Genomic DNA, 56,939 nt, shown 5'->3' with positions numbered 1-56,939 from the left:
CTTCTGGTCGGAAGGATCCTTGCCCAGCAGCAGGTCACGGATCGGGCCGTTGATGTTGGCGACGGCCTTCAGCACGCCCTTGCCCAGGTAACGGCTCTTGTCGCCATCACGCAGCTCCAGCGCTTCGCGCGAGCCGGTGGAAGCACCGGACGGCGCGCAAGCGCTGCCGATGATGCCGTTGTCGAGCAGTACATCGGCTTCCACGGTGGGGTTGCCACGCGAATCGAGAACTTCACGACCTTTGATGTCGACGATTTTTGCCATTGTTGTAAGCACTCCAGAATTGACGAAAACAACGCAACTTTAGGGAATTCTTGCCTTGCACCAGGCGGGGACGCAGCAGGCAGGCCTGGCAGAAGCAACCCCTGACCGAACGGTCAGGGGTAGATCGGGGCGTACTTTACCCGAGAAATGAGCCTTGCGCGGCTTTAACCGTCGGAAAACTCATCAAACACCTGAAAAAATCAGGCCTTGTTCTTCTGCGCCAGGGCCGCCTTGACGAAGCCGCTGAACAGCGGGTGACCGTCACGCGGGGTGGAGGTGAACTCCGGGTGGAACTGGCAGGCAACGAACCATGGGTGGTCCTTGGACTCGACCACTTCAACCAGCGCGCCGTCTTCGGAACGACCGGAAACCACCAGGCCAGCGTCCACCAGCTGTGGCAACAGGTTGTTGTTGACCTCGTAACGGTGACGGTGACGCTCGGTGATCACATCCTTGCCGTAGCAATCGTGCACTTTGGAACCGGCAGCCAGCTGGCAGTCCTGGGCGCCCAGGCGCATGGTGCCGCCCAGGTCGGAGGCTTCGTTACGGGTCTCGACGGCACCGGTGGCATCAGCCCACTCGGTGATCAGGCCGACCACGGGGTGGCCGCTGTTGCGGTCGAATTCGGTGGAGTTGGCGTCCTTCCAGCCCATCACGTTACGGGCGAATTCGATCACGGCCACCTGCATGCCCAGGCAGATGCCCAGGTACGGTACCTTGTTCTCACGGGCGTATTGCACCGCGGTGATCTTGCCTTCCACGCCGCGCAGGCCGAAACCGCCCGGTACCAGGATGGCGTCGGCGCCTTCGAGCAGGCCGGTGCCCTGGTTCTCGATGTCTTCGGAATCGATGTAGCGCAGGTTGACCTTGGTCCGGTTGGTGATGCCGGCGTGGCTCATCGCTTCGATCAGCGACTTGTACGCATCCAGCAGCTCCATGTACTTGCCGACCATGGCGATGGTGACTTCCTGCTCAGGGTTGAGCTTGGCATCGACCACCTTGTCCCACTCGGACAGGTCGGCGCTGTTGCACTGCAGGCCGAAGCGCTCGACGACGAAGTCGTCCAGGCCCTGGGCGTGCAGCACGCCTGGGATCTTGTAGATGGTGTCGACGTCTTCCAGCGAAATCACCGCACGTTCTTCGACGTTGGTGAACAGCGCGATCTTGCGACGCGACGAGGCATCGACCGGGTGGTCGGAACGGCAGATCAGCACGTCAGGCTGCAGGCCGATGGAGCGCAGCTCCTTGACCGAGTGCTGGGTCGGCTTGGTCTTGGTCTCGCCAGCCGTGGCGATGTACGGGACCAGGGTCAGGTGCATCAGCATGGCGCGCTTGGAACCCACTTCGACACGCAGCTGGCGGATCGCCTCGAGGAACGGTTGCGACTCGATGTCACCCACGGTACCGCCGATTTCCACCAGGGCCACGTCGGCATCGCCGGCACCCTTGATGATGCGACGCTTGATTTCGTCGGTGATGTGCGGGATGACCTGGATGGTTGCGCCCAGGTAGTCACCACGGCGTTCTTTACGCAGCACGTGCTCGTAGATACGGCCGGTGGTGAAGTTGTTGTTCTGGGTCATGGTCGTGCGGATGAACCGCTCGTAGTGGCCCAGGTCAAGGTCGGTCTCGGCGCCATCGTGGGTGACGAACACCTCACCATGCTGGAACGGGCTCATGGTGCCCGGGTCGACGTTGATGTACGGATCCAGCTTGAGCATGGTGACCTTCAGGCCCCGCGCTTCCAGGATGGCCGCCAGGGATGCCGAGGCAATGCCTTTCCCCAATGAAGAAACAACACCGCCCGTGACGAATATGTAGCGCGTCATGAAAAACCCTAGAAGTCTGCGTTAAGGCGGCCAGCGCCGCCGGAGAAAGCGAAGGAAGGCCGAAGCCCCCGATCACCTGCGTCAATCACAGTGCATCTCGAAAAACTGCCGCGTCTGTACAGACCAGGGGGATCCCCGGCATGGAGCTCGCTCGTCATTTTCAGGATCAGCCCAGCAAAAAACTGCTTGGTAATCGGCAACTGCTGTGTTTCCGGGGAAGCCACAGAAGTTGTATCAAGAAGGGAGGGTAGTCTACCGGAATGTACCCTTCAGCTCAAACCTTGCGCGTTCGTCGGCGGCTGCCAGTGAAGCTGGCAATCGGCCTGCGCCAGCGAAGGCAGATTGGCCACCGCCAGCAGGCGCTCGCCACAATATAGCAACGGCAGTCGCGGGCGCACGAAGTGCGGGACCTGCAGCTCGTTGAGCAGGCGCTTGAGGTCGCGCCGGCCGCGGCCGGGGATGTCCAGCACCTCGCCGCCCTGGCGGTAGGCGACATGCAGGCCGCTCATCGGCCGAGTGCAGACCAGCCGCACGCTGCCGTTATCCGGCAATTCCAGGGCTGCCCCGGGCTCACGCCAGGCCACCTCCCCGGCAGGTTGTTTCAGCCAGTCGCCACTCAACCACCAGATACGCCCATGGCTACGTACCACCTGACCATCGGCAAGGCGCCAGATGGGTTGCGCATCCCCTGCCGCATCGCGCAGGTCTGCCCAGCCGGCCCAATGGCGGGTATCGGGCAAGCGGGTGCGGCGGCTTAGCCAGTATTGCAGGGCATTGCGCTGACGCGCGGGCGACAATGTGCCGAGCATGGCCAGATCGAGCGAGTCCAGCTGCGGCCAGGCAAGGGAAGCGCCCTCCCCGGCCTGAGCCAGATCAGTGCGTGCCAACTCATCGAGCAGGCCAAGCGCTTCGCCCAGGTGCTCCGCAGCGCGGGCAAAGTTCTGGCTGGCCTGCGGCCAACGCTGCTGCAGCAGCGGGAACACTTCGCCACGCAGGTAATTGCGGGCAAAGGCCGTGTCGTCGTTGGAAGGGTCTTCTATCCAGTTCAGGCCGTGGGCCTGGGCGTAGTCATACAGTTGCTTTCGGGAAACATCCAGCAATGGCCTGACCAGGCTACCCTGGCCCAGCGGCCGTTGCGTGGGCATCGCCGTCAGGCCGCGCAAGCCGGCACCGCGCAGCAGGCGCAAGAGCAATGTTTCGGCTTGGTCGTCGCGGTGCTGGGCAGCGAACAAGATGTCACCGGGGCCGAGGACACGCCTGAAGGCGGCATAACGGGCGTCGCGGGCGGCCTGTTCGAGGCTGGCGCCTGGGCTGACCTCAACGGGAATGACCCGGAGCTCGATGCCGAGCTGGTCACAGATCGACTGGCAGTGGGCTGGCCACGCGTTCGCAGCGGATTGCAGGCCATGGTGGACATGCAGGGCACGCAGCGGGGGTGCCGGGTGGTTGCGGGCGTGCCTGGCCAGCATATGCAAGAGGACGGTGGAGTCGAGGCCACCGGAGTAGCCGACGTACCAGGCGGGGGCTTGCAGCCAGGGGGTGAGGTTGATCATGAGGGCCTCACTTGGCTTGAGAAAACCGAGAACCCGCACCCACGAGGGCCGCGGAGCGGCCCCGGGATCTACTTAGAGGCCGTAGCTCATCAGGCGCTCATAACGACGGGCCAGCAGCGCATCGTTATCGAGCTTGCCGAGCATGTCCAGCTGCTGCACCAGGTCGGCGCGGATGCTTTCGGACATCTTGACCGGGTCGCGGTGGGCGCCGCCCAGCGGCTCCTGGATGACCTTGTCGACGATGTTCAGGCTCTTCAGACGCTCAGCGGTGATGCCCATGGCTTCAGCAGCGTCGGCGGCCTTGTCGGCAGTCTTCCACAGGATCGAGGCGCAGCCTTCCGGCGAGATGACCGAGTAGGTGGAGTACTGCAGCATGTTCAGCTGGTCGCACACGCCGATGGCCAGTGCACCGCCGGAACCACCCTCGCCGATCACCGTGGCGATGATCGGGGTCTTCAGGCGTGCCATGACGCGCAGGTTCCAGGCAATGGCCTCGCTCTGGTTGCGCTCTTCGGCGTCGATGCCCGGGTAGGCGCCCGGGGTGTCGATGAAGGTCAGGATCGGCATCTTGAAGCGCTCGGCCATTTCCATCAGGCGGCAGGCCTTGCGGTAGCCCTCTGGGCGCGGCATGCCGAAGTTGCGGCGTACCTTCTCGCGCACTTCGCGACCTTTCTGGTGGCCGATGACCATGACTGGCTTGCCGTCCAGACGCGCCGTACCACCGACGATCGCGGCGTCGTCGGAGAAGTGGCGGTCACCGTGCAGTTCTTCGAACTCGGTGAAGATGTGATCCAGGTAGTCCAGGGTGTATGGACGACGTGGGTGACGGGCCAGGCGGGCGATCTGCCAGCTGGTCAGGTTGCCGAAGATGCTTTCGGTCAGGGTGTTGCTCTTGTCTTGCAGACGGGCAATTTCATCGCTGATGTTCAGCGAGTTGTCGTTGCCTACCAGGCGCAGGCCTTCGATCTTGGCTTGCAGGTCGGCAATCGGCTGTTCGAAATCGAGAAAATTCGGGTTCATAGTCATCCGTCTTGGGTCTACGGCCAGGCGGCCGGCCGGTTGATCCGTTTGGCGCCCTACCTTAAGGGATCAGGCGCATATAGGTCGAGATTAAATTTCGTCGATTCAACGATATTGCAGGAAGACGTTCTCACGCCCGAACTGGTCACGCAGCGCCTGAATCAGGCCATCAGCCGGGTCGATCTTCCACTGCTCGCCGAACTGCAACATGGCCTTGGCATCGCTGCCGGTGTACTCCAGCGTGATCGGGCAAGCCCCACGATGGCGGGTGATCAGTTCGCCCAGCCACTTGAGGCGGTCGCCCTTGAGCGCTTCGTGTGCCACTTTCAGGCGCAGGCTTTCGGCCAGCTTGGTGCGTGCGTCCTCCATGGTCATCACCTGCTTCACCCGCAGGCGCAGGCCGCCAGAGAAGTCATCGTTGCTGACCTCGCCCTCGACCACCACCATGGCATCAGTCTGGAGCAAGGACTGTGCCGCCATGTAGGCGTCGGCAAACAGCGAGGCCTCGATGCGCCCGGAACGGTCATCGAGGGTGACGAAGCCCATCTTGTCGCCCTTCTTGTTCTTCATCACCCGCAACGCAATGATCATCCCGGCGATGGTCTGGGTCTCGCGCGACGGCTTGAGGTCGATGATGCGCTGGCGAGCGAAACGGCGAATCTCGGTCTCGTATTCGTCAATCGGGTGGCCGGTGAGGTACAGGCCCAGCGTGTCCTTCTCGCCCTTCAGGCGTTCCTTGAGGGTCAGTTCGCGCACCTTGCGGTGGTTGGCGTAGACATCGACATCCGCCGCGTCGAACATGCCGCCGAACAGGTCGACGTGGCCGCTGTCAGCGGTATGCGCCGCCTGCTCGGCGGCCTTGATGGCTTCGCCCAGGGCCGACAGCAGGGTCGCGCGATTGCGGTCGATATTGGCCTGATAGGCCTTGATCTCGTCATGGAAATACGGGCCCAGACGGTCCAGCGCACCACTGCGGATCAACGCATCGAGGGTGCGCTTGTTGACCCGCTTGAGGTCGATACGCTCGCAGAAGTCGAACAGGTCCTTGAACGGGCCGCCCTGGGCACGCGCCTCGACAATGGCCTCCACCGGGCCTTCGCCGACGCCCTTGATGGCGCCCAGGCCGTAGACGATGCGCCCGTCGTCGTTGACGGTGAACTTGAAGTCGGAGAAGTTCACGTCCGGCGCGTCGAGGCGCAGTTTCATGCTGCGCACTTCCTCGACCAGCACCACCACCTTGTCGGTGTTGTGCATATCCGCCGACAGTACCGCAGCCATGAACGGCGCCGGGTGGTGGGTTTTCAGCCAGGCAGTCTGGTACGACACCAGGCCATAGGCGGCGGAGTGGGATTTGTTGAAGCCGTAGCCGGCGAACTTTTCCACCAGGTCGAAGATGTTACCGGCCAGGTCCGCATCGATATTGTTGTTGGCACAACCTTCGATGAAACCACCGCGCTGCTTGGCCATCTCCTCGGGCTTCTTCTTACCCATCGCACGGCGCAGCATGTCGGCGCCGCCGAGGGTATAGCCTGCCATCACCTGGGCGATCTGCATCACCTGTTCCTGGTACAGGATGATGCCGTAGGTGGGCGCCAGTACCGGCTTCAGGCCTTCGTACTGGTAGTCCGGGTGCGGGTACGCCAACTCGGCGCGGCCATGCTTGCGGTTGATGAAGTCGTCCACCATGCCCGACTGCAGCGGGCCTGGGCGGAACAGCGCCACCAGTGCGATAAGGTCTTCCAGGCAGTCGGGCTTGAGCTTCTTGATCAGCTCTTTCATGCCCCGCGATTCAAGCTGGAACACCGCCGTGGTTTCGGCCTTCTGCAACAGCTCGTAGGTCTTGCGGTCGTCCAGCGGGATGAAGTCGATGTTGAGGTCTGGCAGGTTCTTCTTGGCCTGCTCGCGGTTGATGATCTCCATGGCCCACTTGATGATGGTCAGGGTCCGCAGGCCGAGGAAGTCGAACTTCACCAGGCCGGCGGCCTCGACGTCATCCTTGTCGAACTGGGTAACCAGGCCGCCGCCCTCTTCGTCACAGGCGATCGGCGAGAAGTCGGTGAGCTTGGTCGGGGCAATGACCACGCCACCGGCATGCTTGCCGGTACCGCGCGTCACGCCCTCGAGCTTCAGGGCCATGTCCCAGATTTCACGGGCGTCTTCGTCACCCTTGAGGAAGTCGCGCAGGATTTCTTCCTGCTCGTAGGCCTTCTCCAGGGTCATGCCGACTTCGAACGGGATCATCTTCGACAGGCGGTCAGCCAGGCCATAGGACTTGCCCTGTACCCGCGCCACGTCTCGCACCACCGCCTTCGCCGCCATGGTACCGAAGGTGATGATCTGGCTGACCGCGTTACGGCCATAGGCTTCGGCCACGTAGTCGATCACCCGGTCACGGCCGTCCATGCAGAAGTCGACGTCGAAGTCGGGCATGGAAATACGTTCAGGGTTGAGGAAGCGCTCAAACAGCAGGTCGTAGGCCAGCGGGTCGAGGTCGGTGATCTTCAGCACGTAGGCCACCAGCGAGCCGGCACCCGACCCCCGGCCCGGGCCCACCGGCACACCGTTGTTCTTGGCCCACTTGATGAAGTCCATCACGATCAGGAAGTAACCGGGGAAGCCCATCTGGATGATGATGTCCAGTTCGAACTTCAGGCGGTCCAGGTAGACCTGGCGCTTCTCTTCGTAATTCGGTGTGGTCTCTTTCGGCCACAGCACCGCCAGGCGCTCTTCCAGACCTTCGTAGGAGACGTGCCGCAGGTAATCGTCGATACCCATGCCATTCGGCGTCGGGAAATCGGGCAGGAAGTATTTGCCCAGCTGCACCTGGATGTTGCAGCGTTTGGCGATTTCGACGGTGTTGGCAAGGGCGTCGGGCAAGTCGCTGAACAGCTCGGCCATTTCCTCGGCCGATTTCAGGTACTGCTGGTCGCTGTAGATACGCGGCCGGCGCGGATCGTCGAGGGTCCAGCCTTCGCCGATGCAGACGCGGGTTTCGTGGGCGTCGAAGTCGGACTGCTTGATGAAGCGTACGTCGTTGGTGGCGACCAGTGGAGCGCCGAGTTGATCGGCCAGGGCCACGGCAGCGTGCACGTACTCTTCGTCGCCGGCACGATTGGTGCGCTGCACTTCGACATAGAAGCGCTCCGGGAACATGCCCATCCAGTCACGCAGCAGGGCTTCGGCTTCATCCTGGCGACCACTCATCAGGGCCATGCCGATATCGCCTTCCTTGCCGGCTGACAGGGCAATCAGCCCCTCGCTCGCGGGCGCGATCCATTCACGCTGGAGGATCACCAGGCCGTTGCGCTGGCCCTCGGTCCAGCCACGGGAGATCAATTCGGTGAGGTTGCGATAGCCCTTGGGGTCCATGGCCAGGAAGCAGATACGCGACAGCGGTGCTTCCGGGTCGTTGCCGGCCAGCCACAGGTCGGCACCGCAAATCGGCTTGATCCCGGCGCCCATGGCGGTCTTGTAGAACTTGACCAGCGAGCACATGTTGCTCTGGTCGGTGATCGCCACCGCGGGCATGTTCATCCCCGCCAGCGCCTTGGCCAGCGGCTTGATCCGCACCAGGCCGTCGACCAGCGAGAATTCGGAGTGGACGCGCAGGTGAACGAAGGGAACCGACATGGATAGTCCTGTAGCAGTGCTGAACGACAAGGGCGGGATTGTAGCGCAATTGCGAGGGGATTTTGGGGCCGCCGCGCGGCCCCGGATCGTCAGATCAACGAGTCGATGAGGCCTTCGCGGGCTTCCCAGGCGGCCCGCACCGGGCCGAACGAGCGCCGATGAATGGGCGTCGGGCCCAGGCGCTCGAGGGCTTCGAGGTGCACAGGCGTTGGGTAGCCTTTATGCCCGCCAATGCCGTAACCCGGGTAGATCAGCTCGAATGCGCTCATCTCCCGGTCCCGGGTCACCTTGGCCAGGATCGATGCGGCAGCGATTGCCGGCACCTGGCTATCGCCTTTGACCACTGGCGACGCCGGTACCGCCAGCTTCGGGCAACGGTTACCGTCGATCAGTGCCAGCTTCGGCGTCACATGCAACCCTTCCACCGCTCGCTGCATGGCCAGCATGGTGGCATGGAGGATGTTCAAGCGGTCGATTTCCTCGACTTCGGCGCGGGCGATGCAGAAGCTCAAGGCTTTTTCGCAGATCTCGTCGAACAGCGCCTCGCGCTTGGCTTCGGTGAGTTTCTTCGAATCGTTCAGGCCAAGAATCGGCCGCGCCGGGTCGAGGATCACCGCCGCCGTGACCACCGCACCGCACAGCGGGCCGCGGCCAACCTCGTCGACGCCGGCGACCAGGTCTTCGACCAGGTTGAAATCCAGTCCAATCTGCATGTCAGCGGTCCTTGAGCAGGGCCAGCACCGCGTCGGCAGCCTGGTTGGAGGCGTCGCGGCGAAGGGTGCGGTGAATCTCGTCGAAGCGTTCGGTCTGCCGGGCACCGTCGGTGACCAGCGGCGCCAGGGCCTGGGCAAGGGCTTCGCTGGTCGCGGCATCCTGCAGCAGCTCAGGCACCAGTTCACGCTGGGCCAGCAGGTTGGGCAACGACACGTAGGGACTTTTCACCAGACGCTTGAGAATCCAGTAGGTCAACGGTGCCAGGCGGTAGGCTACAACCATCGGCCGCTTGTACAACAGCGCCTCCAGCGTGGCGGTACCCGAAGCGATCAACACCGCGTCGCAGGCAGCCAGGGCCCGGTGCGACTGGCCATCGAGCAAGGTCAACGGCAAGTCGCGCCCTTCGAGCATCTGCTCGATCTGAGCACGACGCGCTGCGTTGGCGCAAGGCAGCACGAAGCGCACGCCAGGCACCCGTTCGCGCAGGCGCTGAGCGGCGTCGAGGAACAGCGCGCCCAGGCGCCCGACCTCTCCACCGCGGCTGCCCGGCATCAACGCCACCACCGGCCCATCAGCCAGGCCCAGTTCGTTACGCGCAGCCTGACGGTCTGCCGTCAACGGAATGGTGTCGGCCAACGGATGGCCGACAAACCGCACCGGCACGCCCTGCTCTTCATAGAAGCGGGCTTCGAAGGGCAACAGCGTCAGCATCAGGTCGCAACCTTCGCGAATCTTCAGCACGCGCTTCTGCCGCCACGCCCAGACCGACGGGCTGACGTAATGTACGGTCTTGATCCCGGCCTGACGCAGTTTCAGTTCGATATTGAGGGTGAAATCGGGGGCATCGATGCCGATGAACACATCGGGCTTCTCGTCGATCAAGGTCTGGATCAGCACCTTGCGCCGCTTGAGCAACTCACGCAGGCGCCCCAGCACTTCGACCAGGCCCATGACCGCCAGGCGTTCCATGGGGAAGTAAGACTGAAGGCCTTCGGCCTCCATCAACGGGCCGCCCACACCGATGAAACGCACATCGGGATGGCGCGCCTTGAGGGCGCGCATCAGACCAGAACCGAGGATATCGCCGCTGGCCTCACCTGCGACCAGAGCTACGCAAAGCTGCGCCATGTCAGCGGGTGATGCCGCGGGCAGAGTTCACGATCGACTGGCGGAACAGCTCGACCTGTTCGTGCTTGGCGGCCAGTTCGTCCAGCTCTTTGATCGCCTCTTCCACGGTCAGACCCTGGCGGTAGACGATCTTGTATGAACGGCGCAGGGCATGGATGACCTCGTCGCTGAAACCACGGCGGCGCATGCCTTCGAAGTTCATGCTACGGGCTTCGGCAGGGCTGCCGAACACCGTGACGAAGGCCGGCACATCCTTGCCGATCGCCGTGCCCATGCCAGAGAACGCATGGGCGCCGATGTGGCAGTATTGATGCACCAGGGTGAATCCGGACAAGATCGCCCAATCGCCCACGTGCACATGCCCGGCCAGCGCGGTATTGTTGACCAGGATGCAGTGATTGCCGATGACGCTGTCATGGCCGATATGGGCATAGGCCATGATCAGGTTGTGATCGCCCAGGGTGGTTTCCGAACGGTCCTGGACCGTACCACGATGAATGGTCACCCCCTCGCGGATCACGTTGTGATCACCGATCACCAAGCGTGTCGGCTCACCCTTGTACTTGAGGTCAGGGGTGTCTTCACCAATCGAGGAAAACTGGTAGATACGGTTGTGCTTGCCAATCCGGGTCGGCCCTTTAAGCACGACATGGGGGCCAATGACGGTGCCCTCGCCGATTTCGACGTCGGGGCCGACGATCGACCACGGGCCAACCTCGACGCCCTCGGCCAGCTTGGCCGAGGGATCGATGATCGCCCGCGGATCAATCGAACTCATAGGGAGCGTTCCGCACAGGTGATCTCAGCCGAGCACACCGGCTTGCCGTCGACCAGGGCGCGGCATTCGAACTTCCAGATCATGCTTTTGCGGCTGAGGAACTTGGCTTCCAGTACCAGCTGGTCGCCCGGCAGCACCGGCTGACGGAAACGCAGCTTGTCGGAACCGACGAAGTAGTACAGGGTGCCATCGGCCGGCTTGGCATCGAGCATCTTGAAACCAAGGATGCCGGCCGCCTGGGCCATGGCTTCGATGATCAGGACGCCCGGCATGATCGGGTGAGCCGGGAAATGGCCATTGAAGAACGGCTCGTTGATGCTGACATTCTTGTAGGCACGAATGCTCTGGGCCTCGAAGTCCAGATCCGTCACGCGATCTACCAGCAGGAACGGGTAGCGGTGAGGCAGGTATTCGCGAATCTCGTTGATGTCCATCATTTCGGGGGGAAGCCTGTAATAAGAATAGGGAGCGCAGGTGCTGACCACACGCTCCTTTTGCAGTCCAAAGAGGAGCCAGCTAGCGACTGTTCACTCTTGCTCAGGAAATGGTATCAGCCTTCTGATGTCGGCTGGCCACCTGAGGTCACGGTATCGACACGTTTTTCCAGCTGCTGGAGCCGTTTGGCCATGTCATCGAGCTGGCGAATGCGCGCCGCGCTCTTGCGCCAGTCAGCCAGGGGCTGCATGGCCGTGCCGGATGAATAGGAACCAGGTTCGGTGATCGAGCGGGTCACCATGGTCATTCCGGAAACAAATACGTTATCGCAGATATCGATATGCCCCACCAGGCCCACGCCCCCCGCCAGCATGCAATGCTTGCCGATGCGCGCACTGCCGGAGATGCCGACACAGGCAGCCATGGCCGTGTGATCACCGATCTGCACGTTATGGGCGATCTGGATCTGGTTGTCGAGTTTGACCCCATCACCGATCCGGGTGTCGGACAACGCGCCTCGGTCTACGGCGGTGTTGACGCCGATCTCGACGTCATCGCCGATGGTGACCCCGCCAATCTGGGCGATCTTGCGCCAGATGCCCTTCTCGTTGGCGAAGCCGAAGCCCTCACCGCCGATCACTGCACCCGACTGGATGACCACACGCTTGCCAATGGTCACGTCGTGGTAGAGCGTGACGCGCGGTGCCAGCCAGCCACCTTCGCCGACCACGCAACGCGCACCGATGAAGCAATGCGCCCCGATGCTGACGTTGGCGCCGATGCGCGCACCGCTTTCGATGACCGCGAACGGCCCGATACTGGCACTCGCATCCACCTGGGCATCCTCCGCCACCACGGCGCTGGGATGAATACCCGCCACAGCCTTGGGTTTGGGGTCGAACAGGTGGGAGATACGCGCATAAGCCAGGTACGGGTCAGCCACGACCAGGGCATTGCCGGCAAAGCCTTCGGCGTCCGCAGCCTTGAGCAGCACCGCGGCGGCCTGGCAGTTGTCCAGGTATTTGCGGTATTGCGGGTTGGCGAGGAAGCTCAATTGACCGGGGCCAGCCTCCTGCAAGGTAGCCAGCCCGGTAATCTGCAGCGCTTCAGGGCCTTTCAGTGTGGCCCCGAGGGCCTCGGCCAGCTGGCCGAGCGTCATGGTCACGGTCATATCAACGCGCTTGGTTCATACGCTCGATGACTTGGCGGGTGATGTCGTACTGAGGTTTGACATCGATGACCGCGCCGCGCTCGAGAACCAGGTCGTAGCCGCCTTTCTTGATCACTTCCTCGACAGCGCCGTCCAGCTTCGGCTTGAGCTGCTTGAGCATATCGCGGTCAGCAACGGCCTTGGCCTCGTTCAGTTCCTTGGACTGGAACTGGAAGTCACGGGCTTTCTGCTTGAATTCAAGCTCCAGACGCTCACGCTCCTGCTGCTGCATCTTGTCGCCACCCTTGATCAGGCGGTCCTGGATGCCCTTGGCGCTGCTTTCCAGGCTCTTCAGCTTGGTCAGTTGCGGGCCGAACTTCTTCTCGGCGTCGACCGCGTACTTCTTGGCGGCATCGGATTCGAGCAGGGCCATCTGATAGTTCAGCACGGCGACCTTCATTTCGGCGAAAGCCGGGGTGGCGACCAGCGCCGCGGCCACTACGGCCAGTTGAGCCAATTTACGCACGATGCACTCCTGGAAAAACCGTTGTCGTTAAGCAAGGGCCGACCTTAGAAGGTCTGGCCCAGAGAGAATTGGAACACCTGGGTATCGGCATCGGTCGGCTTCTTCACCGGCATCGCCAGGCTGAAGCTCAACGGGCCCAGGGCCGTGATCCAGGTGACGCCCAGGCCGACCGAACTGGCCATGCCCGAGAAGCCGACCTTCTCGCAATCCGGCTTGCTGCCGCAGTTGGTGTCGAACACGTTACCCACGTCCCAGAATACCGAGGTACGCAGGGAACGCTGGTCCTTGACGAACGGCAGCGGGAACAGCAACTCGACACCACCTTGCACCAGCACGTTGCCACCGAATGGCAGCGGATCCTGGTCCGGGTCGGCGATGGTGCCCGGGTTCTTGCCGGTACTAGGCGTACTGCGCGGGCCCAGCGTACTGTCTTTGAAACCACGCACGGAGTTGAAGCCACCCGCGTAGTAGTTCTCATAGAACGGCAGGCCCGAGGTGCTACCGTAGCCATCACCATAGCCCAGTTCGGTATGCAGGCGCAGGGTGTAATCGTTGGTAATCGGCTTGAACAGCTGGCCGCGGTAGTCGAGCTTGTAGAACGACAGGTCGCTGCCTGGAATGGTGCTCTCGAGCGTCAGGCTCTGGGAGTGACCACGGGTCGCCAGCACACCTTTGTTCAGGGTCGACTCGGACCAGCCGATCGAGGCCTTGAAGTTGGTGAAGTTGTCACCTTCCTGCTTGAGGAAGTCGAAGATCTCGTCAACGGTGTACTTACCGGTCTTGATCTTGTCCTGCTGAACGGTCAGGCCGTAGGTCAGGCGCGAGGTTTCGCTGATCGGGTAACCGAGGCTGACACCGGCACCCAGGCTGTCCACCGCATAGCTGGCCACGTCGACGTCGAGGTCGCTGTAGTCGGTGCTGCGGTAGAAAGCGTTGTAGCCCAGGCTCACGCCGTCGGCAGTGAAGTAGGGATCAACGAAGCCGAAGTTGTAGCGGGTCTGGTACTCCGAACGGGTCAGGCCGATGGACACCTTGTTACCGGTACCGAGGAAGTTGCTCTGGCTGATCGAACCACCGAGGATCAGGCCGGCGCTCTGGGCGAAACCGACGCTGGCGGTGATCGAACCGGAGGCTTGCTCTTCGACGCTGTAGTTGACGTCGACCTGGTCGTCGGTGCCTGGCACGGCCGGGGTCTCGACGTTGACTTCCTTGAAGAAGCCCAGGCGCTCGAGACGGGTCTTGGACTGGTCGATCAGGTAGGTCGACGCCCAGCCGCCTTCCATCTGGCGCATTTCACGGCGCAGCACTTCGTCTTCGGTCTTGGTGTTGCCGCGGTAGTTGATGCGGTTGACGTAGGCACGCTTGCCCGGGTCGACCACGAACATGATGTCGACAGTGTGGTCCTGGTCGTTCGGCTGCGGCACGCCGTTGACGTTGGCGAAGGTGTAGCCTTCGTTGCCCAGGCGGCGGGTGATCAGCTCGGAAGTGGTGGTCATGACCTTGCGCGAGAACACCTGGCCCGGCTGCACCAGCAGCAGCGACTTGACCTGGTCTTCCGGCACCTTCAGGTCACCCGACAGCTTCACGTCGCGAACGGTGTACTTCTCGCCTTCGTTGACGTTGACGGTGATGTAGACGTGCTTCTTGTCCGGGGTGATCGACACCTGGGTGGAGGCGATGTCCATGTTGATGTAGCCGCGGTCCAGGTAGTAGGAACGCAGGCGCTCCAGGTCACCGGAGAGCTTTTCGCGGGCGTACTTGTCGTCGTTCTTGAAGAACGACAGCCAGTTGGTGGTCTTCAGCTCGAACAGCTGCTGCAGCTCTTCATCGCTGAACACGGTGTTGCCAACGATGTTGATGTGCTGGATGGCGGCAACGGTGCCTTCGTTGATCTTGATCTTCAGCGCCACACGGTTGCGCGGCTGCGGCACGACTTCGGCGTCGACCTCGGCCGAGTAGCGGCCCTGGGCCACGTACTGGCGCTGCAGCTCGTTGCGCACGCCTTCGAGGGTGGCACGCTGGAAGATCTCGCCTTCGGCCAGGCCCGACTGCTTCAGGCCCTTCATCAGGTCTTCGGTGCTGATCGCCTTGTTGCCTTCGATCTCGATGCTCGACACCGACGGACGCTCGACCACGTTGATGATCAGGACGTTGCCATCGCGGTTCAGCTGGATGTCCTGGAAGAAGCCGGTCTTGAACAGCGAACGGGTGGAATCCACCAGGCGGCGGTCGTCAGCCTGGTCGCCAACGTTGAGTGGCAAGGCGCCGAACACGCTGCCGGCGGACACCCGCTGCAGGCCGTTGACACGAATATCGGAGATAGTGAAGGACTCGGCGTGAACTTCAGCGATCATCAGTGCGGACATGACCGCAGTTAGCAGCAGACGTTTCATGAAGTCCTTTTATTCCAACTGGCAATAAACAACCCGCCGCATGGTGACGGCAGGTTCGCAATTGAGCGAAGCTTTTAAAGTCGACCCAGATCGTTGATCAGGGCGAGCAACATCACCCCTACGACCAAACTGATACCGATCTGGACCCCCCAACCTTGCACCCGTTCTGACAATGGACGACCGCGCGCCCACTCGACCAGGTAAAACAGCAAATGCCCCCCATCCAGTACTGGAATGGGCAGCAGGTTAAGAACCCCCAGGCTTATGCTCAGGTAGGCCAGGAAATTCAGGAAATCCCCCACGCCGGACTGGGCTGAAGCGCCCGCCACTTTAGCAATGGTTATCGGTCCGCTCAAGTTTTTTACCGAGAGCTCACCGAACAGCATTTTCTTCAGCGACTCAAGGGTCAGGACGCTCATGTTCCAGGTCCGCGAGAGCCCCTCGCCCACGGCATCCAGCGGGCCATAGCTGACTTCGCGAAGCATGCTGGCAGGCCATTCGGCGCCCTTCACACCCGCGCCGAGGTAGCCCCCGGCCGCCTTGCCTTCGCCTTTGTGAGCCAGCGTGACCGGCACATCGAGGGCCGCGCCGTCGCGCTCGACTCGCAGCACCACCTGGGAATCAGGGCGGGCACGAACACTGTCTACCACCTGCTGCCAATCACTGAGCGCCGCGCCGTCGAGGGCGAGCAATTTATCCCCGGCCTTCAGGCCAGCGGCGGCAGCGGGGCCTTTCGGATCGATCTCGGCCAGTACGGGCGACACCGCCGGCCGCCATGGGCGCAGGCCCAGGGACTGAATAGGGTCCGGCTCGTCGGCCCCCTTGAGCCAATGATCCAGCTTCACCTGCAACTGGCGCTCGGCGGTGGAGCCATCGTCGCGCACCCCAACCTGCAGGGTGCCACTTTCACCCAGGCGGCGAACCAGCTGCAAATTGACTGCCGACCAACCGCTGGTCGCCTTGCCATCGATAGATACAATTTCCTGACCAGCGGCCAGGCCTGCCGATGCTGCCAGGCTCCCCGGCTCGACCGCACCGATTACCGGGCGGACCTGCTGGGTACCGAGCATGGCCAGCAGCCAGAAGAAGACGATGGCCAGGAGGAAATTGGCGATCGGGCCTGCGGCCACGATGGCGATGCGCTGACGCACCGACTTGCGATTGAACGCTTGATCGGCAAGCGCCGGAGGCACTTCGCCCTCACGCTCGTCGAGCATCTTGACGTAGCCACCCAGCGGAATCGCCGCCACCACGAACTCGGTGCCCTGGCGGTCATGCCAGCGCAGCAACGGCATACCGAAGCCGACGGAGAAGCGCAGCACCTTGACCCCGCAACGCCGTGCGACCCAGAAGTGGCCAAACTCGTGGAATGTGACCAGTACACCCAGGGCCACCAGGGTGCCGACAATCATGTAGAGCGCAGTCATATCTATCTCCGAATGACGTTCAGCAGAACCCTGGTAGCGCGCCAGGCCTCAACGACCGTGACGCCTCAGCCACTCACGGGCCAGCTCTCGGGCACGCTGGTCGGCAGCGAACACGGCCTCCAGCGATGGCAGCGGCACCACGGGTTCCTGATCAAGCACCTGCTCGATCATACCCGCGATCTCAGGGAACCGGATACGCCGCTGGAGAAATGCCTCGACCGCGACCTCGTTGGCCGCATTGAGCACCGCAGGCGCGCTGTTACCGGCTTCGGCCGCCTCGCGCGCCAGGCGCAGGCAAGGGAAGCGCTGTTCGTCCGGCGCCTGGAAGTCCAGACGGGCAATGGCGAACAGGTCCAGCGGGGCAACCCCGGAATCGATACGCTCCGGCCAGGCCAAGGCATTCGCGATGGGGGTGCGCATGTCCGGATTGCCCAACTGGGCCAGCACCGAACCGTCGATGTAGTCGACCAGCGAATGGATCACGCTTTGCGGATGCACGACCACCTCGACCTTGGCCGGCGCCGCATCGAACAACCAGCAGGCTTCGATCAGCTCCAGGCCCTTGTTCATCATGCTGGCCGAGTCCACGGAAATCTTCCGGCCCATCGACCAGTTGGGGTGAGCACAAGCCTGTTCCGGCGTGACGTCGGCCAAGGCCGCCTGCGGCGTCTCGCGGAACGGCCCACCCGAGGCGGTCAGCAGGATACGGCGCACGCCGACCTGGCTGAGGCCGCGAGCATAATCTCCCGGCAGGCACTGGAAGATCGCATTGTGCTCGCTGTCGATCGGCAGCAGCACGGCGCCACTGCGCCGCACCGCGTCCATGAACAGCGCGCCGGACATCACCAGCGCCTCCTTGTTGGCCAGCAACACCTTCTTGCCCGCCTCCACGGCGGCCAGGGTCGGACGCAGGCCAGCGGCGCCCACGATGGCAGCCATCACCGCATCCACGTCAGGGGCTGCCGCGACCTCGCAGAGGCCCGCCTCCCCTACCAGCACCTGGGTAGCGCAGCCGGCACCCACCAGACCATCACGCAGGCGCGCAGCGGCTTCGTCATCGGGCACCACGGCATAGACCGGGTGGTGCCGAACGCACAGGGCCAGCAGCTCGTCGATGCGCGAATAGCCGCTGAGCGCGAACACCTGGTAGCGTTCGGGGTGCCGCGCGATCACATCGAGGGTATTGAGACCGATCGAGCCGGTCGCACCCAGGACAGTAATACGCTGCGTGCGACTCACATCACACCCCATTCGGCAGCCCACAGCAGCACGGCGAAGATCGGGATCGCTGCGGTCAGGCTGTCGATGCGATCCAGCACCCCACCATGGCCAGGCAGCAGGTTACTGCTGTCCTTGATGCCGGCCCGACGCTTGAACATGCTCTCGGTCAGGTCACCGATCACCGACGACATGACCACCAGCGCAGCACCCAGCAGGCCCAGCAGAAGCTGGCCGAAGCTCCAGTCACGGCTGACGCCCACCACCAGGGTGATCACCAGGCTGACCGCTAGGCCACCATAGACGCCTTCCCAGCTCTTGCCCGGGCTCACTTGCGGCGCCAGCTTGCGCTTGCCAAATGCACGACCGGAGAAATAGGCACCGATATCAGCTGCCCAGACCAGCACCATGACCGACAGGATCAGCCAGTTGCCGAGCTGCCAATGCTTGAGCAGGATCAGCCCTTGCCATGCCGGCAACAAGATCAGCAAGCCGATCAGCAGCTTGCAGGCCGCACTGGCCCACAGCTCGCTGCTGCGTGGATAGGTCAGCACCAACCAGGTGGCCAGCGCCCACCAGATGACCGAAGCGCCAAGCACCCACGGTGCCAGGTCCGGCATGAGATGGAGCAGCATCAGCGCTCCGGCGACCACAGCGGCGTAGGCGATGCGCAATGGCTGGGCCACCAGCCCGGCCAGGCGCGCCCACTCCCAGGCACCGAGGGTCACCACGAAGCCGATGAACAGGGCGAAGTCCCCGCCGTCGAGCAGGAAGAAACCACCCAGCGCGACCGGCAACAGGATCAGCGCGGTAATGATGCGTTGTTTAAGCATTAAGCACGAGCTCCAGCCTCGACCTGCTCGCTGGTCTTACCGAAGCGGCGCTGGCGCGAAGCGAAATCGGCCAGGGCTTTGCGCATGGCCTCGTGTTTGAAATCCGGCCAGTAGAGGTCGGAGAAGTACAATTCGGCATAGGCCAGTTGCCACAGCAGGAAGTTGCTGATGCGATGCTCGCCACCGGTACGGATGCACAGGTCGGGCAATGGCAGCTCGCCTGTGGCCAGGCAGGTCTGCAACAGGCCAGGGGTGATGTCGTCCGGGCGCAGATGGCCGGCCTGAACCTCACGCGCCAGGCGTTGGGCGGCCTGAGCGATATCCCACTGGCCGCCGTAGTTGGCGGCGATCTGCAGAATGAAGCGGTTACTGCCCGCTGTCAGCGCCTCGGCTTCGCGCATGGCGGCCTGCAGCTCGGGGTGGAATCGCGAACGGTCACCGATGATGCGCAGGCTGATGTTGTTCTCGTTGAGGCGCCGGGCTTCACGGCGCAAGGCCGAGAAGAACAGCTCCATCAACGCACCGACCTCTTCGGCCGGGCGCTGCCAGTTTTCACTGGAGAAGGCGAACAGGGTCAGCACTTCGACCCCGGATTCGGCGCACACCTCGATGACTGCGCGCACCGCGTCGACGCCAGCCTTGTGCCCGGCGACGCCGGGCAGCAGGCGCTTCTTCGCCCAGCGGTTGTTGCCATCCATGATGATCGCGACGTGACGCGGCACCGATGACGGTGCCGCCAACTTGGACTTTTCCATTAAAAAACCTCGGCCTTAAACGGCCATCAGGTCCTTTTCCTTGGCTTTGTAAGCGGCATCGACTTCAGCAATGAACTTGTCGGTCAGCTTCTGGATCTCGTCAGCGGCGCGACGCTCTTCGTCTTCGCTGATTTCCTTGTCCTTGGTCAGCTTCTTCAGATCACCCAGGGCATCGCGGCGCACGTTACGCACAGCCACCTTGGCGTCTTCGGCAACGCTGCTGGCCTGCTTGGTGTAGCCCTTGCGGGTTTCTTCGGTCAGGGCCGGCATCGGTACACGGATGGTGGTACCGGCGCTGGAGGGGTTCAGGCCCAGGTCGGAGGTCAGGATGGCCTTCTCGATGGCAGCGCTGAGGTTCTTGTCGTGAGCGACGATCTTCAGGGTGCGGGCATCTTCGACGGTGATCGCAGCTACCTGGTTCAGCGGCATCTCGCTACCCCAGGCCGTGACCTTGACGCTGTCCAGGATGCTTGGGTGGGCGCGACCGGTACGGATCGCCGCCAGGTTGCGAGCCAGGGCTTCGATGGATTTGCCCATGCGCTCCTGCGCGTCTTTCTTGATGTCGTTGATCATGCTTGGCCTTCCTCGATCAGAGTACCTTCAGCGCCACCCACCACGATGTTCAGCAGGGCGCCAGGCTTGTTCATGTTGAATACCCGCAATGGCATCTTGTGGTCACGGCACAGGCAGATTGCGGTCAGGTCCATCACACCCAGCTTGCGATCCAGGACCTCGTCATAGGTCAGGTGATCGAACTTCTCGGCATGCGGATCCTTGAATGGGTCGGCAGTGTACACGCCATCGACCTTGGTCGCCTTCAGCACCACGTCGGCATCGATTTCGATGGCGCGCAGGCAGGCTGCAGAGTCGGTGGTGAAGAACGGGTTGCCGGTACCGGCAGAGAAAATTACCACATCCCCGGAGTTGAGGTGGCGAATAGCTTTGCGACGATCGTAATGATCGGTGACGCCAACCATGGAAATGGCCGACATGACCAGGGCCGGGATGTTCGAACGCTCCAGCGCATCGCGCATGGCCAGGCCGTTCATGACAGTGGCCAGCATCCCCATGTGGTCGCCGGTGACACGGTCCATGCCGGCTGCACTGAGCGCTGCGCCGCGGAACAGGTTGCCACCACCGATCACCAGGCCGACCTGGACACCGATCCCCACCAGCTGGCCGACTTCAAGGGCCATGCGATCCAGCACCTTCGGATCGATGCCGAAGTCTTCCGAGCCCATCAGGGCCTCGCCGCTAAGTTTGAGCAAAATGCGTTTATAGCGAGGTTGGCGACCACTCACCTGCTGAGCCATTGCGAGTCTCTCCTGCGGCGTACTTTTAGAAAATTCGTGCGAGCCGTTTTCGGCTTGCTAACTGTAGCGTGGCACCGTTTTGGTGCCAGCGGCGTCGGGCCCTGTAAACCCTTCGCCGTTTTGACAAAGAGGCTGCGCGCGTGAGCGGGCAGCCTCTTTGGGGCGACAGACGGGGCTGTCTTACTGCTTGGCAGCAGCTACCTGGGCAGCAACTTCAGCAGCGAAATCGTCAACTGGCTTCTCGATGCCTTCGCCAACCTTGAAGTAGGTGAAGGAAACGATTTCAGCACCGGCTTTCTTGGCCAGCTCGCCAACTTTGACTTCTGGGTTCATGACGAAAGCCTGCTCTTTCAGCGAGGCTTCGGCCTTGAACTTGGTGATACGACCGTTGATCATGTTTTCAACGATGTTTTCCGGCTTGCCAGCGATCTTGTCGGCGTTCAGCTGCAGGAAGACGTTCTTCTCGCGCTCGATGGCTTCAGCGGAGATTTCCGACGAATCCAGGAACTCCGGGTTCGAAGCTGCAACGTGCATGGCGATGTTCTTGGCCAGCTCGACGTCGCCGCCTTTCAGAACAACGGCAGCGCCGATCTTGTTGCCGTGCAGGTAGGCACCGACAACGTCACCCTCAACACGCACCAGGCGACGGATGTTGACGTTCTCGCCGCACTTGGCGACCAGGGCTTCACGAGCTGCTTCACGCGAGGCAACCAGGGGAGCGGCGTCGGTCAGCTTCTGAGCGAAAGCTTCTTCCAGGCTTTCGGCCACGAAGTTCTTGAAGTCGTCTTGCAGGGCCAGGAAGTCGGTCTGCGAGTTCACTTCCAGCAGGACGGCGGCTTTGCCGTCGGCCTTGACGGCGATAGCGCCTTCAGCAGCGACGTTGCCAGCCTTCTTGGCGGCCTTGATGGCGCCCGAGGCACGCATGTCGTCAATGGCTTTTTCGATGTCGCCGCCGGCCTTTTCCAGGGCCTTTTTGCAATCCATCATGCCTTCGCCGGTACGCTCGCGCAGTTCTTTGACCAGCGCTGCAGTAATTGCTGCCATTTCAAAATCCTCTTGGAAAGTTTTTCAACCATTCCACCCGCTCGTCACGGGCGTTAAATTCTGCAAATCGCTGCCTTTATATCAGCTCGCCCATCATGCGGGGCCGTTGCTGACAGCAGGATTTCAAGGTGGCAAAAAGGGGGCAGAGCCCCCTTTTCGCGTGCCAAGTAGACGCTAGCGCCTATTACTCAGCAGCAGGTGCAGCCGCTTCTTCAGCGTAGACTTCAGTACCGCCGGCAACGTTGTTGCGGCCGCGGATGACGGCGTCAGCCATCGAAGTCATGTACAGCTCGATAGCGCGGATGGCGTCATCGTTACCTGGGATAACGAAGTCAACGCCTTCTGGGCTGCTGTTGGTATCGACAACGCCGATAACCGGGATGCCCAGCTTGTTGGCTTCGGTGATAGCAATGCGCTCGTGGTCAACGTCGATCACGAACAGGGCATCAGGCAGACCGCCCATGTCCTTGATACCACCCAGGCTGCGGTCCAGCTTTTCCAGATCGCGCGAACGCATCAGGGCTTCTTTCTTGGTCAGCTTGGCGAAGGTGCCATCTTCGGCCTGGGTTTCCAGGTCGCGCAGACGCTTGATCGAAGCACGGATGGTCTTGTAGTTGGTCAGCATGCCGCCCAACCAACGGTGATCAACGTATGGCGAACCTGCGCGAGCAGCTTGCTCGGCAACGATCTTGCCGGCGGAACGCTTGGTGCCGACGAACAGGATCTTGTTCTTGCCCTGGGCCAGGCGCTCTACGAACGACAGAGCGTCGTTGAACATCGGCAGGGTTTTTTCCAGGTTGATGATGTGAATCTTGTTACGCGCGCCGAAAATGTACTTGCCCATTTTCGGGTTCCAGTAACGGGTCTGGTGGCCGAAGTGCACACCGGCCTTCAGCATATCGCGCATGTTGACTTGGGACATGATAGTTCCTTGATAAGTCGGGTTGGGCCTCCACGTATCCCAATGACCAACCCACGTTTCCGGAGAATCGGGGCACCCAGGCCATCGTGTCGACACGTGTGTGGGTTTGGAGCTGACGGGGTCGTCCCCGAAAGCGGCGCATTTTATACCACAGACCGCGAGCGAACGGAACCCGGATCAGGTTGCGTCCGTCAGCAGTTTTTGCAGCCCCCTGCCAAACAGGCCAGAATGCCTCCTTATAGACAGCAGCATGACCGCCTTTATCCCGACAGAATGCCGCCCTGCTCTGCTAGAATCCGGCCTTTCCCGTTTGTTCGCGCCGTCTGCGGCGCCGTAGAGAGCCTGTAATGACCGTCACCATCAAGACTGCAGAAGACATCGAGAAGATGCGCATCGCCGGCCGCCTGGCCGCCGAAGTGCTGGAAATGATCGAAGAACACGTCAAGCCCGGTGTCACCACCGAAGCGCTCGACCGCCTGTGCCACGACTACATCGTCAACGTCCAGCAGGCCATCCCGGCGCCCCTCAACTACAAGGGCTACCCGAAGTCGATCTGCACCTCGATCAACCATGTGGTCTGCCACGGCATCCCCAACGACAAGCCGCTCAAGGACGGGGACACGCTCAACATCGACGTCACCGTGATCAAGGACGGCTACCACGGCGACACCAGCCGCATGTTCCACGTCGGCACCGTGCCAGTCTGGGCCGAGCGCCTGTCCAAGGTCACCCAGGAATGCATGTACAAGGCCATCGAACTGGTCAAGCCGGGCTGCCGCCTGGGCGATATCGGTGAGGTGATCCAGAAGCACGCCGAGAAGAATGGTTTCTCGGTGGTGCGCGAGTTCTGCGGCCACGGCATCGGCAAGGTGTTCCATGAAGAGCCGCAGATCCTCCACTACGGCCGCGCTGGCACCGGCATGGAGCTCAAGGAAGGCATGACCTTCACCATCGAGCCGATGATCAACCAGGGCAAGGCCGACACCAAGGTGCTGGGCGACGGCTGGACCGCCATCACCAAGGACCGCAAGCTCTCGGCCCAGTGGGAACATACCCTGGTGGTGACGGCTACCGGTTACGAGATCTTCACCCTGCGCAAGGACGACACCATCCCGCGCACCTCGGCCTGATACCCAAGGCAACCTAAAGACAGGAACGCGACGCGATGCCCCAGGTGGATCCCGAGCTGTTCGACCGTGGCCAGTTCCAGGCGGAACTGGCCCTCAAGGCGAGCCCCATCGCCGCCTTCAAGAAAGCCATCCGCCAGGCCGGCGAGGTGCTCGACAAGCGCTTTCGTGCGGGCTGCGAAATCCGCCCGCTGATCGAAGCCCGCGCCTGGCTCGTGGACAACATCCTGCAACAGGCCTGGAACCAGTTCGACTGGGGCGACCCGAGCGGTATCGCGCTGGTGGCGGTCGGCGGCTATGGCCGCGGCGAGCTGCACCCGCACTCGGACATCGACCTGCTGATTCTGCTCGGCGCCGCCGAGCATGAGCAGTACCGCGAGGCTATCGAGCGCTTCCTCACCCTGCTCTGGGACATCGGCCTGGAAGTCGGCCAGAGCGTGCGCACCGTCGACGAATGCGCCGAACAGGCCCGCGCCGACCTGACGGTCATCACCAACCTGATGGAAAGCCGGACCATCGCCGGCCCCGAAGCGCTGCGCCAGCGCATGCTCGAGGTGACCAGCACCGGCTACATGTGGCCGAGCAAGGATTTCTTCCTGGCCAAGCGTGCCGAACTCAAGGCCCGCCACCACAAGTACAACGACACCGAGTACAACCTCGAACCCAACGTCAAGGGCTCGCCCGGTGGCTTGCGCGACATCCAGACGGTGCTCTGGGTCGCCCGCCGCCAGTACGGCACGCTGAACCTGCATGCCCTGGCCGGCGAAGGCTTCCTGCTGGAAAGCGAGAACGAACTGCTGGCCTCGTCCCAGGACTTCCTGTGGAAAGTGCGCTATGCCCTGCACATGCTCGCCGGCCGCGCCGAGGACCGCCTGCTGTTCGATCACCAGCGCAGCATTGCTGCACTGCTCGGCTACAGCGACGACAACCCCAAGCGCGCCATCGAACAGTTCATGCAGCAGTACTACCGGGTGGTGATGAGCATCAGCCAGCTGTGCGACCTGATCATCCAGCACTTCGAGGAAGTCATCCTCGCCGATGATGGCAGCGGCACCACCCAGCCGCTGAATGCGCGCTTCCGCCTGCATGACGGTTACATCGAAGCGGTCAGGCCGAACGTGTTCAGGCGCACCCCGTTCGCCATGATGGAGATCTTCGTGCTGATGGCCCAGCATCCGGAGATCAAGGGCGTGCGTGCCGATACCGTGCGCCTGCTGCGCGAACACCGGCACCTGATCGACGACACCTTCCGCAACGATATCCGCAATACCAGCCTGTTCATCGAGCTGTTCAAGTGCGAAATCGGCATCCACCGCAACCTGCGGCGGATGAACCGCTACGGCATCCTTGGCCGCTACCTGCCGGAATTCGGCCTGATCGTCGGGCAAATGCAGCACGACCTGTTCCACATCTACACGGTCGATGCGCACACCCTCAACCTCATCAAGCACCTGCGCAAGCTGCAGTACACGCCGGTATCCGAGAAATTCCCGCTGGCCAGCAAGCTCATGGGCCGCCTGCCCAAGCCCGAGCTGATCTACCTGGCGGGCCTGTACCACGACATCGGCAAGGGTCGCCAGGGCGATCACTCCGAGATCGGTGCGGTGGATGCGCAGAAGTTCTGCGAACGGCACCAGTTGCCGGCCTGGGACAGCCGGCTGATCGTCTGGCTGGTGCAGAACCACCTGGTGATGTCGACCACCGCCCAGCGCAAGGACCTGTCCGATCCGCAGGTGATCAACGATTTCGCCTTGCATGTGGGCGACGAGACGCGCCTGGACTACCTGTACGTACTGACCGTGGCCGACATCAACGCCACCAACCCCAGCCTGTGGAACTCCTGGCGCGCCAGCCTGCTGCGCCAGCTCTACACCGAGACCAAGCGCGCCCTGCGCCGTGGCCTGGAAAACCCGCTGGACCGCGAGGAACAGATCCGCCAGACCCAGTCGGCGGCGCTGGACATCCTGGTGCGCGAGGGTACCGACCCGGACGATGTCGAGCAGTTATGGTCGCAGCTGGGCGATGACTACTTCCTCAAGCACAACGCCGCCGATGTGGCCTGGCACAGCGACGCCATCCTGCAGCAACCGGCCGATGGCGGGCCGCTGGTGCTGATCAAGGAAACCACCCAGCGCGAGTTCGAAGGCGGTACGCAGATCTTCATCTACGCCCCCGACCAGCACGACTTCTTTGCCGTGACCGTGGCCGCCATGTCGCAGCTGAACCTGAACATCCATGATGCGCGGATCATCACTTCGAGCAGCCAGTTCACCCTCGACACCTACATCGTGCTCGACAACGACGGCGGCTCGATCGGCGACAACCCGCAGCGGGTCAAGCAGATCCGCGACGGCCTGACCGAAGCACTGCGCAACCCCGAGGACTACCCGACCATCATCCAGCGCCGGGTGCCGCGTCAGCTCAAGCACTTCAACTTCCCGCCGCAGGTGACCATCCTCAACGATGCGCAGCGCCCGGTGACCATCCTCGAGATCACTGCGCCAGACCGCCCCGGCCTGCTGGCACGGCTCGGGCGGATCTTCCTGGAGTTCGACCTGTCGCTGCAGAACGCCAAGATCGCCACCCTCGGCGAGCGGGTGGAGGACGTATTCTTCATCACCGATGCCGACAACCAGCCGCTGTCCGACCCGCAGCTGTGCAGCCGCCTGCAGGAAGCCATCGTGCAGCAGCTGCAGGCCGGCCAGGCCAGCGATGCCAACCCGACCCGCGTGACTTTTTAACGATTAGACGATTGACGAGATCTCCTGCCGATGAACCATGCCTTGACCCAGCTTCAGCCCTACCCGTTCGAGAAACTGCGCGCCCTGCTGGGCACTGTGAAGCCGGCGGCGGACAAACGCGCCATTGCCCTGTCGATCGGTGAACCGAAGCATGAATCGCCGGCGTTCGTCGCCCAGGCCATGGCCGACAACCTCGACAAGCTGGCGGTATACCCGAGCACTCTCGGCCTGCCGGCGTTGCGCCAGGCCATCGGCCACTGGTGCGAACGCCGCTTCGGCGTGCCGGCCGGCTGGCTCGACGCCGACCGCCACATCCTGCCGGTCAACGGCACCCGTGAGGCGCTGTTCGCTTTCACCCAGGCCGTGGTCAACCGTGCCGATGACGGCCTGGTGGTCAGCCCCAACCCGTTCTACCAGATCTACGAAGGCGCCGCCCTGCTGGCCGGCGCCACCCCGCATTACCTGCCCTGCCTGGAAGACAACGGCTTCAACCCGGACTTCGACGCCGTGCCGGCCGAAGTGTGGAAGCGCTGCCAGATCCTGTTCCTGTGCTCGCCGGGCAACCCGACCGGTGCGCTGGTGCCGATGGCGACCCTGAAGAAGCTGATCGCCCTGGCTGACGAGCACGACTTCGTGATTGCCGCCGACGAGTGCTACAGCGAGCTGTACTTCGACGAAGACGCGCCGCCGCCAGGCCTGCTGAGCGCGTGTGCCGAACTCGGCCGCAGCGACTTCAAGCGCTGCGTGGTGTTCCACAGCCTGTCCAAGCGCTCCAACCTGCCGGGCCTGCGCTCGGGCTTCGTCGCCGGTGATGCATCGATCATCAAGCCGTTCCTGCTGTACCGCACCTACCACGGTTGCGCCATGCCGGTGCAGACCCAGCTGGCCAGCATCGCCGCCTGGCAGGACGAGGCGCATGTCCGCGAGAACCGTGACCAGTACCGCGCCAAGTACGATGCCGTGCTCGATATCCTGCAGCCGGTGATGGACGTGCAGCGCCCGGACGGCAGCTTCTACCTGTGGGCCAAAGTGCCGGGCGGTGATGCCGAGTTCACCCGCGACCTGTTCGAGGCCCAGCACGTGACCGTGGTGCCGGGGTCGTACCTGTCGCGTGAAGTCGACGGTGTCAATCCGGGCGCTGGCCGGGTGCGCATGGCGCTGGTTGCGCCGCTGGCCGAGTGTATCGAGGCAGCGGAACGGATTCGCAATTTCCTGCAAAACCGCTGATTTGGCAGGGACCTGTGGGAGCGGGTTCACCCGCGAATCAGGCGACACGGTGCATGGCACCGGCTACGCCAGTATTCGCGGGTAACCCGCTCCCGCACAGAGCGCACGGGTAGCCCCGACTTATTTCACCTGCCCCAGGTTGGCCTCACTCAAATCCAGCTCGCCGAGCACCTGCCGCACTACCTCATCGCCCACCAGATGCTGGCGATGCAGGTTGTACAGCTCCAGCCGCTGCGCCCGCAGCGCGCGCAAACGCAAACGTCGCTCCAGCAAGTCCATCTGTTCGGCCAGCGCCCGTGCTTCGGCCGTGTCGTTGTAGCTGTCCAGCTCATCCCGGTACTCGGCCATCAATCGCGCCTTGAGCTCCGTGCCCAGGGTTGCCTGTGCCGCATCCTGTGGCGCGCTGGCATCGATCACCTCTTCCGCCTCCAGCGCATGGATCGCCGCCTCGGCCGTACGCCGCCAGGCTTCCTGCACTTCCTGATGCAGCCGTTCGTCCGGGCTCTTGGTGACGCCGCGTAGCAGCAGCGGCAGGGCAACACAGGCACTGATCAACGACAGCAGGATCACCCCGGCGGCGATGAAGATCAGCAGGTCACGCTCAGGGAAGGCCTGGCCCGCGCCCATCAACAGCGGCACCGACATGACACCGGCCAGGGTCACCGCCCCGCGCACACCGCCCAAGGTCAGCAACCAGCAGGAGCGCATGGTTGGCATCAGTACCAGCGCCGGCCTGCCGCGCCAGCGACGAACCACACCGATCGCCCGCCAGATGCTCTGCACCCAGACAAAACGCAGCACGATCAATGCGGCGAAGATCGCCAGCACGTCCAGGCAACGCCAGGCCAGGGTCGGCCAGACAGTGGCCTCGTGGCTGACCACGGCCTTGATGATGTCCGGCAGCTGCAGGCCCAACAGCAGGAAGATCAGGCCGTTGAAGGCGAACTCCAGCAGCGACCAGACGCTGCGGTTGAGCAGGCGCGTGCTGGTCTGGCGCGGCAACAGGTCGAGCCAGCTCTGCATCATGCCGGCGGCCACCGCCGAGAGGATGCCCGACACGCCGAGGCGCTCGGCCAGTACATAGGCGGCAAACGGCAGCAGCAGCATGAATACCACGTGGGTGGCCGGGTCATCCCAGCCGCGAGCGATCATCCAGGCGCGCAGGCGCCCGATCAGCCAGCTCAGGGCAACCCCCACCGCCAGGCCGCCGAGGGCCACCAGAACGAAGCTGAAGCTGGCATCGGCCAGCGAGAACGCCCCGGTAATCGCCGCGGCCAGGGCGAACTTGAAGGTCACCAGGCCCGAGGCATCGTTCATCAATGCCTCGCCCTGCAGCATGTGCATCAGCGGAGTCGGCAGGCGATCCTGGGTGATGGCCGAAACGGCCACGGCGTCGGTGGGCGACAGCACGGCGGCCAGGGCGAAGGCCACCGGCAGTGGAATGCTCGGCAGCAACACGTGGATGAAGTAGCCGGCGCCGACCACGGTGAACAGCACCAGCCCCACGGCCAGCGCCACCACCGGGCCGCGGATGCGCCACAGCTCACGCTTGGGGATACGCCAGCCGTCGGCGAACAGCAACGGTGGCAGGAACAGGAACAGGAACAATTCAGGGTCCAGGGCCACGTGCAGGCCCAGGGTCGGCCAGGCCAGCAATGCGCCTGCGGCGATCTGCACCAATGGCAGCGGCAGCGGGATCATGCGCCCGACCAGTTTCGACACGCTTACCAGCGTCAGCAGGATGAGGACGGTGTAGGCGGACTGCATCCGTGAAGGCTTCCTTTGTGAACCAAAAACGACAGCGGGGGCGAGAGATCGCCGTTGAAACAATATGTTAGCGAGGTATGGCGAAACGAGGCCGCTGCACGATAGTCGCAGGTGATGGATGAATATGTAACATGATGATACCCAGCTATCGTTACCGGTGCTCACCCGCCACCTGCGGGCTTGTAATACTGCTGACTGATCGTATAATCACCCTTAACGAATAACGTTAAGCATTCAGGCTCATGATTCGAAGCTTCAACTGTGCTGACACAGAAGCACTCTTCAGCACTGGAAAGGCACGGCGATGGTCGGGTATCAAGTCCGTCGTGGAGCGTAAGCTGGCCATGCTCGACGCCGCAACAGAGCTTCGAGACCTGCGCTCGCCACCTGGCAATCGCCTCGAGGCATTGAGCGGAAACCGCGCAGGCCAGCACAGCATTCGTATCAACGATCAATGGCGCCTGTGCTTCATCTGGACCGAAAACGGCCCGGCCAACGTTGAAATTGTCGATTACCATTGAGGTGCATCATGCTCAAGAACGGCATGCGTCCAGTACATCCCGGTGAAGTCCTGCGCGAGGACTTCCAGAAAGAAATGGGCTTCAGTGCCGCTGCACTGGCCAGGGCGCTCGGCGTCGCCACGCCAACCGTCAACAACATCCTGCGCGAACGGGGCGGTGTGTCCGCCGACATGGCACTGCGCCTGTCCATCTGCCTGGACACCACCCCCGAGTTCTGGCTCAACCTGCAGAGCGCCTTCGACCTGCGCACGGCCGAACAGCAACATGGCGATGAGATCATCGGATCAGTACAACGGCTGGTCGCCGCCTGATCATCAATCAGGGGCGCCACGGGCGTGGCGCCGCAAGGATCGTTCCCGCATAATCCCGCGACTGACATTCGGAAAGGGAGAGATTGAGGCAGCCTGTGGCCTCAATGTACACAATGACCTACACGCTCTACGGCATCAAAGCCTGTGACACCATGAAAAAGGCGCGCACCTGGCTGGAAGACAAAGCCATCGCCTACGAATTCCACGACTACAAGACTCAAGGCATCGACCGCGACAGCCTCAACCGCTGGTGTGACGAACACGGCTGGGAAGTCATCCTCAACCGTGCCGGCACCACCTTCCGCAAGCTCGACGACGCCAGCAAGGCCGACCTCGACCAGGCCAGGGCCGTCGAACTGATGCACGCCCAGCCGTCGATGATCAAGCGCCCGGTACTCGACCTTGGCGGGCGCACCCTGGTCGGCTTCAAGCCCGACCTGTACGCCGCTGCACTGGCCTGAGCCTTTACCCTATTTCGCACGAGGTAATCATATGTCCAATACCCTGTTCAGCCTGGCCTTCGGTGTCGGCTCCCAGAACCGCCAGGGCACCTGGCTGGAAGTGTTCTACGCACAACCCCTGCTCAACCCGAGCGCCGAACTGGTTGCCGCAGTAGCGCCAATCCTCGGCTATGAAGGCGGCAACCAGGCCATCACCTTCAGCAACGCCCAGGCCGCCCAGCTGGCCGAAGCCGTCAAAGGCGTGGACGCCGCCCAAGCCGCCCTGCTGACCCGCCTGGCCGAAAGCCACAAGCCGCTGGTCGCCACCCTGCTGGCCGAAGATGCCGCACTGGCGTCGACCCCAGAGGCCTACCTCAAGCTGCACCTGCTGTCGCATCGCCTGGTCAAGCCGCACGGCCTGAGCCTGGCCGGCATTTTCCCGCTGCTGCCGAACGTGGCCTGGACCAACCAGGGCGCGGTCGACCTGAGCGAGCTGGCCGAACTGCAACTGGAAGCGCGCCTGAAGGGCGAGCTGCTGGAAGTGTTCTCGGTGGACAAGTTCCCGAAAATGACCGACTACGTGGTCCCGGCCGGCGTGCGCATCGCCGACACCGCCCGCGTGCGCCTGGGCGCCTACATCGGCGAAGGCACCACCATCATGCACGAAGGCTTCGTCAACTTTAACGCGGGCACCGAAGGCCCGGGCATGATCGAAGGCCGCGTTTCCGCTGGCGTATTCGTCGGCAAGGGTTCGGACCTGGGCGGCGGCTGCTCGACCATGGGCACCCTGTCCGGTGGCGGCAACATAGTCATCAAGGTCGGCGAAGGCTGCCTGATCGGCGCCAACGCCGGTATCGGCATTCCGCTGGGCGACCGCAACACCGTCGAAGCCGGCCTGTACATCACCGCTGGCACCAAGGTGAACCTGCTGGATGAGAACAACGAGCTGGTGAAAGTGGTCAAGGCCCGCGACCTGGCCGGCCAGACCGACCTGCTGTTCCGCCGCAACTCGCTGAACGGCGCAGTGGAGTGCAAGACCCACAAGTCGGCCATCGAGCTGAACGAGGCGCTGCACGCCCACAACTGAGAATATTGAGAGCCTTGTAGGAGCGGGCTTGCCCGCGATCAGCGGACGCTCAGCATTTGTAATGTTAAGATCGGGTCTGGCACCTCGCCAGACCCGATTTTCATTCCAGGCCCCGCGAACATGTTCCAGCCCTCCCCCTGGCGCGCCGACTTCCCCGCCATCGCCGCCCTGCAACGGCAGCACCAGACCTACCTGGACAGCGCCGCTACCACCCAGAAGCCCCAGGCGTTGCTCGATGCCCTGAGCCATTACTACGGCCATGGCGCTGCCAACGTGCACCGCGCCCAGCACCTGCCCGGTGCGCTGGCAACCCAGGCTTTCGAGACCAGCCGCGACAAGGTGGCGACCTGGCTCAATGCGGCGGACTCACGGCAGATCGTCTTCACCCATGGCGCCACCTCGGCGCTGAACCTGCTGGCCTATGGCCTGGAACACCGCTTCGAAGCGGGCGACGAGATTGCCATCAGCGCCCTGGAGCACCACGCCAACCTGCTGCCTTGGCAACAACTGGCCCGGCGGCGCGGCCTGCGCCTGGTGGTGTTGCCGCTGGACGAGCATGGCCGCATCGACCTGGAGCAGGCGCTGCAGCTGATCGGCCCGCGCACCCGTGTGCTCGCCGTCAGCCAGCTGTCCAACGTGCTCGGCACATGGCAACCATTGCCTGCGTTGCTGGCCCATGCCCGCGCCCAGGGCGCGCTGACCGTGGTCGATGGCGCCCAGGGCGTCGTGCATGGCCGCCATGATGTGCAGCAGTTGGGCTGCGACTTCTACGTATTTTCGAGCCACAAGCTTTATGGGCCGGAGGGTGTCGGCGTCCTGTACGGCCGTACCCAGGCACTTGAACTGCTGCGCCACTGGCAGTTTGGCGGCGAAATGGTGCAAATGGCCGACTACCAGAGCGCCAGCTTTCGCCCCGCGCCACTGGGTTTCGAGGCCGGCACGCCGCCGATCGCCGGGGTCATCGGGCTGGGCGCGACGCTGGATTACCTGGCCAGCCTCGACACCCCTGCCGTCGAGGCTCACGAAGCCAGCCTGCACCAGCATCTGCTGCGCGGCCTGGCCGACCGCGACGGTGTGCGCGTCCTTGGCACACCACAGACGGCCCTGGCCAGCTTCGTCATCGACGGTGTACACAACGCCGACATCGCCCACCTGCTGACCGAGCAAGGCATTGCCGTGCGCGCCGGGCATCACTGCGCGATGCCGCTGCTCAAGGGGCTGGGGCTGGAGGGGGCGATTCGGGTGTCGCTGGGGCTGTACAACGACAGTGACGACCTGCAACGGTTCTTCGCGGCGCTGGACCAGGGCCTGGAGTTACTGCGATGAGTTTGCCCTTGCCAGCCCAGCAAGCGTTGGAAAGCTTCGAGCAGGCCCACGGCTGGGAACAGCGGGCGCGGCTGCTGATGCAATGGGGCGACCGCCTGGCGCCACTGGATGACGCCGAAAAGACCGAGGCCAACCGCGTACATGGCTGCGAAAGCCTGGTGTGGCTGGTGGCGGAACGGGTCGAAGGACAGTGGCACTTCAAGGCGAGCAGCGATGCGCGGTTGCTGCGCGGGTTGCTGGCGCTGCTGCTGGCGCGGGTTCAAGGGGTGGACAGCGCGGAACTGGCCGGGCTGGATCTGCGAGCGTGGTTTACCCAGTTAGGGCTGGAACGGCAACTGTCGCCGTCGCGCAGCAATGGGCTGCATGCGGTGTTGCTGCGAATGGCAGAGTTGGCAACCAGCCGTTAAGTCCGCGGCGCCTGCTTCGCGGGTAAACCCACTCCTACAGGGTCATCATCGCCAGTGAGAGCTGTGCTGTGCCTGTGGGAGCGGGTTCACCCGCGAAGCAGCCAGCGCAATTATTCCGGTTTGACCCGCTCCGATGGCCGCCGCGCGCCGGCCACCAGTTTTTCGATCGCCTTGCTCGCCGCGACCATGCCAAAGGTCGCAGTCACCATCATCACCGCGCCAAAGCCCCCCGCGCAGTCCAGGCGCACGCCTTCGCCGACGAAGCTCTTCTGCAAGCAAACACTGCCATCCCCCTTCGGATAACGCAGCTGTTCGCTGGAAAACACGCATGGCACGCCGTAGTTGCGGCTGGTATTGCGCGAGAAGTTATAGTCCCGGCGCAGGGTCGAACGCACCCGTGAAGCCAACGGGTCGTTGAAGGTCTTGTTGAGGTCGCCGACCTGGATCTGGGTCGGGTCGATCTGCCCGCCCGCCCCCCCGGTGGTGACGATGGCGATCTTGCGGCGCCGACACCAGGCAATCAGCGCGGCCTTGGCCATCACGCTGTCGATGCAGTCGATCACTGCATCCATCTCCTCGGTGATGTACTCGGCCATGGTCTCGCGAGTGACAAAATCCGCCACCGCGTGCACGGTAATCTTCGGGTTGATCGCCCGCAGGCGTTCGGCCATCACCTCGACCTTGGGCCGCCCGACCTGGCCTTCCAGCGCATGGGCCTGACGGTTGGTATTGCTGACGCAGACATCGTCCAGGTCGAACAGGGTGATTTCGCCGACGCCACTGCGCGCCAGGGCCTCGGCCGCCCACGAGCCGACCCCGCCGATGCCGACGACGGCCACATGGGCATTGCCCAGGCGCTGCAGGCCCTGGTCGCCATACAGCCGGGCAACGCCGGCGAAGCGTGGATCTTCAGTGCTCATGTTCCTACCTCAACGCTCGTACCCGAAAATGCGGCGCGCATTATAGGCCAGCGGCCGCTTTCACCTCCATCGTTAGGAAACACCCTACCATTACTGCTTTAATGTCCTATCACTTGGACAGAATCGGACCACAATGTCATCTCGCAAATTCGGCCTCAACCTGGTGGTGGTCCTGGCCATCGCCGCGCTGTTCACCGGGTTCTGGGCACTCATCAACCGCCCGGTCTCCGCGCCTGCCTGGCCGGAACAGATCTCCGGCTTCTCGTACTCGCCCTTCCGCCTTGGGGAAAGCCCGCAAAAGGGCCAGTACCCCAGCGATGACGAGATGCGCCAGGACCTGGAGCAGCTAAACAAGCTCACCGACAACATCCGCATCTATACCGTCGAGGGCACCCAGGCCGAAATCCCTCGGCTGGCCGAGGAGTTCGGCCTGCGGGTGACCTTGGGCATCTGGATCAGCAAGGACCTGGAGCGCAACGAACGCGAGATCGAAAAAGGCATCGAACTGGCCAACCACTCGCGCAGTGTGGTGCGGGTGGTGGTCGGCAACGAAGCGCTGTTCCGCGAGGAGGTGACGCCCGAAGAGCTGATTCAGTACCTCGATCGCGTGCGCGCCGCCGTCAAGGTGCCGGTCACCACCAGCGAGCAGTGGCACATCTGGAAGGAACACCCGGAACTGGCCAGGCACGTCGACCTGATCGCCGCGCACATCCTGCCGTACTGGGAGTTCGTGCCGATGAAAGACTCGGTGCAGTTCGTCCTCGACCGCGCCCGCGAGCTACGCCACCAGTTCTCGCACAAGCCGCTGCTGCTGTCGGAAGTCGGCTGGCCGAGCAACGGCCGCATGCGCGGCGGCGCCGACGCCACCCAGGCCGACCAGGCCATCTACCTGCGCACCCTGGTCAACACCCTGAACCGACGGGGCTACAACTACTTCGTCATCGAGGCCTACGACCAGCCGTGGAAGGCCAACGACGAAGGTTCGGTAGGCGCCTACTGGGGCGTGTACAACGCCGAGCGCCAGCAGAAGTTCAACTTCGAGGGGCCGGTGGTGGCGATCCCGCAGTGGCGGGCCCTGGCGGTCGCTTCGGTGGTCCTGGCGATGATCGCCCTGGCCGTGCTGCTGATCGACGGCTCGGCCTTGCGCCAGCGCGGCCGCACCTTCCTCACCTTCATCACCTTCCTGTGCGGGTCGGTGCTGGTGTGGATCGCCTACGACTACAGCCAGCAATACAGCACCTGGTTCAGCCTGACCGTCGGCGTGTTGCTGGCGCTCGGCGCGCTGGGCGTGTTCATCGTGTTGATGACCGAGGCCCACGAACTGGCCGAAGCCGTGTGGATCCACAAGCGCCGCCGCGAATTCCTGCCGGTGCAGGGCGACAGCGCCTACCGGCCCAAGGTGTCAGTGCATGTGCCGTGCTACAACGAGCCACCGGAGATGGTCAAGCAGACCCTCGACGCCCTCGCCGCGCTGGACTACCCGGACTATGAAGTGCTGGTGATCGACAACAACACCAAGGACCCGGCCGTGTGGGAGCCACTCAAGGCCCACTGCGAGAAGCTTGGCGAGCGTTTCAAGTTCTTCCATGTCGCGCCCCTGGCCGGCTTCAAGGGCGGCGCCCTGAACTACCTGATCCCGCATACAGCCAAGGACGCTGAGGTGATCGCGGTAATCGACTCGGACTACTGCGTCGACCGTAACTGGCTCAAGCACATGGTGCCGCACTTCGCTGACCCGAAGATCGCCGTGGTGCAGTCGCCACAGGACTACCGCGACCAGCACGAAAGCACCTTCAAGAAGCTCTGCTACAGCGAATACAAAGGCTTCTTCCACATTGGCATGGTCACTCGCAACGACCGTGACGCGATCATCCAGCACGGCACCATGACCATGACCCGCCGCAGTGTGCTGCAAGAGCTGGGCTGGGCCGAGTGGTGCATCTGCGAAGACGCCGAGCTGGGCCTGCGGGTATTCGAGAAAGGCCTGTCGGCAGCCTATTCGCACAATAGCTATGGCAAGGGCCTGATGCCCGACACCTTCATCGACTTCAAGAAGCAGCGTTTCCGCTGGGCCTATGGCGCCATCCAGATCATCAAGCACCACGCCAGCGCCCTGCTGCGCGGCAAGGGCAGCGAGCTGACCCGTGGCCAGCGCTATCACTTCCTGGCCGGCTGGCTGCCGTGGGTCGCCGACGGCATGAACATCTTCTTCACGGTCGGCGCGCTGCTGTGGTCGGCGGCGATGATCATTGTCCCGCACCGGGTCGACCCGCCGCTGATGATCTTTGCCATCCCGCCGCTGGCGCTATTCTTCTTCAAGGTCGGCAAGATCATCTTCCTCTACCGCCGTGCGGTAGGGGTGAACCTCAAGGATGCCTTTGCTGCGGCACTGGCGGGGCTGGCGCTGTCGCATACCATTGCCAAGGCGGTGCTTTACGGCTTCTTCACCAGCAGCATGCCGTTCTTCCGCACACCGAAGAACGCCGACAGCCATGGCTTGCTGGTGGCGATTTCCGAAGCACGGGAAGAGCTGTTCATCATGTTGCTGCTGTGGGGCGCGGCACTTGGCATATTCCTGGTGCAGGGGCTGCCGAGTTCGGACATGCGCTTCTGGGTGGCGATGTTGCTGGTGCAGTCGCTGCCCTATGTGGCTGCGCTGGTGATGGCGTTTCTGTCGTCGCTGCCCAAGCCGGTCGAGAAGGCCGCCGAAGCACAACAGGTTTGAGAGGGCGGGGGCGCTTTGCGCCCCCAAGCCCCCTCTGTTTGATATAAGATAACGCCCCTCAGATTTCCCCGCCTCGCCTTGCCCCGGAGTCCCCCATGACGGCCCCTGCCGAGCTCTCGCCCACCCTTCAACTGGCCTGCGACCTGATCCGTCGCCCCTCGGTCACCCCCGTCGACGCCGACTGCCAGGCACAGATGATGAACCGCCTGGGCGCCGTGGGCTTCCAGCTGGAGCCGATGCGTTTCGAAGACGTCGATAACTTCTGGGCTACCCACGGTACCCAGGATGGCCCGGTCCTGTGCTTCGCCGGCCATACCGACGTGGTCCCCACCGGCCCGGTGCAGCAGTGGCAACACGAGCCATTCGAGGCGTTGATCGACGCCGACGGCATGCTCTGCGGCCGCGGCGCCGCCGACATGAAAGGCAGCCTGGCCTCGATGGTGATCGCCAGCGAGCGCTTCGTGCAGGACTACCCGAACCACCGCGGCAAGGTCGCCTTCCTGATCACCAGCGACGAGGAAGGCCCGGCGCACCACGGCACCAAGGCCGTGGTCGAGCGCCTGAAGGCACGCAACGAGCGCCTGGACTGGTGCATCGTCGGCGAGCCGTCGAGCACCACCCTGCTCGGTGACGTGGTCAAGAACGGCCGTCGCGGCTCGCTCGGTGCCAAGCTGACCGTGCGCGGCAAGCAAGGCCATGTGGCCTACCCGCACCTGGCTCGCAACCCGATCCACCTGGCCGCCCCGGCATTGGCGGAACTGGCAGCCGAGCACTGGGATGAAGGCAACGTATTCTTCCCGCCGACCAGCTTCCAGATCTCCAACCTCAACGCCGGCACCGGCGCCACCAACGTGGTCCCGGGTGAGCTGACCGCGCTGTTCAACTTCCGCTTCTCCACCGAGTCGACCGTCGAAGGCCTGCAGGCGCGGGTTTCGGCGATCCTCGACAAGCACGAGCTGGACTGGTCGGTCGACTGGGCGCTGTCGGGCCTGCCGTTCCTCACCGAGCCGGGCGAACTGCTCGACGCGGTGTCGGCCAGCATCAAGGGCGTCACTGGCCGCGACACCCAACCGTCGACCAGCGGCGGCACCTCCGATGGCCGCTTCATTGCCACCATGGGCACCCAAGTGGTCGAACTCGGCCCGGTCAACGCCACCATCCACCAGGTCGACGAGCGGATCCTGGCCAGCGACCTCGACCTGCTGACCGAAATCTACTACCAGACCCTGGTCCGGTTGCTCGCCTGATGCTCGCCTGCCCCCTCTGCCAGGCCGCCTTGTCGCGGCTCGACAACGGCGTGGTGTGCCCGGCCGGCCACCGCTTCGACCGCGCCCGCCAGGGTTACCTGAACCTGCTGCCGGTGCAGCACAAGAACAGCCGTGACCCAGGCGACAACCAGGCCATGGTCCAAGCCCGCCGCGACTTCCTCGACGGCGGCCACTATGCCCCGGTGGCCCAGCGCCTGGCCGAGCTTGCCGCCGAGCGCCAACCCGGCGCCTGGCTGGACATCGGTTGCGGTGAGGGTTACTACACCGCGCAGATCGCCCAGGCCCTGCCGGGCGCCGATGGCTATGCCCTGGACATCTCCCGCGAGGCGGTCAAGCGTGCCTGCCGCCGTGCGCCCGAGGTAACCTGGATGGTCGCCAGCATGGCCCGCGTGCCGTTGGCCGATGCCAGCTGCCAGTTCATCGCCAGCGTGTTCAGCCCGCTGGACTGGGACGAGGCCAAGCGCCTGCTCAGCCCCGGTGGCGGCCTGATGCGCGTGGGCCCGACCAGCGGCCACCTCATGGAGCTGCGCGAAGTGCTCTACGATGAAGTGCGCCCCTACGCCGACGACAAGCACCTGGCCCTGGTGCCCGAAGGCATGGCCCACGCCCACAGCGAAACCCTCGAGTTCCGCCTGAGCCTGGTCCAACCCAAGGCCCGTGCCGACCTGCTGGCGATGACCCCGCACGGCTGGCGCGCCAGCGCCGAGAAGCGCGCCCGGGTGATCGACCAGCCCGAGCCGTTCGAGGTGACGGTTTCCATGCGTTATGACTATTTCGTGCGCCAACACTGAGCACACCCGGAGCCCTTATGCGCCAACCCGATATCGAGATCTACCTGAAGGACGCCGACGTCGACCACAAGCAGATTGCCGAGTGGCTCAGCCAGGCAATCGGCCCGTGCAGCGAATGGAAGCAGAAAGGTCAGACCTTCAAGTGCCAGGCCGGTAACATTCCGGTCACCTGGTTACCCAAGGCTGTAGGGAAATGGAACAGCCTCTACCTGGAAAGCGACCAGACCCCATGGGCCGATGACGTTGCCTGCGCCCGCGCCGCGTTCGCCGCGCTGAACGTCGAGGTGCGTTGCGCGCCGGGTGGCTGGGTCGAGGAAGACGGTGAGGACGATGCCGATCGCTGGGTCCGCATCAGCGCCGACGGTGAAGAGGAAATCACCTGGCGTACTGCTTGAGCTGCAAGAAAGGTTGCATCAGGCTGCAAGCACACGGTCGCTTGCAGCTTGAAGCCTACAGCTAGAGGCTCAGAGCCCGACTACGTCTTCGGCTTGCAGGCCTTTCTGGCCCTGCACGCAGGCGTATTCCACCCGCTGCCCTTCGACCAGGGTACGATGCCCCTCACCGCGGATCGCCCGATAGTGGACGAATACATCCGCACCACCTTCGCGCTGAATGAAGCCATAACCTTTGGCATCGTTGAACCACTTAACATTCCCAGTCTCACGAGACGACATCTGAACTACTCCGGATTTTTATTGTGAAGATCGCCTTGTAGACACAGGGTGTCCTCCCTATGTCGACGCCGCTTGCCGAAATATCCTGCAAGTGGCAGGCCGAGTATATGACACAGAACAAAAAATTTTCATGACCGTCGCGCTATTTACCGAATTTTGCTGAACTTGCGCCGATACGGCAGACTAAACGACTGTCTATTCTCTGAAATTCACTCCCAGGGCACTCACCCCATGACCCGTTCCCCCCTGCGCCGCCTGATCTTCGGCGCCCTGCGTCGCCTGATGTACCTGTGGGTGCGCTCCGAGACCATCAACCAGTCGTCCCTGACCCTCAAGCTCGACCGCAGCCGCCCGGTGTTCTACGCCCTGCCGTCACCATCGCTCACCGACCTGGTGGTGCTCGACCGTGAATGCACCAAAGCGGGGCTGCCGCGCCCGGTGCTGCCGGTGGCCGTCGGCTCGCTGCAGGAACCTGCCGCGTTCTTCTACCTGACGCCGGACCCGGACTGGCTTGGCCGCCACGACAAGCGCGGCGCACCGCCGACCCTGGAGCGCCTGGTCGCCGCCATCAGCCAGCACGCCGAGGAAGACGCACAGATCATTCCGGTCAGCGTGTTCTGGGGGCAGACGCCGGCCAGCGAGAACAGCCCGTGGAAATTGCTGTTCGCCGACAGCTGGGCCGTGACCGGGCGCCTGCGCCGGCTGTTGACCGTGTTGATCCTGGGGCGCAAGACCCGCGTGCAGTTCTCCGCGCCGATCCACCTGCGCGAACTGGTGCAGCACAACAAGGGTCACGAGCGTACCGTGCGCATGGCCCAGCGCCTGATGCGCGTGCACTTTCGCAACCTCAAGACCGCCGTGATCGGCCCCGACCTCTCGCACCGTCGCAACCTGGTCAAGGGCCTGGTGCATGCGCCCCTGGTCCGCCAGGCCATCGCCGACGAAGCCCAGCGCGAGAGCATGCCCGTGGCCAAGGCCGAAGCCCAGGCGCTGCGCTACGGCAACGAGATCGCTTCGGACTACACCTATACCGCGATCCGCTTCCTGGAGGTGGTGCTGAGCTGGTTCTGGAACAAGATCTACGACGGCATCAAGGTCAACCACATCGAGCAGGTACAAGGCATCGCCCCAGGCCACGAAGTGATCTACGTGCCCTGCCATCGCAGCCACATCGATTACCTGCTGCTGTCCTACCTGCTGTTCCGCAATGGCCTGACGCCGCCGCACATCGCTGCCGGCATCAACCTCAACATGCCGGTGATCGGTAGCCTGCTGCGCCGTGGCGGTGCTTTCTTCATGCGCCGCACGTTCAAGGGCAACCCGCTATACACGGCGGTGTTCAACGAGTACCTGCACACGCTGTTCACCAAGGGCTTCCCGGTGGAGTACTTCGTCGAAGGTGGCCGCTCGCGCACCGGGCGCATGCTGCAGCCGCGTACCGGGATGCTGGCGATCACCCTGCGCAGCTTCTTGCGCTCCTCACGTACGCCGATCGTCTTCGTGCCGGTGTACATCGGTTATGAGCGCGTGCTGGAAGGCCGCACCTACCTCGGCGAACTGCGGGGTGCGAGCAAGAAAAAGGAGTCGATCTTCGACATCTTCAAAGTCTTCGGTGCACTGAAGCAGCGCTTCGGCCAGGTCTATGTCAACTTCGGCGAGCCGATCCGCCTGGCCGCGTTTCTCGACGAGCAGCAACCCGGCTGGCGCGAGCAGGAGCTGGGCCCACAGTTCCGCCCAGCCTGGCTGAACGATGCCACCACCCGCCTGGGTGCAACGGTTGCCCGCCATCTCAACGAGGCGGCAGCGGTCAACCCGGTCAACCTGGTGGCCCTGGCACTGCTCTCCACCAGCCGCCTGGCGCTGGACGAGCGTGCCCTGACCCGGGTGCTCGACCTGTACCTGGCTTTGCTGCGCCAAGTGCCGTACTCCGAGCACACCACCTTGCCCGAAGGCGACGGCCAGGCACTGATCGAACACGTGCGCGGCATGGACCTGCTGGCCGAACAGAAGGACGCGCTGGGTCGCATCCTCTACCTGGATGAAGCCAACGCGGTATTGATGACTTATTACCGCAACAATGTCCTGCACATCTTTGCCCTGCCGGCCCTGCTGGCGAGCTTCTTCCTCAGCAGTTCGCGCATGAGCCGCGAACTGCTGGGCCAGTACGTGCATGCGCTGTATCCGTACCTGCAGGCCGAACTGTTCCTGCGCTGGGCGCCGGAGCAACTGGACGAGGTGATCGACCACTGGCTGGCAGCGCTGGTCGAACAAGGCCTGCTGCGCCACGAAAACGACCTGTACATGCGCCCGGCGCCAAGCTCACGCCAGTTCGTGCTGCTGACCTTGGTCGCACGTACCATCACCCAGACCTTGCAGCGCTTCTACATGGCCACTTCGCTGCTGCTCAACAGCGGGCAGCACACCCTGAGCGCAGAAGAGCTGGAAGACTTGTGCGTCATGATGGCCCAGCGCCTGTCGATCCTGCATGGCCTGAATGCCCCGGAGTTTTTCGACAAGACCCTGTTCCGCCACTTCATCCAGACGTTGATCGTGCAGGGTGTGCTGCGTCCCGATGGCAACGGCAAGCTGGGTTATCACGACAAACTCGGCGAATTGGCCGAAGGCGTGGCCAAGCGTGTGCTGTCGGCGGAGCTGCGCCTGTCGATCCGCCAGGTAGCGTTGCACCGTGATGAGACCCTGAGCATGGTCCAAGGGTAGGCGTTCAGTCTGTAAGGGTGCCTTGAGAGAACGCAGGATCAATGAGCAGCACCCATTGATCCACTCTCAAGGAGCTACTTAATGACGTCGAGCAAATCCAGCATCACCCAGGGCATCCACGGCGGCAACCTGCCGGAATCGGTCACCCAAGGCATCCACGGTGGCAACCTGCCGGAATCCGTCACCCAAGGCATCCACGGTGGCAACCTGCCGGAATCGGTCACCCCAGGCATCCACGGTGGCAACCTGCCGGAATCCGTCACCCAGGGCATCCACGGGGGCAACCTGCCGGAATCCGTCACCCAGGGCATCCACGGTGGCAATCTCAGCCCTGCATCCGCTGAGGGGATTCACGGCGACAACAACAAGGGCTGACCACTGCGCCGGGAAAATCCGCTAAAGTCCCAAGGGTTGGCCACAAGCCAGCCCCAAGGACACCGGAGACTCCATGAAAAAGCTCTTTATGCTGTGTTGCGCATCCCTGCTCGCAGCCTGTTCCAGCCACACCCCGCCCAGCCAGGCCAGCCTGAATGGCGAAGTCTTCTATCTGCAGCGCATCGCCCTGCCGCCGGCCGCCACCTTGAGCGTCGAGTTGCAGGACGTCTCGCTGATGGACGCCCCCGCCGTGACCCTGGCCCGCCAGGCCGGCCCGGTCAAAGGCAACGTGCCGCTGCCGTTCCACCTCAGCTACGACCCGGCCCAGGTCAAACCCGGCCACCGCTATGCGCTCAGCGCACGGATTGAGCTGGACGGCAAGCTGCTGTTCATCAACACCGAACACCACGGCGTCGCGCTCGACGGCAGCGACCCGCAGCCGGTACGTGTCAAAGTCGACCCGGTGCGCTGAGCCCGCCCCCCATTCATCCACAAGGAAATACCCATGATTCGCGCCTCACTGCGCTTCACTACCCTGTGCGCCGGCCTGCTGCTGTCGGCCAGCGCCCTGGCCCTGTCGCTTGGCGACCTGAGCCAGTCCGACGCCACTGGCGGCCTTAAGGATGCCCTGACCCAGGGTGCGCAGATCGCCGTCAAGCAGCTGAGCACCCCAGGCGGCTTCAGCAATAATCCGGATGTGCGCATCGAGCTGCCAGGCAACCTTGGCAAAGCGGCCAAGGCCATGAAGATGTTCGGCAAGGGCGACCAGGTCGAAGCCCTGGAAGCCAGCATGAACAAGGCTGCCGAAGCTGCCGTGCCGCAGGCCCAGGCGATTCTGGTGGATGCCGTGAAGAAGATGACCGTGACCGATGCCAAGGGCATCCTCAGCGGTGGTCAGGATTCGGCCACCCAATACCTGAACAAGAGCAGCCGCGAGCAGATCCGCGCCAAGTTCCTGCCGATCGTCAAGCAGGCCACCGACAAGGTGGGCGTCGCCCAGCAGTACAACGCCTTTGCTGGCCAGGCCAAAGGCCTGGGGCTGATCAAGGATGACGCCAATATCGAGAACTACGTGACCGAGAAGGCGCTGGATGGCCTGTTCGAGATGATTGCCAAGCAGGAACAGAGCATTCGCCAGAACCCGGCACAGGCGGCAACCAGCCTGGCCAAGAAAGTCTTCGGCGCGCTCTGAGGGGCCTGGGGAGGGCTTTGCCCTCCCCTGCAATCCTCACGCTTTCTTGACCCTGAACCAAGCCGCATACAATGCCGGCAGGAACAGCAAGGTCAACGCCGTTGCCACGATCAGCCCGCCCATGATCGCCACCGCCATCGGCCCGTAGAACACACTCCGCGACAACGGAATCATTGCCAGCACCGCCGCCAGCGCGGTCAGCACGATCGGCCGGAAGCGTCGCACCGTGGCCTCGATGATCGCCTGCCAGCGGTCCAGCCCGGAAGCGATATCCTGCTCGATCTGGTCCACCAGGATGACCGAGTTGCGCATGATCATCCCCGCCAGGGCGATGGTGCCGAGCATGGCGACGAAGCCGAACGGCTGGCGGAACACCAGCAGGAACAACGTCACGCCAATCAGCCCCAACGGCGCGGTAAGGAACACCATCACCGTGCGCGAGAAGCTGCGCAGCTGGATCATCAGCAAGCTCAGCACCACCACGATGAACAGCGGCATGCCGGCATTCACCGACTTCTGCCCGCGCTCCGAGTCTTCTACCGTGCCGCCCACCTCCAGCAGGTAGCCATCCGGCAGCCTGGCCCTGATCTCCTGCAAGGTCGGCAGGATCTGCTTCACCAGGGTCGCCGGCTGCTCCTTGTCATAGATGTCGGCACGCACGGTCACCGTCGGCAGGCGGTTGCGGTGCCAGATGATGCCCTCTTCGAAGCCATACTCCAAGGTCGCCACCTGCGACAGCGCCACGCTCTGGCCATTGCTGGTGGGCAGCGCCAGGCTGCCGAGGCTGCCCAGTTCGCCACGCTCCTGCTGGGTGCCGCGCAAGAGGATCTCGATCAGTTCGTTGTCCTCCCGGTACTGGCTGACCGTGGTGCCGGTCAGCGAGCTCTGCAGGAAGCTCGACAGCTGCGCAGTACTTACGCCGAGGGCGCGGGCGCGGTCCTGATCGATCTCCAGGAACACCGCCTTGCTCGGCTCTTCCCAGTCCAGGTGTACGTTGACCACATGCGGGTTCTCGCGCACCTTGTCGGCCACCTCGCGCGCCAGGGCACGGGCCTTCTCGATGTGCTCGCCGGTGACCCGGAACTGCACCGGGTAGCCCACGGGCGGGCCGTTCTCCAGGCGTGTGACGCGAGCACGAAGGTCGGGGAACTGCTGGTCGACGGTGCTGATCAACCAGCTGCGCAGGCGCTCGCGGTCTTCCATCGACTTGGCCAGCACCACGAACTGGGCGAAGCTGGCGGCAGGCAGCTGCTGGTCCAGCGGCAGGTAGAAGCGTGGCGAACCGGTGCCCACGTAGGCGACGTAGTTGTCGATGCCGTCCTGCTGCTTGAGCAGCGCTTCCAGTTGCTTGACCCGCTCGGCGGTATTGGCCAGCGAGGCGCCTTCGGCGAGCTTCAGGTCGACCATCAGCTCCGGTCGCCCTGAAGCCGGGAAGAACTGCTGCGGCACGAAACGGAACAGCACAATGCTGCCGACAAAGGCGGCGATGGTCAGCAGGATCACCGTCTTGCGCCGCCGTACGCACCACTCCACCACACGCCGTACGCGCTGGTAGAACGGCGTGCCGTAAGGGTCCTGCGCGTGCGCGCCGTTGCCATGGCGGGCAGCATGCAGCCTGGCCAGGTCCGGCAGCAGCCGTTCGCCCAGGTAAGGCACGAAAACCACCGCCGCGACCCACGAGGTCAGCAGCGCGATGGTCACCACCTGGAAAATCGAGCGGGTGTATTCGCCAGTGCTCGAAGCTGCCGTGGCGATCGGCAGGAAGCCCGCAGCCGTGATCAGCGTACCGGTGAGCATTGGGAACGCCGTGCTGGTCCAGGCGTAGCTGGCGGCCTTGAGGCGGTCATAGCCCTGCTCCATCTTGATCGCCATCATCTCCACGGCGATGATCGCGTCGTCCACCAGCAGGCCCAGCGCCAGCACCAGCGCGCCGAGCGAGATCTTGTGCAGGCCGATGCCGAAGTAGTGCATGCTGGCGAACGTCATGGCCAGCACCAGCGGAATGGCCAAGGCCACCACCAGGCCGGTGCGCAGGCCGAGGGAGAAGAAGCTCACCAGCAGCACGATCACCAACGCCTCGACCAGCACCTGGACGAACTCGCCAACCCCGGCCTTGACTGCCGCCGGCTGGTCGGAGACCTTGCGCAGCTCCATGCCCGCCGGCAGGTTGCGCGCCAGGCGTTCAAACTCGTCTTCGAGCGCTTTGCCGAGTACCAGAATGTCGCCGCCATCCTTCATCGACACCGCCAGGCCGATGGCGTCCTCGCCCATGAAGCGCATGCGCGGTGCGGGCGGGTCGTTGAAGCCACGGTGCACGTCGGCCACGTCGCCAATGCGGAAGGTGCGGTCGCCGACCCGGATGGGGAACTGGCGGATGTGGTCAACGCTGTCGAAGTGACCGCTCACCCGCAGTTGCAGGCGTTCACTGGAGGTCTCGAAAAAGCCCGCGGTACTGACCGCGTTCTGCTCGCGCAAGGCTTGCTGCACGGCCTCCAGTGGTACGCCCAGGGTGGCCAGCTTGAGGTTGGACAGCTCGATCCAGACCTTTTCGTCCTGCAGGCCGATCAGCTCGACCTTGCCCACGTCCTTGACCCGCTGCAGCTGGATCTGGATGCGGTCGGCGTAGTCCTTGAGCACCGCATAGTCGAAGCCGGCGCCGGTCAGCGCGTAGATATTGCCGAAGGTGGTACCGAACTCGTCGTTGAAGAACGGGCCCTGGATTTCCGGCGGCAAGGTATGGCGGATGTCAGCCACCTTCTTGCGGATCTGGTACCACAGCTCGGGAATGTCCTTGGAGTGCAGCGAGTCGCGGGCCATGAAGGTCACCTGCGACTCACCCGGGCGCGAGAACGAGACGATCCTCTCGTACTCACCAGTCTCCATCAGCTTCTTCTCGATGCGCTCGGTGACCTGACGCGAGACTTCCTCGGCCGTAGCCCCCGGCCACAGGGTACGAATGACCATGGCCTTGAAGGTGAACGGCGGGTCTTCACTCTGCCCCAGCTTGGTGTAGGACATGGCGCCGATGGCAGCCAGCAGAATCATCAGGAACAGCACAATCTGGCGGTTACGCAACGCCCATGCGGAAAGGTTGAAACCCATCGGGACTTACTCCTTGGCCGTCAGGTTCACCACACGGTTGGTGCGGTCCACCGGCCGCACCTCCTGCCCTTCGCGCAACACGTGGCCACCGGCAGCGACTACCCAGTCGCCCGGCGCCAGGCCTTCGAGCACCGGCACGGTTTCACTGCCATAAGGCCCCAGGCGCACCACGGCGCGCTCCAGGCGGCTTTCCTTGTTGACGCGCCAGACATACGCCTGGCCGTTCTCGGCGGTGACTGCCGACAGCGGCACGGCAAGCGGAATCACCCCGTCATGGGCAATGAATACCCGCGCACTCTGGCCGAGTTCGGCCGGCACCTTGGCCGAGGTGAAGGCAATTCGTGCGGCGAAGGTCCGTGAACGCGGGTCGGCGGCAGGTGACAGCTCGCGAATGCGACCCTGGAAGCGTTCGTTGGGGTGCGACCACAACTCGACGCTGACAGCCTGGCCCACGGCAAAACGGGAGAACTGCTGTTCCGGCAGGCCGATGGCAACTTCACGCTCACCGTCGGCGGCGAGCGTGAACACGGTCTGCCCAGCCGCGACCACCTGGCCGACTTCAACCTGACGTTTGGCGATGACACCGGCTTGCGGCGCACGCAACACGGCGTAATCCGCCTGGTTGCCGGCCACGTCGAATTCGGCCTTGGCCTGCTTCAGGCGGGCAAGGCCGGCGCGGTAGAGATTTTCCGCGTTGTCGTACTGGGAATGGCTGACCATCTGCCGGTCGAGCAGCTTCTGGTAACGGTCGCGCTCGGCACGCACCAGCGACAGGTTGGCCTCGGCCGCCGCCAGCTGGGCACGGTTGGCTTCCAGCTGCAGACGCACGTCCTGTGGGTCGAGTTCGGCCAGCGGCTGCTCGGCCCTGACCCGCTGCCCTTCCTCCACCAGGCGCTTGCTGACCTTGCCGCCGATGCGGAAGGCCAGCTCCGGCTCGAAGCGCGCGCGCACTTCGCCGGGGTAACTGTCGGCAGCGGCTTCGGCCGGCTGCGGCTGCACCACCAGGGCCGGGCGCGGCGCGGCGGGTGGAGCGGCTTCCTGACCGCAGGCGGCCAGCATCAGCGCGGCAGCGGCGGGCAGAACGAGGGAAAAGGCATGACGCAGCATGATGAATCCTTTCGCGAAGTGCACATCGAATATTTATACTGGCGAGTATATTAAATCAGGGAACCGAGGCCGGGAAGCTGCCGTCGGAAAGAAAAATCAACATCAACCAGGGTCGCCACCTGCAGCCGGGAGCCGTCCGAGCCGGTAAGATGGGCGCCCCCTCAAACGAATGCGGATTCCAATGTCCAACGACGCACCCAACGGCCCGGGCCGGCCCAAGGACCTGGCCAAGCGCGAGGCCATCCTCGAAGCGGCCAAGGCCCTGTTCCTCAGCCTTGGCTATGCCAACACCAGCATGGATGCGGTCGCTGCGGCGGCAGGTGTTTCAAAACTCACGGTCTACAGCCATTTCACCGACAAGCAGACGCTGTTCGGCTCCGCAGTCATGGCAACCTGCCAGAACCAGCTGCCTGACTTGCTTTTCGAGTACCCCGAGGGGGCGGCCGTGGAGGAGGTGTTGCTGGCTATCGGTCGCAGCTTTCAGGCGCTGATCAGCAGCGACGAGGCAGTCAAGCTCTGCCGCCTGATCATGGCCCAGGGCAGCCAGGACCCGGGGTTTGGCGAGTACTTCTACGAAGCCGGGCCGAAGCGGCTGCTGATGGGGATGGAGGCACTCCTGCGCAGGATCGATGGGTGCGGGCTGCTGCGGATTGCCAATCCGTTGCAGGCGGCCGAGCACTTCTTCAGCCTGGTCAAGGGCGCACCGGATTACCGCTTGCTGCTGGGGTGTGCCGGGCCGCTGGAGGGGGATGAGGCCGAAGCCCATGTGCGTGAGGTGGTGGAATTGTTTATCCGGGCGTTCAAGGTCTGAGTCAGATTGTGCCGGCCTTTTCGCGGCTAAAGCAGCTCCTACAGGGGTATCACAGGTTTTGAAAACTGTGCGGAGCCTGTGGGAGCGGCTTTAGCCGCGTAGTGGCCGGGGCAGGCGATCACGCCTTGAGGGCTTTCTTCGGATAGATGTCATACCGGCTGGACTTGCCCTCGAGGCTATGACTCGGCTTCGGCCCATCGATGATCGGCGCCTTGCGCGGCCGCTTCACCACTACACGGTGGCTGGCCAATGCCAGTGCCGCCTCCAGCAATGCAGGCGCATCCAGGTCATCGCCAACCAGCGGGCGGAACACGCGCATTTCCTTCTTCACCAAAGCGCTCTTGTCACGGTGCGGGAACATCGGGTCGAGGTAGATTACCTGCGGCGCCTCGCCTTCCCAACTGCGCATGCGCTCGATGGCGTTGCCGGTCAGCAGGCGCATGCGCCCGACAATCGGCCCCACCTCTTCATCCACGCGGGCCCGCGCCAGGCCGTCTTCCAGCAACGCGGCAATCAGCGGCTGGCGTTCGATCAAGGTCATCTGGCAGCCCAGGCTGGCCAGCACGAACGCATCCTTGCCCAGGCCCGCCGTGGCATCCAGCACCTGCGGTCGCACCCCCGGAGCGATGCCCACCGCCTTGGCAATCATCTGCCCGTTGCCCCCACCGAACTGGCGCCGGTGCGCGGCCTGGCCTTCGACGAAGTCCACCCGCACCGGCCCCGGAGCCTGCGGCCCCAACTGCTGGATCTGCAAGCCATCCATGCCCACCTGCACGGCAAACGCGGCCGTATCATCCTGCAGTGGCAGCGCCAGGCGCTCGGCCCATCGCGCGGCTTGCGCCTCGAACTCCGCCGTCAGCGCCTCGACCCGGATACCTGTGCCCTGCTCTTCCATCATTCACACCTAGAAATTGAACCCTGCCCCTCATGTATCGGCCGCCACGGCCGATACAGGCAATATTCCGCTATTCTGCCAGAGCACAGCGCGCACGACTGCCATGACAGATACTCTTCCCATCGGCTTGACCTACTTGTCGCCTGTCGGCAACTACGGTCGGCAGAATACCCAGGCACTCGGGGGCGTCAGCCACCTGTGGCAGGATTTCTTCGCCCGCGCGATGGCCGAGCAGCAAGCGGAAGAACCGGACAGCGTCAGCCAGGCCATGGTCCAGTATGACCAGGCCAGCGGCGAGCCGATCGGCGGGGCCAAGGCCCTGGCCCTGATCGAAACCCAGCGCGCCTGCCCGGTACAGGACACCATCGTCGCACCGCCCGAGCCACTGTTCCTGCCCAAGGCGGAATTGCAGGCCAACCTGATGGCGCCGGCGCCCGAGCCGTTCAGCGCGGCCGAGATGATCCAGCAACAGCGCCAGCTCGACCTCAGCAACAGCTGGCTGCGCCCGGTGGTGATGAGCCAGGGCCACCCGCTCCCCGAACCAGGCCCGGGCCCTTCCCCGCGCCCACTGCACCTGCCGATCGCCGAATTGGAAGGGAATCTGCTCGATCCCGCGCCGGAACCGTTTGACGAGGCGACCCTCGCCAAGCAGCAGCACGACCTTGAGTTCGACATGCACTGGGCGCGCCCGGTCGTGCTGAACAACGTTCGCGTCCAGGCCTGAGATCAGCGACAGACCTGCCAACGCCCCATGTCCAGATGAAAGTGATTGTGGTGGGCCGCGTTGTAGTCCGGTCCCAGCACCGTGCTGAAACTGTCGCACGCCGCGTGTCGCACCTGTCTCAGAAATTCACCCTTCTGCCCGCCCGCCTGCCAGTCCCGCGCCAGCACGACGCGCTGACCGTCTTGCAGACGAAAGCCGCTGATATCCAGCGCGTTGGCCGTAGCGTGCTGGCTCAGACGCCCTTGCTTGCGGTTGTAGACATTGCGGCAGGCAAAGCTGCCCAAGTGATCCACTTGCACCACAGGCTGGCCAAATACCCGCTGCGCAGCAGGCTGTAGCCCATGCCGCTCGAACAACGCATAGGCGACCGCCAACGGGCAACTGGCCAGAAAGCTGCTGCTCAGGCGAACGTCCCCTCGCTCGATACGCCACACGTTCTGCAGCGGGCAGCTGGCCGATGGCGGGCTGTCGACCTGCGCCCGGTAACGCAGCCCGGACGTCTCCAGGGCCTGGCGGCACAAGCCTGGGTCGTTGCGCAGCCGCGACAGCTTGTAACTCGTCAGCCAGTTCGGCGGCTGGCGCACATCCAGCGCCGCCCACGGGTTCCAGGTGTCCGGAAGGCGCCAGCCGAATTGCCAGGCCAGGCCCGCCATCACCAACAGCAGGGCGCATGCCAGCATCACGGTGCGCATGGCGCCTCAGCGACGGAACAGGTCGTTGAGCTGGGCGAACGGCAAGGCCTGCTCACCGTAACTGAAAGTGCCCTGGTCACGAATCTCCAGGGCCGCACGCTGCAACGCGCCGAGTGCTGCCCGGGCCAACGATGAACCGACACTGATACGGCGCACGCCCAAGTCCTGCAGCTGGTTGACGCTCAACGGCACGCCCGCCAGCCCCATCAGCACGTTGACCGGCTTCGGCGCCACGGCCTGCACCACCGCTCGCACCTCATCGACACTGCGCAATCCCGGCGCGTAGAGCACATCGGCACCCGCCTCGGCAAAGGCCTGCAGGCGCAGGATGGTATCGTCAAGGTCCATCCGCCCATGCAGCAGGTTTTCCGCACGGGCACACAGGGTGAAGGGGAATGGCAGGCTGCGCGCGGCCTGCACCGCAGCTCGAACCCTCGCTACAGCCAGCTCGAAGTCATAGATCGGCGCCTCTGGACGGCCGCTGGCATCTTCGATCGAACCGCCGACCAATCCCGTCCCAGCGGCACGCAGGAGGGTCTGGGCGCAGTCCTCCGGCAGGTCGCCAAAGCCATTTTCCAAGTCGGCGGCCACCGGCAAGGGCGTGGCATCGACGATCACCCCGGCGTTAGCCAATGTCTCATCCAGGCTCAAGGCACCCTCGGCATCCGGTCGTCCGAGGCTGAAAGCCAGGCCGGCACTGGTTGTGGCCAGTGCTTCGAAACCGAGGCTTGCCAACAGCCTGGCGGAGCCGGCGTCCCAGGGGTTGGGCATGACGAAGGCGCCATCACGCTCGTGCAGCGCCTTGAAGGCTTCGGCTCGCAGGGTCTGTACATCCATGATCACAACCTCCGGGGTCAGGGAAGGGTCAGAGTAGCCCCAGTTGTTCGACCTCAGGGGCGCGCGGCAATTCAGGTAATGCGGGCAAGCCTGGCAGACGCGCCATCAGCTGTCGGTGAAAACGCTGGGCCAGCGCGGCAGCCAGACGGTTGTCGGACGTATGCAGGAACACATAAGGACTGCGCCCCTCCTCGATCCAGGCGGCGACCTTGTCTACCCAGGGCGTGAGGAACGTGTCGTTGGCCTCAAGCTGCGGATGGCCGATGAAGCGCACCTGCGGGTACTGGCTGAAGGCTGCGGGACGCGGTGGCACCTTGGGCTTCTTCGACTGTGCATGCAGCACTGCCGGGTCGCGTGAGGTGCAGCTGAACAGGGCGCGGGGGTCAAGGCAGATGCGCTCAACGCCGCGTTCGTGGAGCAGGCGGTTGAGCAGTCGTTCTTCCTCGCCCTTGGCGAAAAACGCCGGGTGACGCACTTCCACCGCCACCGGCACAGCGATCTCGTCGAGGAAGTGGCACAGCTCGCCCAGCCGTGCCGGGCTGAACAGGCGCGGCAACTGCAGCCAGTACGGCGAGACCCGCTGGCCCAAGGGTGCCATCAGACGAGTGAAGTCGAAGGCAGACTCCAGCTGATCCCCCAGGTCACCTGCGTGGCTGATATCACCCGGGAACTTGGCGGTGAAACGGAAGTGCGCGGGCATGACCTGCGCCCAGCGGGCGACGGTGCCGGGTGCCGGCCGGGCATAAAACGTGGTGTTGCCCTCGACGGCGTTGAATACCCGGCTGTAGTAGCCAAGCATTTCATGGGTGGTGGCGTCGGCGGGATACAGGTACTCGCGCCAGGCGTTCTCGCTCCAGGACGGGCAACCTACGAAATAAGGCAAGGGTGACGGACTCATCCGTCAAATGTACAGGTCGAGCCCCAGTACTTCCATGTCCCAGTCGGTAAAACCGGCCGTGCTGAGGTAGCTGGCCAACGCGGTAGCGGTGCGCCGGTCACGGGCGCGGGGGAACACCATGTCCTGCTGACGAGCCGGCAAGCCCGCCGGACGACGACGCGCAGCAGCCTCCTGAGTGACTTCGCTCTCCTCGATCAGCTCGGCATCATCGACACTCTCGTCGCGCACCGCTGCTTTGCGCGGCGTGCGCTTGATCGGGTAGGACTGCGAGGAAAAACCGTCGATACGCATGGAGTGAGCACTCAGGACCAATGATGGCAATCTAGCAGCATCAGGATTGCGTCGCTAATGCTCGAGTGATAACTGGACCACAGTTTGCGCCTAAAGGTTTTATCGCCAACCGCGATAACCGACGAACAGCACTCAGCGCGCCTTGGGTGTCGCCACATTATCGCGCAAGTAGACCGGTTGCGCCTGTTCGGCGGCGATTGCCTCACCACGGCCCCAGGCGAAGCTGGCCAGGCTGAGGATATCCAGGGCACTTGGCAATGCTGAAGCGTTCGTGGCGCTGGCCTGTACCGCCAGGCGTTCGGCATAGCTCCAGCCGGTACCGGCACCGAACCAGTCACCGCTGCTGCCTGCGGGCAGGGCCACGCGCTCGGGCGGGAGCACGGCTTCCAGCCCTTGCAGGCGCATCTCGCCGGCTTCGGCCTTGTAGCAACCCCAATACACCTCATCCATGCGCGCGTCGATGGCCGCAGCCACCTGCTGCACGCCATGCTCGCGCAACGCGCCCTGAGCCAGCGCGGCCAGGTTGGACACCGGCAGCACCGGGCGGTCCAGCGCAAAAGCCAGGCCCTGCACCACACCGATGGCGATGCGCACCCCGGTGAACGCGCCCGGCCCACGGCCGAAGGCGATTGCATCCAGTGCATTCAACGCCACACCGGAGTCTGCCAGCAGTTGCTTGATCATCGGCAGCAGCTTCTGCGCATGCATGCGCGGGATCACCTCGTAATGGCTGGTTACCTTGCCGTCATTCAGCAGCGCAACGGAACAGGCTTCGGTGGCGGTATCCAGGGCCAGCAGGGTGGTCATCGAACGGGTATCCAGGTGCTAGGGGAAAGAGCGGCAGTATAGAGCAGCTGCGGCCCCTGTGGGAGCGGCCTTGTGTCGCGAAAGGGCCGCGAAGCGGCCCCAGGATGTCAGCGACACGGCAAAAATCGAGGGGCTGCTTTGCAGCCCAATCCGACCGGTGCGGCGATCCGACAAGGCCGCTCCCACAAAAAAAGCGGCCGCTGCGTCAGGTGTTTGGATCAGCTCAGGGCTGCCAGCACCTTGGCGGTGATCGACTCGACCGAGCCGACGCCTTCGATGTGGCTGTACTTCGGCTTGCCAGCGTTGGCTGCCGACAGCTTCTGGTAGAAGTCCACCAGCGGCTTGGTCTGGCTGTGGTAGACCGACAGGCGGTGACGCACGGTTTCCTCCTTGTCGTCGTCGCGCTGGATCAGGTCTTCGCCGGTGACATCGTCCTTGCCTTCCACTTTCGGCGGGTTGTACTGAATGTGGTAGGTGCGGCCAGAGGCCAGGTGCACACGGCGGCCAGCCATGCGGCCGACGATTTCTTCGTCGTCGACAGCGATCTCGACCACGGCGTCGATATCCACGCCGGCGGCAACCATCGCTTCAGCCTGCGGAATGGTGCGCGGGAAGCCGTCGAACAGGCAGCCATTGGCGCAATCCGGCTGGGCGATGCGCTCCTTGACCAGGCTGATGATCAGCTCGTCGGACACCAGTTGACCGGCATCCATGACTTTCTTCAGTTCCAGGCCCAGTGGGGTGCCGGCCTTGACGGCGGCACGCAGCATGTCACCGGTGGAGATCTGTGGAATACCGAACTTCTCGGTGATGAACTTTGCCTGAGTACCTTTACCGGCCCCGGGAGCTCCCAGCAGAATTACGCGCATCTCGTGCTCCTCAAATTTTTTTATGAAATTCAATGGATTCGGCAATCGAGGCCAAGTCCGGAAAATCGGGTATGACCATAAATCGGTCAAAAGGCTGCTCAAGATACACAGCGCCCGGCAGCCAGACAAGCGTCCCAAAGTTGCAGCATTGCGTCGTCTGTAACCAGAACGGAGGGTGGTTGCACCCTGCGCAACCACCCTCCTCGCCCTGTCGTGGCCGCCTGCCGGTCAACCGGCAAGGGCCGCGACGGCGGGCCTTACCCGGTGTTGCGCAGGCCCGCGGCGATACCTGCCACGGTCACCAGCAGGGCCTGCTCCAACGGGCTGTCCAGAGCGGCTTCGCGGCTGCGTGAACGGGCCAGCAACTCGGCCTGCAGGCGGTGCAGCGGGTCCAGGTAGGTATTGCGCAAGCTGATAAATTCCAGGGTCTCGGGGCTGTGCGCCAGTAGCACCGGCTGGCCGGTCAGGCCCAGCACCACCTGGCACGACTGCGACAATAGGTCGCGCAAGTGCGCACCTAATGGAAGCAGGCCTGGTTGCACTAGACGTTGGTCGTAGGCCTCGGCGATTTGCGCGTCGGCCTTGGCCAGGACCATTTCCAGCATGTCGATGCGGGTGCGGAAGAATGGCCACTGCTCGCGCATCTGCGCCAGCAGTTCGCCCTGGCCTCGCGCCAAGGCATTGCTCAGGGCGGTCTCCCACCCCAGCCAGGCCGGCAGCATCAGGCGTGTCTGGGTCCAGCCGAAGATCCAGGGGATCGCCCGCAGGCTTTCGATACCACCGGCGCGGCGCTTGGCCGGGCGGCTGCCCAGCGGCAGGCGTCCCAGTTCCTGCTCCGGGGTGGACTGGCGGAAGTATTCGACGAAGTCCGGGTTTTCCCGCACCACACCGCGGTAGGCCTTGAGGCCATCGGCTGCCAGCTGGTCCATCAATGCCCGCCAGGCGGGTTCTGGAGGGGGTGGCGGTAGCAAGGTCGCTTCGAGCACAGCAGCCAGGTACAGGTTGAGATTCTGCTCGGCGATGGCCGGCAAGCCGAACTTGAAGCGAATCATCTCGCCCTGTTCGGTGGTGCGGAACCGACCTGCCACCGAACCCGGAGGCTGCGACAGAATCGCCGCATGGGCCGGGCCACCACCACGGCCCACCGTGCCACCACGGCCGTGGAACAGCAGCAGTTCGACCTGATGCTCGCGGCAGATGCGCACCAGGTTCTCCTGGGCACGGTACTGGGCCCAGGCCGCTGCCGTGGTGCCCGCGTCCTTGGCCGAGTCGGAATAGCCGATCATCACTTCCTGCGGCCCGCGCAGGCTGGCGCGGTAGCCCGGCAGGCCAAGCAGGCGCTGCATCACCGGCCCGG

General features: G+C 63.7%; 52 protein-coding genes (2 of these 52 running past the window's edge). 19 read left to right on the top strand and 33 right to left on the bottom strand.

Features of this window, described 5'->3' with window-relative positions:
• From eno to rpsB, 20 genes are all read right to left on the bottom strand, one after another.
• A protein-coding gene (eno, locus tag HU738_RS08545; RefSeq protein WP_176506548.1) for a phosphopyruvate hydratase crosses the window boundary here: on the bottom strand, window positions 1-264 show its start. It extends 1,026 nt beyond the left edge of the window; the window shows 264 of its 1,290 coding nt (coding positions 1-264); its start codon is at window positions 262-264; the stop codon falls past the left edge of the window.
• A 200-nt stretch (window positions 265-464) separates the two neighbouring features.
• A complete protein-coding gene (gene pyrG / locus HU738_RS08540) occupies window positions 465-2,093 on the bottom strand; it encodes a CTP synthase (RefSeq protein ID WP_186603187.1) in 1,629 nt (542 codons plus the stop codon).
• Between the two features lie 269 nt (window positions 2,094-2,362).
• Window positions 2,363-3,646: a tRNA lysidine(34) synthetase TilS gene (gene tilS, locus HU738_RS08535; RefSeq protein WP_186603188.1), complete on the bottom strand. Its 1,284-nt coding sequence runs from the start codon at window positions 3,644-3,646 to the stop codon at window positions 2,363-2,365.
• A gap of 72 nt (window positions 3,647-3,718) precedes the next feature.
• The gene (gene accA, locus HU738_RS08530; protein ID WP_054885363.1) at window positions 3,719-4,666 is read right to left on the bottom strand and encodes an acetyl-CoA carboxylase carboxyl transferase subunit alpha; all 948 of its coding nucleotides are present in this window, start codon (window positions 4,664-4,666) and stop codon (window positions 3,719-3,721) included.
• 105 nt (window positions 4,667-4,771) lie between these two features.
• Window positions 4,772-8,296 carry a DNA polymerase III subunit alpha gene (gene dnaE / locus HU738_RS08525; RefSeq protein WP_186603189.1) on the bottom strand — a complete coding sequence of 1,175 codons (3,525 nt, stop codon included), beginning with the start codon at window positions 8,294-8,296 and terminating at the stop codon, window positions 4,772-4,774.
• 89 nt (window positions 8,297-8,385) lie between these two features.
• Window positions 8,386-9,009, bottom strand: a complete 624-nt coding sequence (gene rnhB / locus HU738_RS08520) for a ribonuclease HII (protein ID WP_176506552.1) — start codon at window positions 9,007-9,009, stop codon at window positions 8,386-8,388.
• A gap of 1 nt (window position 9,010) precedes the next feature.
• Window positions 9,011-10,138, bottom strand: coding sequence for a lipid-A-disaccharide synthase (gene lpxB, locus HU738_RS08515; protein ID WP_176506553.1), 1,128 nt, complete (start codon window positions 10,136-10,138; stop codon window positions 9,011-9,013).
• A gap of 1 nt (window position 10,139) precedes the next feature.
• On the bottom strand, window positions 10,140-10,916 hold the full coding sequence (gene lpxA, locus HU738_RS08510) for an acyl-ACP--UDP-N-acetylglucosamine O-acyltransferase (protein ID WP_176506554.1): 777 nt from the start codon (window positions 10,914-10,916) through the stop codon (window positions 10,140-10,142).
• Window positions 10,913-11,353, bottom strand: a complete 441-nt coding sequence (gene fabZ / locus HU738_RS08505; protein ID WP_003252314.1) for a 3-hydroxyacyl-ACP dehydratase FabZ — start codon at window positions 11,351-11,353, stop codon at window positions 10,913-10,915. Before fabZ ends, lpxA begins: the two co-directional genes overlap by 4 nt.
• Before the next feature lie 113 nt (window positions 11,354-11,466).
• On the bottom strand, window positions 11,467-12,522 hold the full coding sequence (gene lpxD / locus HU738_RS08500) for a UDP-3-O-(3-hydroxymyristoyl)glucosamine N-acyltransferase (protein ID WP_054885368.1): 1,056 nt from the start codon (window positions 12,520-12,522) through the stop codon (window positions 11,467-11,469).
• Window position 12,523: 1 nt separating this feature from the next.
• A complete protein-coding gene (locus tag HU738_RS08495) occupies window positions 12,524-13,027 on the bottom strand; it encodes an OmpH/Skp family outer membrane protein (protein ID WP_003252311.1) in 504 nt (167 codons plus the stop codon).
• A 44-nt stretch (window positions 13,028-13,071) separates the two neighbouring features.
• On the bottom strand, window positions 13,072-15,420 hold the full coding sequence (gene bamA, locus HU738_RS08490; RefSeq protein ID WP_186603190.1) for an outer membrane protein assembly factor BamA: 2,349 nt from the start codon (window positions 15,418-15,420) through the stop codon (window positions 13,072-13,074).
• A 74-nt stretch (window positions 15,421-15,494) separates the two neighbouring features.
• A complete protein-coding gene (gene rseP / locus HU738_RS08485) occupies window positions 15,495-16,847 on the bottom strand; it encodes a sigma E protease regulator RseP (RefSeq protein ID WP_186603191.1) in 1,353 nt (450 codons plus the stop codon).
• Between the two features lie 48 nt (window positions 16,848-16,895).
• Window positions 16,896-18,086 carry a 1-deoxy-D-xylulose-5-phosphate reductoisomerase gene (gene ispC, locus HU738_RS08480; protein WP_176506557.1) on the bottom strand — a complete coding sequence of 397 codons (1,191 nt, stop codon included), beginning with the start codon at window positions 18,084-18,086 and terminating at the stop codon, window positions 16,896-16,898.
• Window positions 18,083-18,898, bottom strand: coding sequence for a phosphatidate cytidylyltransferase (locus tag HU738_RS08475; RefSeq protein WP_176506558.1), 816 nt, complete (start codon window positions 18,896-18,898; stop codon window positions 18,083-18,085). Before HU738_RS08475 ends, ispC begins: the two co-directional genes overlap by 4 nt.
• On the bottom strand, window positions 18,898-19,653 hold the full coding sequence (uppS, locus tag HU738_RS08470; protein WP_027920033.1) for a polyprenyl diphosphate synthase: 756 nt from the start codon (window positions 19,651-19,653) through the stop codon (window positions 18,898-18,900). The genes HU738_RS08475 and uppS overlap by 1 nt, the downstream gene beginning before the upstream one ends.
• A gap of 15 nt (window positions 19,654-19,668) precedes the next feature.
• Window positions 19,669-20,226 carry a ribosome recycling factor gene (gene frr / locus HU738_RS08465; RefSeq protein ID WP_054885374.1) on the bottom strand — a complete coding sequence of 186 codons (558 nt, stop codon included), beginning with the start codon at window positions 20,224-20,226 and terminating at the stop codon, window positions 19,669-19,671.
• The gene (gene pyrH / locus HU738_RS08460) at window positions 20,223-20,966 is read right to left on the bottom strand and encodes a UMP kinase (RefSeq protein WP_003252294.1); all 744 of its coding nucleotides are present in this window, start codon (window positions 20,964-20,966) and stop codon (window positions 20,223-20,225) included. The genes frr and pyrH overlap by 4 nt, the downstream gene beginning before the upstream one ends.
• Before the next feature lie 180 nt (window positions 20,967-21,146).
• Window positions 21,147-22,010, bottom strand: coding sequence for a translation elongation factor Ts (tsf, locus tag HU738_RS08455; RefSeq protein ID WP_186603192.1), 864 nt, complete (start codon window positions 22,008-22,010; stop codon window positions 21,147-21,149).
• 184 nt (window positions 22,011-22,194) lie between these two features.
• On the bottom strand, window positions 22,195-22,932 hold the full coding sequence (gene rpsB / locus HU738_RS08450; RefSeq protein ID WP_027920037.1) for a 30S ribosomal protein S2: 738 nt from the start codon (window positions 22,930-22,932) through the stop codon (window positions 22,195-22,197).
• A 347-nt stretch (window positions 22,933-23,279) separates the two neighbouring features.
• On the opposite strand from rpsB, the gene map reads away from it, so the two are divergent.
• From map to dapC, 3 genes are read left to right on the top strand one after another with little or no spacing between them, the layout of a single operon-like run.
• On the top strand, window positions 23,280-24,062 hold the full coding sequence (map, locus tag HU738_RS08445; RefSeq protein ID WP_016712936.1) for a type I methionyl aminopeptidase: 783 nt from the start codon (window positions 23,280-23,282) through the stop codon (window positions 24,060-24,062).
• A gap of 35 nt (window positions 24,063-24,097) precedes the next feature.
• Window positions 24,098-26,800 (top strand): [protein-PII] uridylyltransferase, encoded by a 2,703-nt coding sequence (locus HU738_RS08440; protein ID WP_176506560.1) that lies wholly within the window; start codon window positions 24,098-24,100, stop codon window positions 26,798-26,800.
• Window positions 26,801-26,830: 30 nt separating this feature from the next.
• A complete protein-coding gene (gene dapC / locus HU738_RS08435; RefSeq protein WP_176506561.1) occupies window positions 26,831-28,027 on the top strand; it encodes a succinyldiaminopimelate transaminase in 1,197 nt (398 codons plus the stop codon).
• A 120-nt stretch (window positions 28,028-28,147) separates the two neighbouring features.
• Here dapC and HU738_RS08430 read toward each other — a convergent pair whose 3' ends face one another.
• Window positions 28,148-29,794, bottom strand: a complete 1,647-nt coding sequence (locus HU738_RS08430) for a Na+/H+ antiporter (protein ID WP_186603193.1) — start codon at window positions 29,792-29,794, stop codon at window positions 28,148-28,150.
• Between the two features lie 242 nt (window positions 29,795-30,036).
• On the opposite strand from HU738_RS08430, the gene HU738_RS08425 reads away from it, so the two are divergent.
• From HU738_RS08425 to HU738_RS08400, 6 genes are all read left to right on the top strand, one after another.
• Window positions 30,037-30,315 carry a type II toxin-antitoxin system RelE/ParE family toxin gene (locus HU738_RS08425; protein WP_186603194.1) on the top strand — a complete coding sequence of 93 codons (279 nt, stop codon included), beginning with the start codon at window positions 30,037-30,039 and terminating at the stop codon, window positions 30,313-30,315.
• 8 nt (window positions 30,316-30,323) lie between these two features.
• Complete coding sequence (gene graA, locus HU738_RS08420; protein WP_186603195.1) at window positions 30,324-30,626, top strand: type II toxin-antitoxin system antitoxin GraA; 303 nt, start codon at window positions 30,324-30,326, stop codon at window positions 30,624-30,626.
• A 113-nt stretch (window positions 30,627-30,739) separates the two neighbouring features.
• Complete coding sequence (locus tag HU738_RS08415; protein ID WP_176506563.1) at window positions 30,740-31,087, top strand: ArsC family reductase; 348 nt, start codon at window positions 30,740-30,742, stop codon at window positions 31,085-31,087.
• Between the two features lie 31 nt (window positions 31,088-31,118).
• Complete coding sequence (dapD, locus tag HU738_RS08410; RefSeq protein WP_099815359.1) at window positions 31,119-32,153, top strand: 2,3,4,5-tetrahydropyridine-2,6-dicarboxylate N-succinyltransferase; 1,035 nt, start codon at window positions 31,119-31,121, stop codon at window positions 32,151-32,153.
• Between the two features lie 120 nt (window positions 32,154-32,273).
• Complete coding sequence (locus tag HU738_RS08405; protein WP_186603196.1) at window positions 32,274-33,479, top strand: cysteine desulfurase; 1,206 nt, start codon at window positions 32,274-32,276, stop codon at window positions 33,477-33,479.
• On the top strand, window positions 33,476-33,886 hold the full coding sequence (locus tag HU738_RS08400; protein WP_186603197.1) for a SufE family protein: 411 nt from the start codon (window positions 33,476-33,478) through the stop codon (window positions 33,884-33,886). Before HU738_RS08405 ends, HU738_RS08400 begins: the two co-directional genes overlap by 4 nt.
• A 110-nt stretch (window positions 33,887-33,996) precedes the next feature.
• On the opposite strand, the gene tcdA is transcribed toward HU738_RS08400, so the two are convergent.
• Window positions 33,997-34,806, bottom strand: coding sequence for a tRNA cyclic N6-threonylcarbamoyladenosine(37) synthase TcdA (tcdA, locus tag HU738_RS08395; protein WP_186603198.1), 810 nt, complete (start codon window positions 34,804-34,806; stop codon window positions 33,997-33,999).
• Window positions 34,807-34,939: 133 nt separating this feature from the next.
• Between tcdA and HU738_RS08390 the strand changes: the two genes are divergently transcribed.
• The 4 genes from HU738_RS08390 (at window position 34,940) to HU738_RS08375 (ending at window position 39,985) form a co-directional block, all read left to right on the top strand.
• On the top strand, window positions 34,940-37,531 hold the full coding sequence (locus HU738_RS08390; RefSeq protein WP_176510375.1) for a glycosyltransferase: 2,592 nt from the start codon (window positions 34,940-34,942) through the stop codon (window positions 37,529-37,531).
• A 95-nt stretch (window positions 37,532-37,626) separates the two neighbouring features.
• Window positions 37,627-38,778, top strand: a complete 1,152-nt coding sequence (gene dapE / locus HU738_RS08385) for a succinyl-diaminopimelate desuccinylase (RefSeq protein WP_186603199.1) — start codon at window positions 37,627-37,629, stop codon at window positions 38,776-38,778.
• The gene (locus HU738_RS08380) at window positions 38,778-39,590 is read left to right on the top strand and encodes a putative RNA methyltransferase (RefSeq protein ID WP_186603200.1); all 813 of its coding nucleotides are present in this window, start codon (window positions 38,778-38,780) and stop codon (window positions 39,588-39,590) included. The genes dapE and HU738_RS08380 overlap by 1 nt, the downstream gene beginning before the upstream one ends.
• 17 nt (window positions 39,591-39,607) lie before the next feature.
• On the top strand, window positions 39,608-39,985 hold the full coding sequence (locus HU738_RS08375; protein ID WP_176510100.1) for a hypothetical protein: 378 nt from the start codon (window positions 39,608-39,610) through the stop codon (window positions 39,983-39,985).
• A gap of 69 nt (window positions 39,986-40,054) precedes the next feature.
• Here the strand turns inward: HU738_RS08375 and HU738_RS08370 are convergent, their stop codons facing one another.
• The gene (locus HU738_RS08370; protein WP_003252255.1) at window positions 40,055-40,264 is read right to left on the bottom strand and encodes a cold-shock protein; all 210 of its coding nucleotides are present in this window, start codon (window positions 40,262-40,264) and stop codon (window positions 40,055-40,057) included.
• A gap of 231 nt (window positions 40,265-40,495) precedes the next feature.
• Here HU738_RS08370 and plsB point away from each other — a divergent pair, with 231 nt between their 5' ends.
• The 4 genes from plsB to HU738_RS08350 all read left to right on the top strand — a co-directional run bounded on the left by plsB (window position 40,496) and on the right by HU738_RS08350 (window position 44,549).
• Complete coding sequence (gene plsB / locus HU738_RS08365; RefSeq protein ID WP_186603201.1) at window positions 40,496-42,982, top strand: glycerol-3-phosphate 1-O-acyltransferase PlsB; 2,487 nt, start codon at window positions 40,496-40,498, stop codon at window positions 42,980-42,982.
• 81 nt (window positions 42,983-43,063) lie between these two features.
• Window positions 43,064-43,357 (top strand): hypothetical protein, encoded by a 294-nt coding sequence (locus HU738_RS08360; RefSeq protein WP_186603202.1) that lies wholly within the window; start codon window positions 43,064-43,066, stop codon window positions 43,355-43,357.
• A 73-nt stretch (window positions 43,358-43,430) separates the two neighbouring features.
• Window positions 43,431-43,829 (top strand): YbaY family lipoprotein, encoded by a 399-nt coding sequence (locus HU738_RS08355; RefSeq protein WP_186603203.1) that lies wholly within the window; start codon window positions 43,431-43,433, stop codon window positions 43,827-43,829.
• A 33-nt stretch (window positions 43,830-43,862) separates the two neighbouring features.
• Window positions 43,863-44,549, top strand: coding sequence for a DUF4197 domain-containing protein (locus HU738_RS08350; RefSeq protein WP_186603204.1), 687 nt, complete (start codon window positions 43,863-43,865; stop codon window positions 44,547-44,549).
• A 36-nt stretch (window positions 44,550-44,585) separates the two neighbouring features.
• Here the strand turns inward: HU738_RS08350 and HU738_RS08345 are convergent, their stop codons facing one another.
• Both HU738_RS08345 and HU738_RS08340 read right to left on the bottom strand, forming a co-directional pair.
• Entirely contained in the window at window positions 44,586-47,651 is a 3,066-nt protein-coding gene (locus HU738_RS08345) for an efflux RND transporter permease subunit (RefSeq protein WP_186603205.1), read from the bottom strand.
• Window positions 47,652-47,657: 6 nt separating this feature from the next.
• Entirely contained in the window at window positions 47,658-48,758 is a 1,101-nt protein-coding gene (locus tag HU738_RS08340) for an efflux RND transporter periplasmic adaptor subunit (RefSeq protein WP_186603206.1), read from the bottom strand.
• Window positions 48,759-48,927: 169 nt separating this feature from the next.
• On the opposite strand from HU738_RS08340, the gene HU738_RS08335 reads away from it, so the two are divergent.
• Window positions 48,928-49,569 carry a TetR/AcrR family transcriptional regulator gene (locus tag HU738_RS08335; protein ID WP_186603207.1) on the top strand — a complete coding sequence of 214 codons (642 nt, stop codon included), beginning with the start codon at window positions 48,928-48,930 and terminating at the stop codon, window positions 49,567-49,569.
• A gap of 118 nt (window positions 49,570-49,687) precedes the next feature.
• Here the strand turns inward: HU738_RS08335 and HU738_RS08330 are convergent, their stop codons facing one another.
• Window positions 49,688-50,464 carry a class I SAM-dependent methyltransferase gene (locus tag HU738_RS08330; RefSeq protein WP_186603208.1) on the bottom strand — a complete coding sequence of 259 codons (777 nt, stop codon included), beginning with the start codon at window positions 50,462-50,464 and terminating at the stop codon, window positions 49,688-49,690.
• Between the two features lie 103 nt (window positions 50,465-50,567).
• Here HU738_RS08330 and HU738_RS08325 point away from each other — a divergent pair, with 103 nt between their 5' ends.
• Window positions 50,568-51,188: an energy transducer TonB gene (locus tag HU738_RS08325; RefSeq protein ID WP_186603209.1), complete on the top strand. Its 621-nt coding sequence runs from the start codon at window positions 50,568-50,570 to the stop codon at window positions 51,186-51,188.
• Window positions 51,189-51,190: 2 nt separating this feature from the next.
• Here the strand turns inward: HU738_RS08325 and HU738_RS08320 are convergent, their stop codons facing one another.
• The 7 genes from HU738_RS08320 to ppc form a co-directional block, all read right to left on the bottom strand.
• Window positions 51,191-51,868, bottom strand: a complete 678-nt coding sequence (locus HU738_RS08320) for an extensin-like domain-containing protein (RefSeq protein ID WP_437182021.1) — start codon at window positions 51,866-51,868, stop codon at window positions 51,191-51,193.
• An 18-nt stretch (window positions 51,869-51,886) separates the two neighbouring features.
• Window positions 51,887-52,717, bottom strand: a complete 831-nt coding sequence (locus HU738_RS08315) for an isocitrate lyase/PEP mutase family protein (protein WP_176509723.1) — start codon at window positions 52,715-52,717, stop codon at window positions 51,887-51,889.
• A gap of 28 nt (window positions 52,718-52,745) precedes the next feature.
• Entirely contained in the window at window positions 52,746-53,615 is an 870-nt protein-coding gene (locus tag HU738_RS08310) for a DUF72 domain-containing protein (protein ID WP_186603211.1), read from the bottom strand.
• 3 nt (window positions 53,616-53,618) lie between these two features.
• Window positions 53,619-53,906, bottom strand: a complete 288-nt coding sequence (locus tag HU738_RS08305; RefSeq protein WP_186603212.1) for a hypothetical protein — start codon at window positions 53,904-53,906, stop codon at window positions 53,619-53,621.
• A 132-nt stretch (window positions 53,907-54,038) separates the two neighbouring features.
• Window positions 54,039-54,713 (bottom strand): tRNA (adenosine(37)-N6)-threonylcarbamoyltransferase complex dimerization subunit type 1 TsaB, encoded by a 675-nt coding sequence (tsaB, locus tag HU738_RS08300; RefSeq protein WP_186603213.1) that lies wholly within the window; start codon window positions 54,711-54,713, stop codon window positions 54,039-54,041.
• Window positions 54,714-54,931: 218 nt separating this feature from the next.
• Window positions 54,932-55,582: an adenylate kinase gene (adk, locus tag HU738_RS08295; protein ID WP_028691565.1), complete on the bottom strand. Its 651-nt coding sequence runs from the start codon at window positions 55,580-55,582 to the stop codon at window positions 54,932-54,934.
• 257 nt (window positions 55,583-55,839) lie between these two features.
• On the bottom strand, window positions 55,840-56,939 hold the final stretch of the coding sequence (gene ppc, locus HU738_RS08290) for a phosphoenolpyruvate carboxylase (RefSeq protein ID WP_186603214.1). Its footprint extends 1,528 nt past the window's final position; the window shows 1,100 of its 2,628 coding nt (coding positions 1,529-2,628); its start codon lies beyond the right edge, outside the window — the gene reads right to left on this strand; it ends in the stop codon at window positions 55,840-55,842.

Origin of the sequence: Pseudomonas vlassakiae (assembly GCF_014269035.2) — a bacterium.
Classification (GTDB): Bacteria; Pseudomonadota; Gammaproteobacteria; order Pseudomonadales; family Pseudomonadaceae; genus Aquipseudomonas; species Aquipseudomonas vlassakiae.
The sequence above is the reverse complement of the archived record's forward strand: the minus strand, read 5'-3'. Positions and strand labels throughout refer to the sequence as shown.

Bases quoted from the DNA above. Each gene is read 5' to 3' on its own strand.
- pyrG (WP_186603187.1), bottom strand. From the start codon at position 2,093: ATGACGCGCTACATATTCGTCACGGGCGGTGTTGTTTCTTCATTGGGG.
- tilS (WP_186603188.1), bottom strand. From the start codon at position 3,646: ATGATCAACCTCACCCCCTGGCTGCAAGCCCCCGCCTGGTACGTCGGC.
- accA (WP_054885363.1), bottom strand. From the start codon at position 4,666: ATGAACCCGAATTTTCTCGATTTCGAACAGCCGATTGCCGACCTGCAA.
- dnaE (WP_186603189.1), bottom strand. From the start codon at position 8,296: ATGTCGGTTCCCTTCGTTCACCTGCGCGTCCACTCCGAATTCTCGCTG.
- rnhB (WP_176506552.1), bottom strand. From the start codon at position 9,009: ATGCAGATTGGACTGGATTTCAACCTGGTCGAAGACCTGGTCGCCGGC.
- lpxB (WP_176506553.1), bottom strand. From the start codon at position 10,138: ATGGCGCAGCTTTGCGTAGCTCTGGTCGCAGGTGAGGCCAGCGGCGAT.
- lpxA (WP_176506554.1), bottom strand. From the start codon at position 10,916: ATGAGTTCGATTGATCCGCGGGCGATCATCGATCCCTCGGCCAAGCTG.
- fabZ (WP_003252314.1), bottom strand. From the start codon at position 11,353: ATGATGGACATCAACGAGATTCGCGAATACCTGCCTCACCGCTACCCG.
- lpxD (WP_054885368.1), bottom strand. From the start codon at position 12,522: ATGACCGTGACCATGACGCTCGGCCAGCTGGCCGAGGCCCTCGGGGCC.
- bamA (WP_186603190.1), bottom strand. From the start codon at position 15,420: ATGAAACGTCTGCTGCTAACTGCGGTCATGTCCGCACTGATGATCGCT.
- rseP (WP_186603191.1), bottom strand. From the start codon at position 16,847: ATGACTGCGCTCTACATGATTGTCGGCACCCTGGTGGCCCTGGGTGTA.
- HU738_RS08475 (WP_176506558.1), bottom strand. From the start codon at position 18,898: ATGCTTAAACAACGCATCATTACCGCGCTGATCCTGTTGCCGGTCGCG.
- uppS (WP_027920033.1), bottom strand. From the start codon at position 19,653: ATGGAAAAGTCCAAGTTGGCGGCACCGTCATCGGTGCCGCGTCACGTC.
- frr (WP_054885374.1), bottom strand. From the start codon at position 20,226: ATGATCAACGACATCAAGAAAGACGCGCAGGAGCGCATGGGCAAATCC.
- pyrH (WP_003252294.1), bottom strand. From the start codon at position 20,966: ATGGCTCAGCAGGTGAGTGGTCGCCAACCTCGCTATAAACGCATTTTG.
- tsf (WP_186603192.1), bottom strand. From the start codon at position 22,010: ATGGCAGCAATTACTGCAGCGCTGGTCAAAGAACTGCGCGAGCGTACC.
- rpsB (WP_027920037.1), bottom strand. From the start codon at position 22,932: ATGTCCCAAGTCAACATGCGCGATATGCTGAAGGCCGGTGTGCACTTC.
- map (WP_016712936.1), top strand. From the start codon at position 23,280: ATGACCGTCACCATCAAGACTGCAGAAGACATCGAGAAGATGCGCATC.
- HU738_RS08440 (WP_176506560.1), top strand. From the start codon at position 24,098: ATGCCCCAGGTGGATCCCGAGCTGTTCGACCGTGGCCAGTTCCAGGCG.
- dapC (WP_176506561.1), top strand. From the start codon at position 26,831: ATGAACCATGCCTTGACCCAGCTTCAGCCCTACCCGTTCGAGAAACTG.
- HU738_RS08430 (WP_186603193.1), bottom strand. From the start codon at position 29,794: ATGCAGTCCGCCTACACCGTCCTCATCCTGCTGACGCTGGTAAGCGTG.
- HU738_RS08425 (WP_186603194.1), top strand. From the start codon at position 30,037: ATGATTCGAAGCTTCAACTGTGCTGACACAGAAGCACTCTTCAGCACT.
- graA (WP_186603195.1), top strand. From the start codon at position 30,324: ATGCTCAAGAACGGCATGCGTCCAGTACATCCCGGTGAAGTCCTGCGC.
- HU738_RS08415 (WP_176506563.1), top strand. From the start codon at position 30,740: ATGACCTACACGCTCTACGGCATCAAAGCCTGTGACACCATGAAAAAG.
- dapD (WP_099815359.1), top strand. From the start codon at position 31,119: ATGTCCAATACCCTGTTCAGCCTGGCCTTCGGTGTCGGCTCCCAGAAC.
- HU738_RS08405 (WP_186603196.1), top strand. From the start codon at position 32,274: ATGTTCCAGCCCTCCCCCTGGCGCGCCGACTTCCCCGCCATCGCCGCC.
- HU738_RS08400 (WP_186603197.1), top strand. From the start codon at position 33,476: ATGAGTTTGCCCTTGCCAGCCCAGCAAGCGTTGGAAAGCTTCGAGCAG.
- tcdA (WP_186603198.1), bottom strand. From the start codon at position 34,806: ATGAGCACTGAAGATCCACGCTTCGCCGGCGTTGCCCGGCTGTATGGC.
- HU738_RS08390 (WP_176510375.1), top strand. From the start codon at position 34,940: ATGTCATCTCGCAAATTCGGCCTCAACCTGGTGGTGGTCCTGGCCATC.
- dapE (WP_186603199.1), top strand. From the start codon at position 37,627: ATGACGGCCCCTGCCGAGCTCTCGCCCACCCTTCAACTGGCCTGCGAC.
- HU738_RS08380 (WP_186603200.1), top strand. From the start codon at position 38,778: ATGCTCGCCTGCCCCCTCTGCCAGGCCGCCTTGTCGCGGCTCGACAAC.
- HU738_RS08375 (WP_176510100.1), top strand. From the start codon at position 39,608: ATGCGCCAACCCGATATCGAGATCTACCTGAAGGACGCCGACGTCGAC.
- HU738_RS08370 (WP_003252255.1), bottom strand. From the start codon at position 40,264: ATGTCGTCTCGTGAGACTGGGAATGTTAAGTGGTTCAACGATGCCAAA.
- plsB (WP_186603201.1), top strand. From the start codon at position 40,496: ATGACCCGTTCCCCCCTGCGCCGCCTGATCTTCGGCGCCCTGCGTCGC.
- HU738_RS08360 (WP_186603202.1), top strand. From the start codon at position 43,064: ATGACGTCGAGCAAATCCAGCATCACCCAGGGCATCCACGGCGGCAAC.
- HU738_RS08355 (WP_186603203.1), top strand. From the start codon at position 43,431: ATGAAAAAGCTCTTTATGCTGTGTTGCGCATCCCTGCTCGCAGCCTGT.
- HU738_RS08350 (WP_186603204.1), top strand. From the start codon at position 43,863: ATGATTCGCGCCTCACTGCGCTTCACTACCCTGTGCGCCGGCCTGCTG.
- HU738_RS08345 (WP_186603205.1), bottom strand. From the start codon at position 47,651: ATGGGTTTCAACCTTTCCGCATGGGCGTTGCGTAACCGCCAGATTGTG.
- HU738_RS08340 (WP_186603206.1), bottom strand. From the start codon at position 48,758: ATGCTGCGTCATGCCTTTTCCCTCGTTCTGCCCGCCGCTGCCGCGCTG.
- HU738_RS08335 (WP_186603207.1), top strand. From the start codon at position 48,928: ATGCGGATTCCAATGTCCAACGACGCACCCAACGGCCCGGGCCGGCCC.
- HU738_RS08330 (WP_186603208.1), bottom strand. From the start codon at position 50,464: ATGGAAGAGCAGGGCACAGGTATCCGGGTCGAGGCGCTGACGGCGGAG.
- HU738_RS08325 (WP_186603209.1), top strand. From the start codon at position 50,568: ATGACAGATACTCTTCCCATCGGCTTGACCTACTTGTCGCCTGTCGGC.
- HU738_RS08320 (WP_437182021.1), bottom strand. From the start codon at position 51,868: ATGCTGGCATGCGCCCTGCTGTTGGTGATGGCGGGCCTGGCCTGGCAA.
- HU738_RS08315 (WP_176509723.1), bottom strand. From the start codon at position 52,717: ATGGATGTACAGACCCTGCGAGCCGAAGCCTTCAAGGCGCTGCACGAG.
- HU738_RS08310 (WP_186603211.1), bottom strand. From the start codon at position 53,615: ATGAGTCCGTCACCCTTGCCTTATTTCGTAGGTTGCCCGTCCTGGAGC.
- HU738_RS08305 (WP_186603212.1), bottom strand. From the start codon at position 53,906: ATGCGTATCGACGGTTTTTCCTCGCAGTCCTACCCGATCAAGCGCACG.
- tsaB (WP_186603213.1), bottom strand. From the start codon at position 54,713: ATGACCACCCTGCTGGCCCTGGATACCGCCACCGAAGCCTGTTCCGTT.
- adk (WP_028691565.1), bottom strand. From the start codon at position 55,582: ATGCGCGTAATTCTGCTGGGAGCTCCCGGGGCCGGTAAAGGTACTCAG.